This window comes from Methylobacterium sp., assembly GCF_019745455.1.
Taxonomy (GTDB): Bacteria; Pseudomonadota; Alphaproteobacteria; order Rhizobiales; family Beijerinckiaceae; genus Methylobacterium.
The window spans coordinates 1-55608 of the sequence record NZ_JAIETD010000063.1 but is presented as its reverse complement, the minus strand read 5'-3'; the positions used below and the strand labels follow the sequence as shown (position 1 = coordinate 55608).

Sequence of the window (55608 nt, the reverse complement as noted above, 5' to 3'; positions counted from 1 at the left end):
AGCTCGTGGCTCATATTGGCGAGGAACTCGGATTTCGCCTGGCTGGCACCCTCGGCCTGCGCCTTCTGGTCGAGATATCGCTCGGCGAGGTCGGCAAGCTGCTGGGTCTGGAGTTCCAACGTACGCCGCGAGCGCTTGAGGTCGCGGACCGTGGCCATCAGTTCCCGTTCGGAGGCGACGAGCTGCTCCTGATTGAGCTTGAGATTGGTGATGTCGGTTCCAACCGAGACGTAGCCGCCGTCCTTGGTGCGCCGCTCGCTGATCTGGAGCCAGCGGCCATCGGTGAGTTCCGCCTCGAAGGTGCGTGCGGTAGCGCAAGCCGATTCGATATCCCGCAATTCGCGCCGCACCGGCGGTAGCGCCCCTCGGCCCATGATCTCGTGGTAGCGCCGGCCGGGAACGGCATCCTCTGGCTTCAGCGCATGAAGGTCGCGGAACTTCGAATTGCAGAGAACGAGCTTGTTGCTCGTGTCCCAAAGGACGAAGGCCTCCGAGATCGCCTCGACCGCGTCGCGCAGGCGCATGTCCGCCGTCGCGTTCGACTCGGCGAGATGCCGCTGCTCGGTGACATCGAGGGCGATGCCGACGAGGTGCCGGCCGCCATCCACCGCATCCGGAACGATCTCCGCACGCGTGCGCAGCCAGATCCAAGCGCCGCCCGCTCCCCGGACCCTGAACTCGTGGTCCACCGTCGACTCGCTGGCGGCGAGTTGTCGGGCGAGGCTGTAGAGATCTCCATCCTCGGGGTGAACCAAGGCGTTGACGTCGCCGAAAGACAGGAATTCGCCCTCGCGGGTATAGCCGAGGAGCGCATACATCGAGTCTGACCAATAGATCCGCCCGCGTGGGATGTCCCAGTCCCACAACCCGCAGCGTCCGCGGCCGAGCGCCGTGTCGAGGCGTGTCTTGATCTGTTCGCAGATTTTGTCGCTGGCCCGGGCTCGCCGGGTCTGCAGGGTATAGGCGAAGCCGATGCCGACGATCACCAGCGCCGAGGCGGACAGAAGGGTCGTTTGCGTCCGTGCCCGGCTGCTCCAAGGCGCCATGACATCAGAGAGCGGCTGCAGCACGGCGACCTGCCCGCGGCCCATCGGCAGGCTCTTGAGGGCAGCGATTACGGTCTCGCCTTGCGGCAGAGTCAGCGTCATTGCTCCGGCACGCTCTCCGAGGATGCTGAGCGGGTGTGAGGCGCCGAGGTAAACCGTAAGCGTACCGGCCAACTCAACCGTAGCGGGGTGTGCCCCGACGATGCGATCCTGAGGGTCCACCAGGAGGAGGCGACGCCCCGATCGCAGGATATCAGCGGGGAGCAACTCGCGCAGGCGGCTTCTCACCTCTCCATCGGTCGCCGGCTGCGTCGCGCTCCCCATGCCGGAGAAGCCTGCGGCTGCTAGATTAGCGAAAGTTTCGATGTCGGAGGTCGCGGTGCGCACCGCTTCTTCGCGCTGGCTCTGAAGGTGGAGGAAAACGACCGCCGCCAAGCTGGCGAGAAAAATGGCGATGACGAGGGGAACGGCATAGCGGAGCCAGTTCTCCATCCGCGCGAGCCGCGCATGCATGGCCGTCATCGGTCTGGGGATGCCGAGGATCGTATCCACGCGCGCAGATGCGCCGAGGGAAGCGGACTCCGCCTCCAGCATATCAGGCCTCGCACTGTCGGTGAGTCGTTCGCTACGGGGGAGCGAGTCACGCTCCGAATCGCCTCAAATAGACATTTCCACAGGCGATTTGTCCACGTCTTTCTCTCGGAAATTTCTCGATCGGACTGCCCTTGGCGGGAATGGTCCCTGACCGATGCGATCAGAAAAATCCCTCCTTAATCAGAGCGTTGGCTCTTCGATCAGGGTCCGCCCAAGGATATCGGCGACGTCGCGCGATCGCAGGTTCTCTTCACGCAGCCGATCGAGAGTCGATTTTGCAACAGCGCGTCGCCCCGGTTCGAGGCTGCGCCATGAACCGAAGGCGGTCAGCAGACGCGCGGCGAGCTGCGGATTGATGGCGTCGAGGTCTTTCACCACCCCCGCCACGAGGGCGTAGCCCTGGCCGTCGGGGCGGTGGAACTGCGTCGGGTTGGCGAGGCTGAAGCTGCCGATGAGGGCGCGGACCCGATTCGGGTTCGTCATCGTGAAGGCCGGGTCGGCCTTCAGGGCTGCAATGCGGCTGAGGGTCTCCTCCTCGGGAATCGTCGCCTGAAGGGCAAACCATTTATCGAGGACGAGGGGATCGCTTCTGAAGCGCGACGCAAAGGCGGTGAGCGTCGCCTCGCGCGGCTGACCCGGAATCGGCGCGAGGGTCGAGAGCGCCGCCAGCATGTCGGTCATTGTCGTGGCGTGACCGAACTGTTCGGCGGCGAGAGCGGCACCCGTGTCAGGATCGCCGGCGGCGATGAGGTCGAGGGCGAGGTTGCGCAGCGCGCGCCGTCCGGCGGCTGCCGCATCGGCGCTGAACGGTGTGCCCGGCGGCTCAGCCAGGGCGTCCCGCAGAGCGCGGAGGCGCGGTGCCAAGTCCTGTCCCATCTGCCGGCGCAGGGCGGCCCTAGCTTCGTGGATCGCCTGCGGGTTGACCTCGAAGCCGATTTCGTTGGCGATGTCTCCCTCGCTCGGCAAGCTCGCCATCGTGGCAGCGAAGGCCGGGTCCGCCAAAGCTTCGGCGTCGAGGAATGCTGCCATCGCCGTGACGAAGGCCTCCGTCTCCTCCGAGACGTCGCTGCCGCGGGTGCGCGCGACAACGAGGTGAAGCGCGATGCCCTGCGCCGCCTGCCAGCGGTTGAACGGGTCAGGGTCGTGGCGCAGCAGCGTCAGGTTCTGGTCAGTGGTCGCAGCAAAGCTGAGCTTCACCGGCGCCGAGAAGCCGCGCAGCAGCGACGGCACCGGCTCATCGTCGACATCGTGGAAGATGAGGCTGTCGGATACCGACTCCAGCACGAACACTCCGTCGGCGATGCGCTCGCTCTGGGCGTGATCGAGGGGGCCGTCGCGGCCGACGAGACCGATTGCGATCGGGATGACGAGGGGCGGTCCGGGTGGTCCGGCAAGGCTCTGGCGCAGATCGAGGTGGTAGGTCCGCGCGGCGGCATCGTAGTGCCCTTCCGCCGAAAGGGTCGGGGTGCCCGGCCTGTCGTACCAGCGGGCGAAGGCCGAGAGATCGCGGCCGGTGGTCTCGGCGAAGGCGTCGAGGAAATCCTCCACTGTCGCCGCCCTGCCATCGTTCTTCGCGAAGTAGAGATCCATGCCGGCGCGAAAGGCGGGCTCGCCTGACAGGGTCCGCAGCATCCGGACGATCTCAGCTCCCTTCTCATAGACGGTGGCCGTGTAGAAGTTGTTGATCTCGGCATATTGCCGGGGCCGGACCGGGTGGCGGAGGGGGCCCGCATCCTCTGGAAACTGCCGCGCGCGCAGGGTGCGTACCTCCGCGATGCGGTGGACCGGCCGGGAGCGCGTATCGGAAGAGAATTCCTGGTCTCGAAAGACCGTCAGGCCCTCCTTCAGGCAGAGCTGGAACCAGTCGCGGCAGGTGACCCGGTTGCCCGACCAGTTGTGGAAGTACTCGTGGGCGATGATCGCCTCGATGTTGGCGTAGTCCGCGTCGGTTGCGGTCTCAGGGCTCGCGAGAACGAATTTGTCGTTGAAGATGTTGAGGCCCTTGTTCTCCATCGCGCCCATATTGAAGTCGGAGACGGCGACGACGTTGAACACGTCGAGGTCGTAGGCGCGCCCGAAGGCCTCCTCGTCCCAAATCATCGAGCGGGCGACGGCATCGAGGGCGTAAGTCGCGCGGTCGGCCTTGCCGGGCTCCACGTAGACCGCGAGTTCCACGTCGCGCCCTTCCATCGTGGTGAAACGGCGCTCGACCTTGTCGAGGCGACCGCCGACGAGCGCGAAGAGATAGGCGGGCTTCGGATGAGGGTCTTGCCAGACCGCGTAATGACGAACCGGCCCGGCCATCCCTGCCTCGACCCGGTTACCGTTGCCGAGCAGCACCGGCGCTTCGTCGAGCTCCGCTTCGAGACGGGTGATGTAGACCGCCATCACGTCGGGCCGGTCGAGGAAGTAGGTGATTCGCCGGAAACCGTCGACCTCGCATTGCGTGCAATAGACGCCGTTCGAGCGGTAGAGCCCCATCAGCTTGGTGTTGGCGCTGGGGTTGATCCGCGTGGCGATGCGCAAGGTGAAGGGGCCTTGCGGCGGGTGCAGGATCGTCAAGCTCGCCGAATCGACCTCATGGGAATCCGGCGCGAGGGGCTGGCCGTCCAGGTCCAGCCCGGTGAGGACGAGATCCTCTCCATCGAGTATCAGCGGTGCCTCGGCGCGGCCTTCGGGATTCGGCCGTAGGGACAGCACCGCGAGAACCCGCGTCTCCGTCGGGTGAAGCGCTACGTCGAGGCTGACCCTATCGATCAGGAAGTCGCTCGGGCGGTAATCCTCGAGGCGGATCGGGGAGGGCGTGTCGGTGCGCATCTACGTCTCTGCTTCCCCGGGGCTGCAACCGAAATCCTACCTCATCCGGCCTCGCCGGAAGAGGTGTCGCTTTCGCACGGGGCATTGCCCACGCGGCACGGCATCACCGCTCGCCGTTGACGAGTCATGGTCCCGGAACCAGATAGCGCGGCATCAGCGGAGACACCCAAACCCATGGAATACCTGCACACGATGGTCCGCGTGGCGGATCTCGACAAGGCGCTCGCCTTCTACGTCGACACCTTCGGTCTGAAGGAAACCCGCCGGATCGAGAACGAGAAGGGACGCTTCACCCTGGTCTTCCTCGCCGCTCCCGGTGACTACGAGACCGCCAAGGTGACGAAAGCGCCCCTGGTCGAGCTGACCTACAACTGGGATCCTGAGACCTACTCGGGCGGGCGCAATTTCGGGCACCTCGCCTATCAGGTCGACGACATCTACGCCTTCTGCCAGCACCTGCAGGAAAAGGGCGTGACCATCAACCGTCCGCCTCGCGACGGCTACATGGCCTTCGTGAAGTCGCCGGACGGCATCTCGATCGAGATCCTGCAGAAGGGCGAGGCGAAGCCCCCGCAGGAGCCCTGGGCCTCCATGGAGAATATCGGCAGCTGGTGAGGCGCGCCGGGCACATGAAAGTGATCCCGATCAGAACAGCCGACTGCCGTCCGGCACCGGCTGGTCCGGGCGAAACAGTATGACGGCTCCCTGCGTATCGGCAAAACCCACGGTCAGCACTTCCGACATGAACTTGCCGATCTGACGCGGAGGAAAGTTGACCACGGCGGCGACCTGCCGTCCCACGAGATCCTCAGGCGCGTAGTGCTCTGTGATCTGGGCGCTTGATCGCTTCCTGCCGATGACGGGGCCGAAATCGATCAGGAGCTTGAGCGCGGGCTTTCGCGCTTCCGGGAACGGCTCCGCGTCGACGATGGTGCCGACGCGGATGTCTACGGCCAGAAAACCATCGAAGTCGATGACCGGCGCGGGGGGTGCCGCCGCGTCGTGGTTCACATGCATGGAAGTTCCGATCGTCCTGTCTTCATTGACGGCGCGTCATTCCGATGCCGCCTCGCTGACCGGGGTGATGCCGAGTTCCGCCAACTTGGCGGACACGATCTCGACGGGGCGCTTCAGTTTCAGGCTTATCAGGGAGACCGGAAAGCCCTCGCGCGCCAAGGTCCTGAGGGTCTGGACGCTTTCGAAAGTCCAGGCGGAGTCGCTCGGTGCCATGGTCATCTCCTCGCGTGTATCTCGAGGCCGGCGCGGAAGAGCGAGGCCTCCGTTACGGGCGAGCTAGGTCCGAACCCGTGGCCGAGCAAGCGATTGCCCGATATTCCCGCATGCCGCCGCGATAGGCACGCGCTGCTCCTTGACCTTTCGCGCCGGCGCGGCGCACACCCGCGTCGGATCAGTCGGCCGGGCGGCCGCTCCGGTGCGAACCGGGGAGGAAAGTCCGGGCTCCATGGAGAGACGGTGCCGGATAACGTCCGGCGGGGGCGACCCCAGGGACAGTGCCACAGAGAGCAGACCGCCCTGTCTTCAGGGTAAGGGTGAAAGGGTGCGGTAAGAGCGCACCGCGGACGCGGCAACGCGGACGGCACGGCAAACCCCACCGGGAGCAAGACCGAATAGGGGCGACACGCCTGTCTTCGAGAGGAGACATGCAGGCCCGCTCTCCAGGCTCGTCGCCCGGGTTGGTTGCTCGAGGCGGTCGGCGACGATCGTCCCAGAGGAATGGCCGCCACGTCCGGAAGCTTGCTTCCGGGCCCTACAGAACCCGGCTTATAGGCCGGCTGATCCGCTTGGTTGCAGAACGAAGACGAGCCTTGCCGCGCTCTCAGGGGTGACTCGGTTTGTCCGACGCTTTCCTGCGTAAAGGTTACGCTCGGTTAACCTTGCTGAGGTCTGATCGCGCTCGGGCCGGACCATCGCGGCCGTTGCGTTGACGATGCTCGGAAGCCCATGGTACCCGCCACCATCCCGTCAGCGGCGAACTTAGCCTGGGCTGCGCCGCCGCGGTCCCTGTCCGATGCGGGGACGCATGCATTTGTCGATCGCTCTTTTCCGCGCCGCGCGCCGATGAAGCGCCCCCGTGCACCTCTCCCACGCACCGCAGACGGCGCGCCGCATGTCCCCGTCCTCCTCGCCGAGGTAATCGAGGCCCTGGCGCTGCCGGGCGCGGCTATCGCGGTCGACGGTACCTTCGGGGCGGGCGGCTACACCCGCGCCATGCTCGCCGCAGAGCCGAACCTCCGCGTGATCGCCATCGACCGCGATCCCGGTGCCATCGCCGGGGGCGGCGATCTCGTCGCGGCCTCGAAAGGCCGACTCAGCCTCGTCGAGGGCCGTTTCGGCAAGCTCGACGATCTGCTGGCAGCGCAAGACGTCGACGCCGTCGATGCCGTCGTCCTCGATATCGGTGTCTCTTCGATGCAGATCGACCAGCCCGAGCGCGGCTTTTCGTTCCGAAACGACGGCCCCCTCGACATGCGCATGGCCCGGTCGGGTCGCAGCGCCGCTGACATCGTCAACGACACCGACGAGGCGGATCTCGCCGACATCATCTTCCACTACGGCGAGGAGCGCCGCTCGCGCGCCGTCGCCCGCGCCATCGTCGAGGCGCGCAAGGCCGGGCGGATCGAGTCCACGGCGGCGCTCGCCGGGATCGTGGCGGGCGTCGTCTGGGCCGACCCGGCGAGCGGCATCCACCCTGCGACCCGCACATTCCAGGGCCTGCGCATCGCCGTGAACGATGAACTCGGCGAGCTTGTTCAGGCGCTGCACGCGGCAGAGCGCATCCTCAAGCCCGGCGGGCGGCTCGTCGTAGTGACGTTCCACTCTCTCGAGGACCGGATCGTGAAGCAGTTCCTCACGATCCGCAGCGGCCGGGCTGCGCAGGGCTCGCGTCATCTGCCCAGCCAGAGCGCCGGTCCGGATGCCAGCTTCACGCTTGCCACCAAAGGTGCGGTGCTGCCGAGCGAAGCGGAGACGCGCGCCAACCCGAGAGCCCGCTCGGCCAAGCTCCGGGCCGCGGTTCGGAATGCGACGGCTGCGCCGCCACCGCTCGCCGCCATCGAAGCGCTCGCCGCTTTGCCCGAACGCCCCCCGAGGGGCCGGGGAGGACGCCGATGATCCGCCTCCTCAATCTTCTCGCCGTCGCCGGTTTGATCGGCTCGGCGGGCTATGCCTATTCGACGAAGTACGACACGCTCTACCAGTCGGCCCAGGTCTCCAAGGCGAGAAGCCAGCTCAACAAGGAGCGCCAGGCCATCGCCGTGCTGCGGGCGGAATGGCAGCTCCTCACCCGGCCGGACCGGCTCCAGACGGCCGTGGAGCGCCACCTCGCGCTTGAACCCATCGGCACGGCCCATCTCGGCCGCCTCGCTGACTTGCCGGCGCGGGTCGATCGCGGCGACGAGATCGGCCGCCTGCTCGCCGCCACCGCGACGCCAAAGGAAAAGCCGGGCACACGCGGCGCCGACGAGCCGCGCACCACCGGCTCCATCAACGCGCCTTCAACCCGCACCGTCTCGACCCGCACGCCCACGACGGCTTCGAGGTAGTCCCGTGTCACATCTTCCAGAACACGCTGTCCCCGAAGACGCTGCCCCCGTACACGCCGTCCCCGAGCCGCAACCGGACCTTTCTCAGGAAGCCGCTCCCGCAGCCCTCGCCGAGCCGAAGGCGCGCTCGATCGCCACCGTGATCCGGGCGATGTTCCGCCTCGCGATCGAGCGTTCCTATGCCCGTGTCGGTCTCGTCGGCCTCGGCTTCGCCGTGGTCTTCACGGCCATCGCCGTTCGGCTGATCACGATGGCTGCCTTCCCCGACACCGATAGCGGCGAGCGCCGCGTCGCGGCTTCGGCCGGAACCGCGATTCGCCCCGACATCGTCGACCGCAACGGCGAGATCCTGGCTACCGACATCCGCACGGTCTCGGTCTTCGCCGAGCCGAAGAACATCTACGACAAGGACGAAGCGGTAGAGCTCCTCACCGCGGTCTTGCCCGAGATCAACGCCACCGAGCTTCGGGCCAAGCTCTCGACGAAGAAGGGCTTCGTCTGGGTCAAGCGCGAGATCACCCCGAAGCAGCAGGCCGAGGTCCACCGCCTCGGCATCCCGGGCGTCGGCTTCCTCCCCGACCACAAGCGGGTCTACCCGAACGGTAACGCGGCGGCTCACATCCTCGGCGTGACGAACCTCGACAATGCCGGCATCGCCGGCATGGAGAAGTACATCGACAACCAGGGTGTCAGGGCGCTCAACGAGTTCGGCATCGTCGCCAAGCAGACCGATCTCAGGCCGGTGCAGCTCTCCGTCGACCTGCGCGCGCAATTCGCGGTGCGCGACGAGCTTGCCAAGGGCGTGGCGCACTTCAAGGCCAAGGCCGGCGCCTCGATGATCATGGACGTCAATACCGGCGAGATCATCGCCCTGGTTTCGCTGCCGGATTTCGACCCGAACAATCCCGTCGACGCGCTCACCGACGACCGCATCAACCGCATGAATGTCGGCGTCTACGAGATGGGCTCGACCTTCAAGGCGATGACGCTCGCCATGGCGCTGGATTCCGGCAAGTACAACGTCAACTCAACCTTCGACACCCGCGGCGGCGTCCTGAACTGGGGTCGGCAGAAGATCCACGAGTACCACGGCACCAATCGGGTCATCACCATGCCGGAGGTCTTCACCCACTCCTCGAACATCGGCTCGGCGAAGATGGCCCTCGGCATCGGCGTGCCGGGCCACAAGGCCTTCCTGAAGAAGATGGGGCTCCTCGACCGGATGCGGACCGAGCTGCCCGAGAGCGCCGCGCCGATCGTTCCCTCGCGCTGGACCGAGATCAACACCATCACCATCGCCTTCGGCCACGGCCTCGCGGTGGCGCCCCTCCAGGCGGCGGCGGCGGTGGCGGCGATCACCAATGGCGGCGACCTGATGACGCCGACCTTCCTCAAGACCGACGAGCCCTCGGCGCGCGCCAAGGCGACCCGGGTGCTCAAGCCGGAGACCAGCGAGGCGATGCGCTTCATCATGCGCCTCAACGCGGTGGAGGGCTCGGCCCGGAAGGCATCGATCCCGCTCTACTATGTCGGCGGAAAGACCGGCACCGCTGAAAAGGTGATCAACGGACGCTATGTGAAGAACCGTCTCTTCACGACCTTCATGGCGGCCGCTCCGATGGACAAGCCGAAATACCTGTTCGTGACCCTGATGGACGAGCCCCAGGGCCTCCCCGAATCCGGCGGCTACGCCACCGCCGCCTGGAACTCGGGCGTGGTCACCGGCCGGGTGATCGAGCGCGTCGCTCCCATCCTCGGCCTGCCGCCGCAATTCGAGCCGCCGGTGAAGCCGTTCCCCTTGATGGTGAAGCTCGGCGCCTACCACGCGACGCAGGTCGACGGACGATGAAGGAGCCGACCCTCGGCGACTTGTTCCCAGAGGCTGTCTCCGGCGCGGCGGCAGGCCGGATCGTCCACGGCATCACGGCAGACAGCCGCCGGGTCGTGCCCGGAGGCGTCTTCGTGGCGGTGCCGGGTACCGTCGCCGACGGACGGACCTTCGCCAATGCGGCTTTCAAGGCCGGCGCCTTCGCCATCGTCGGCGAGGGCGAGCGCCCCGCCGATCTTGATTCCGAGGCGGACTGGATCTCCGTGCCTGATGCGCGCCGTGCTCTGGCGCTCGCGGCCGCCCGCTTCTCCGGACCCCAGCCCGAGCGGATCCTCGCCGTCACCGGGACCAGCGGAAAAAGCTCGGTGGCCGACTTCGTCCGCCAGATCCTGCAGCGGCTCGGCCGCAACTCCGCCAGCCTCGGCACCGTCGGCATCGTCACCGCGAAGGGGACGGCCTACGGCTTACTGACGACTCCCGACCCCGTCACCCTTCACGCCACCCTGGCCCAGCTTGCCGAGGACGGCATCACCGATCTCGCGATGGAGGCCTCCTCCCACGGCATCGAGCAGCGCCGGCTCGACGGCGTGCGGCTGTCGGTAGCGGGCTTCACCAATCTCGGGCGCGACCACCTCGATTATCACGCGACCATCGAGGAGTACCTGCAGGCCAAGCTCCGGCTCTTCACGGACCTGCTGCCCGAGGGCGCCTTGGCCGTGGTCAATGCCGACGGGCCCTATGCCGATCGGGTCATCGAGGCTGCGCGGGGCGCCAGCCACGATGTGATGACGACGGGCCGCAACGGCGACACGATACAACTGCTCGACGCGCGGACGGAAGGGTTCTGTCAGATCCTGACCATTGCCGGCTCGCCGAACGTGACGGTTCGCCTGCCCCTCGTCGGCGCATTCCAGGTCGAGAACGCGCTGCTCGCTGCCGGGCTCGTCTCGGCGGTCGTCGACAGCAACTTGAAGCACGTGATCTTCGCCGCCCTCGAACACCTCACCGGCGTGCCCGGCCGCATGGAGCGGGTCGGCGAGGTCAACGGCGCGCTCTGCCTCGTCGACTACGCCCACAAGCCGGAGGCCCTCGACAGCGTTCTCGCCGCGCTTCGCCCCTTCGCGACGGGGCGCCTCACCTGCGTCTTCGGCTGCGGCGGCGACAGGGACCGGGGCAAGCGTCCGATCATGGGCGAGATCGCCGCGAGACTCGCCGACACCGCGATCGTCACGGACGACAATCCGCGCAGCGAGGACCCGACCGCGATCCGCGCCGCCATCCTGGCTGCGGCTCCCGGCGCGATCGAGATCGGCGACCGGGCCGAGGCGATCCGCACCGCCGTTCGCGGCTTGGCGCCCGGCGATGTGCTGGTGGTGGCCGGCAAGGGCCACGAGACCGGCCAGATCGTTGGCGCGACCGTGCTGCCGTTCTCCGACCATGAAGTCCTGCGGGCTGCCATCGTGGAGATGGGCGGCTGAAGCTGGTGACGATGGCTTGGCATCAAGGAATGCTAGGCCGCCTATGACAACCGCATCGAACTTTGGGTGGGATGACGGCAACCGAGCGAAGTGGGAGAAGCATGGGGTCAGTATCGGCGAAATCGAAGATCTGCTCCGTGGCTCGCCTCTCGTGGCGCCCGACGTGAAGCATCCGCAGACGGAGCAGCGCTTCCTCGCCGTGGGACGCAACGCCGAGGGTCGGCCGATCTTCGTGGTCTTCACTTGGCGCGGCACTTCGCATGGCCGGATCATCCGTCCATTGAGCGCCCGCTACATGCACGTCGGGGAGGCGGCGAGATATGAGGCGAGTTCCGGAATCTAAGAGCGACAGGGTGGCGGAGGAGTTCCTGGAGACGGACCTGTCCGATCTCGACTTCTCGCAATTCCAGCCCGTGAACCTCGCGACCGGGCAGAGGAATGCGCAGGTGAGCATGCGCGTGCCCGAGCCCCTCCTCGACGCTGTCAAGCTCCGCGCCAAGGCCCGCGGCATCTCCCATGGCCGTTACATCCGCGACCTCATGGAGCGCGATGTCGCCCGCAGGACGCCCGAGGCGCCCCGAGCCGATGGCGTTTCCGCGCGCGACGATACCGCGCGCCAGCCGGCCGAAGAGAGGGGACGGACCCGATGACCGCTTCCACCCTCTGGACTCCCGACACCCTCGCGACCGTCACCGGCGGCACCGTGCATGGCAACCCGAAGCCCATCGCCGGCGCCTCGATCGACACTCGGACCTTGCAGCCGGGCGACCTCTTCTTCGCGGTCAAGGGCGAGGCCCGCGACGGGCATGACTTCGTGCGCCAGGCTCTGGCGCAAGGCGCCGGGATGGCCGTAGTCGCCGCCGGACGTGCCGAGGAGTTCGCGAGCGCAGGCGGGGTCCTCGCGGTTCCCGAGGCTGGCGAAGATCCGGTCCTCGATGCGATGCGCCGCCTCGGCCTCGCGGCGCGAGCGCGCACCGATGCGAAGATCGTCGCCGTTACCGGCTCGGTCGGCAAGACGGGCACTAAGGAAGCCCTGCGCCACGTGCTGGCCGAGCAGGGCCCCACCCACGCCTCGGTCGCCTCCTACAACAATCATTGGGGGGTACCACTGACACTGACGCGGATGCCGGCCGAGGCCGCCTACGGCGTCTTTGAGATCGGCATGAATCACGGCGGTGAGATCGTGCCGCTGTCCGCGCTGGTTCGACCGCATGTCGCCCTCGTGACCACGGTCGAGCCAGTCCATATCGAGCATTTTGCGTCGCTCTCGGCCATCGCCGATGCCAAGGGCGAGATCTTCTCGGGCCTCGAACCCGGGGGAGTCGCTATCATCAATCGCGATAACCCGGCCTATCCGCGCTTGCTGACGCACGCCCTGGCCTCCAGGGCCGGCCGGGTGATCAGCTTCGGCGAGCACGAGGAGGCGGATGTCCGGGCATCTCGCATCGTGACCCGGCCGGACCTGTCGGTGGTCGAGGCGAGCGTGATGGGCGTGCCGGTGACCTACCAGATCGGCACGGCGGGCCGGCACGTCGCCATGAACTCCCTCGGAATGATGGCGGTCGTCCATGCCCTCGGTGCGGATCTCGCACGGGCCGCACTGTCGCTCGCGAGCCTAAAGCCGCCGGTGGGGCGCGGCGAGCGCACTGCGCTGTGGCTCCCCGATGGCGAGGCCTTCCTCATCGACGAGAGCTACAACGCCAACCCGGCCTCGGTCCGCGCCGCGCTGGCGACGCTCGCGGCCGTGGAGACAGGTCCACGCGGACGCCGAATCGCGATCCTCGGCGACATGCTCGAACTCGGCAAGGGCGGCGAGGCGCATCACCGAGATCTCGCGGAGGCCGTCGAGGCGCATGTGGTCGACCACGTTTTCACCGCCGGCCCGCTGATGCGCCACCTGTTCGAGGCGCTGCCGATGAGCCGTCGCGGAATCGCGGCGGCGACCTCCGCCGAGCTCGTCGACCCGCTCCTCGATTTCCTGCGCCCCGGTGATGCCGTGATGGTCAAGGGCTCGAACAGCATCCGCATGGGCCGGATTGTCGAAGCGCTCAAAGCCCGCTACGCGAGCCGCCAAGCCCCGTGAGTCGTCCGCGACGACGGCCTAGGCGACCCCGCACCGATCCGCAACCGTCTCGATCGAGCCCTGGATGCTGTACCTTCTGTCGGACCTGAGCGGCAGCTTCTCGCCGTTCAACGTCTTCCGATACATCACCTTCCGCACCGGCGGCGCGCTGTTCACGGCGGGCTTGTTCGTGTTCTGGTTCGGGCCGCTGATCATCTCGTCCCTGCGTCTGCGGCAGGGGAAGGGCCAGCCGATCCGCGAAGACGGGCCTCAATCTCACCTGCTCACGAAGCGCGGCACGCCGACCATGGGCGGGCTGATGATCCTCGCAGGCGTCGTCGTGGCGATCCTGCTTTGGGCCAACCCGCGCAACCACTACGTCTGGATCGTGCTCGCGGTGACCCTCGGGTTCGGCGCGATCGGGTTCTACGACGATTATCTCAAGGTGACGAAGCAGTCGCACAAAGGGTTCTCCGGCCGGTTCCGGCTGTTGCTGGAAGCCGCGATCGCCCTGGCCGCCTGCACCGTGATCGCCGTCTACTCGCCGCCCGCTCTGCAGAACCAGCTCGCCTTCCCGGTCTTCAAGGACGCGCTGCTCAATCTCGGCTGGTTCTACGTGCTGTTCGCCGCCTTCGTCATCGTCGGGGCCGGCAATTCGGTGAACATGACCGACGGCCTCGACGGCCTCGCCATCGTGCCGGTCATGATCGCATGCGGTACCTTCGGGGTGATCGCCTATCTCGTCGGCAACGTCTTCACCGCAGGGTACCTGCAGGTGAACTACGTCCGCGATACCGGCGAGCTCGCAGTGGTCTGCGGGGCGGTGATCGGGGCGGGCCTCGGCTTCCTGTGGTTCAACGCCCCTCCGGCCCAGGTCTTCATGGGCGATACCGGATCGCTGGCCTTGGGCGGACTTCTCGGCACCATCGCGGTGGCGACGAAGCACGAGATCGTCCTCGCCATCGTGGGCGGGTTGTTCGTCCTCGAGATGATGTCGGTCATCATCCAGGTCGCCTCGTTCAAGCTAACGGGCAAGCGCGTCTTCCGCATGGCGCCGATCCACCACCATTTCGAGCAGAAGGGCTGGAAGGAGGCGCAGGTGGTGATCCGGTTCTGGATTATCGCCGTGATCCTGGCGCTGGCCGGCCTTGCCACGCTGAAGCTGCGCTGAGAGCGGCATGACACCCGCCACCACCTTCGCCGGCCGGACCGTCGCCCTGTTCGGGCTCGGCGGCTCTGGCCTCGTCACGGCGCTGAGCCTTCAGGCGGGAGGCGCCTCGGTCGTCGCCTGCGACGACAGCCCCGACAGCATGGCCCGCGCGCAGGCTCAGGGCATCTCAACCGGTGACCTGCGGGACGCCGATTGGTCGGGTTTCTCCGCCCTGATCCTGGCGCCCGGCGTGCCCCTGACCCATCCGGTGCCCCACTGGACGGTGGGACGGGCGAAGGCCGCCGGCATCGAGATCGTCGGCGATATCGAGCTGTTCTGCCGCGAACGCCGCAGGATCGCGCCCGGCTCGCCCTTCGTCGCCATCACGGGCACCAACGGCAAATCGACCACGACCGCGCTCGTCGCCCATGTCCTCGCTCAGGCCGGTTGGGATGTGCAGATGGGCGGCAATATCGGGACCGCGATCCTGTCGCTGGAGCCGCCATCAGCCAGCCGGGTCCACGTGATCGAGATGTCCTCCTTCCAGATCGACCTGACGCCGTCCCTCGATCCGAGCATCGGCGTCCTCCTCAACATCACGCCGGACCATCTCGACCGGCATGGGTCGATGGAGAACTACGCTGCGATCAAGGAACGGCTGATCGCCGGCGCCGCTCTCGCCGTTATCGGCATTGACGATGCTCCGAGCCACGCCATTGCCGAGCGCTGTAGCGGCCCGCTGATCCGCGTCCATGTCGGCGAAGTCCCTTCTGCCTTCGACGGCCTGTCGGCACGCGAAGCCGCCGTCTTCCGCGCCGGCAGCCGTATCGCGGACCTCACGGAAATCGGCTCGCTCCGGGGCGCTCATAATTGGCAGAACGCTGCGTTTGCCGCCGCCTGTGGCGAGGCGCTCGGCATTGACGGGGCGGCGCTGCAGGCGGGATTGCGCTCCTTCCCCGGCCTGCCCCACCGCATGGAGGAAGTCGGCCGCAAGGGCCGCGTGCTTTTCGTCAACGATTCCAAGGCGACCAACGCCGATTCCAGTGAGAAGGCGCTCTCGGCTTTCCACGACGTCCATTGGATTCTCGGCGGCAAGGCAAAGGAGGGCGGGATTGCGCCGCTGTCGCCGCTCTTCGACCGCGTCGCCCACGCCTACCTGATCGGCGCGTCGAGCGATGCGTTCGCCGAGACCCTGGAGGGGCAGGTCCCCTATACGCGCTGCAGTACTCTCGACATCGCGACCAAGACCGCCGCAGAGGCTGCTCTCGCCTCGGATGCTCCGGAGCCGGTGGTTCTGCTCTCGCCGGCCTGCGCCTCCTACGACCAGTTCAGGAGCTTCGAGGACCGCGGCGACCAGTTCAGGGCTTTGGTGCGCGGCCTTCTCTGAGATCCCTTCGCCGAATCTCAATCATTTCGTGAGCTTGCTGCACGCGAGTCCGGGGTGCGTTCCGCCCCGTGGAGTTGCGTATGGCGTCGTCAATCGCCGCGAGCCCGTCGCGATGGCGGCAGGGGGCCTGGGCGGGCATTCCGGTCCTGAGCGTCATTCGCGGCGTCGCGTCCGCGATGCTCGCCGCCTTCGTGTTCTTCGCATGCTTCGCCTTCTCCGATACCTCGCCCTACGACATGGTCGCGATCCCGACGATCCTGATCTGGCTTTGCCTCGGCATCCGGATCGAACGGGGCATCGTACCGTTCCTCGTCCTGATCATCCTCTACGTGTCGGCGATCGTCATCGGGCTGATGCCCTATCTCGACGAGGAGCTTCCCGTCGCCTGGACGATCCAGCTCGCCTATCTCGCCATCACCGGCGTGTTCTTCGCGATGGTGTTCTCGGGCGAAACCACTCGCCGGATCGACCTTGCGCTGAAGGCCTATACGGTGAGCTGCCTGTTCTCGGCCGTGCTCGGCATCCTCGGCTATTTCGGAATCATCGGCGAGGAAGGCCTGTTCATGGTCTATGGCCGGGCGGCGGGCACCTTCAAGGACCCGAACGTCTTCGGCTCCTTCCTCACTCTCGGTGCCCTCTACCTGCTGCACGGGTTGTTCGCGGGCACGAGCCGCCGTCCGCTCCTGTCGCTGGCCGGAGTGCTCGTTCTGCTTGCCGGAATCTTCCTGTCGTTCTCGCGCGGCTCCTGGGGTGGTTCCCTCGTCGCCATCGCGGTCATGATCGTCGCGATTTACCGTAGCAGCCCCTCGGCTGCCCTGCGCAGGAGGATCGTCGTCCTGTGCGTCGCGGCCTCCACGGCAGGCGTGCTGGCCCTCGGCACCCTCCTTCTCGTCGGCAACACCGCCGAGACCTTCCAGAAACGTGCAGCCGTCACGCAGGATTACGACGAGGGCGAAACCGGCCGCTTCGGCAACCAGATTCGCGGCCTGAACATGCTGGTGGAGGAGCCCCTGGGCCTCGGCCCCCTACGGTGGCGCCTGACCTTCGGGTTGGAGCCACATAACTCGTATATCGGCAGCTTCGCGAATGGCGGCTGGCTCGGCGGCGCGGTCTTCATCGGCCTCGTGGTGGCGACGGGCTTCGTCGGCTTCCGACTGATGCGGCTCGACTCGCCCTATCGCCGCCACGCCCAGATCGTCTGGCCGGCACTCCTGATGTTCTTCCTGCAGGCGATGCAGATCGACATCGAGAAGTGGCGCCACGTCTACATGATGATCGGAATGGTCTGGGCGCTCGAGGCGGCGCGGCTGATGTGGCTGGCGGGTGGAGGTCCCCGTCGCCGGGGATAGACCTGAATCACTCCGCTTCGCCATGCCCCGTCCACGTCGTCGCGAAGGCTGCGAGCTGCCTTGCATCGGCGAAGGCCATCACCCGAACGATGCGCTCGGATGGCATCGCACCAGGGTAGGGCGCAATCAGCACCGTCTCGGTGCTCAGCCTGGCACCCGGAGCGCTGGCCGAGAGCCAGGCTTCAGCGTCATCGCTGAGCCTTTCGGGGTCGGTGGGATGAAGCGCGCGGGAATCGGCGCGCAGCACGAGGACGTAGGCGCCGAGCCTCGGATTGCGCTGCTGGATTGCCTGGATGATGTCGATCATCGCACCCGCCTCAATGCAGCTTCACCCGCGCCTCGGTCCGGCGCGTCAGGGCGCGGGCGACGGCGTCGAGGCCGGTCTTGACGGTGCCGTGCAGGGCCTGCTCGTGCATCTTGTAGAGCGAGCGATACATCATCCGGGCGAACAGCCCGGCGATGAACATGTTCTTCCCCTGGATGAACCCCATCAGGTTGCCGACGGTGGAATATTCTCCGAGCGAGACCAGGGAGCCGAAATCCCGGTACTTGAACGGCTTCAACGGCTTGCCGGCGATGATGTTCGGGATCTGCTTGATGAGGTGGCTCGCCTGCTGATGGGCGGCCTGAGCGCGCGGCGGGATCGGCGTGTCGGAGCCCGGCTCGACGAGATAGGCATTGTCGCCGATGGCGAAGATCGCCGGGTCGCGCGTCGTCTGCAGGGTCTGGGTCACGACGAGCTGGTTGTTGCGGGTGGTCTCGAGGCCACCGAGATCCTTGAGGAAGGGCGGCGCCTTCACGCCCGCAGCCCAGACCACGAGCTCGGACGGGATGAAGCCGCCATCGGCGAGCTGGACCCCATCGGCGCGGACCTCTGTGACGCGAGCCTGGGTGCGGACCTCGACGCCGATCTTGTTGAGGAGCGCCATGACCTCGCCCGAAAGCCGCACCGGCACTGCGGGCAGGATGCGCTCGGCCGCCTCGACAAGGGTGATCTTGAGGTCTTTCGCCGGGTCGATCCGATCCATGCCTGTGGCGGCGACGTCACGGGTGGTGCGGTGGAGCTCAGCGGCAAGCTCGGTGCCGGTGGCGCCGGCGCCGATCACGGTCACGTGGAGCTGCCCAGGCCGCACGGGGCCAACCTGAGTATGGGCGCGCAGCATGCCGTTGATGAGGCGCTGATGGAAGCGTACCGCCTGCTCCTGCGTATCGAGGGCGATGGCGTGTTCCTTGACGCCGGGCGTGCCGAAATCGTTCGTGGTCGAGCCCACCGCCATGACCAGGGTGTCGTAGGGGACCGACCGCTCGGGTGTCACTTCGCGGCCTTCATTGTCGAAGCTCGCCCCGAGCTGGATCGTCTTGGCCTGCCGGTCGAGGCCGGTCATCTGGCCGATGCGGTAGCGGAAATGGTGCCGGTGCGCGTGGTGGAGGTAATCGACCGCATGGTGGCCCACATCGAGGCTGCCGGCGGCGACTTCGTGCAGCAGCGGCTTCCAGATATGAGTGCGCGCCCGATCGACCAGCGTCACGTGCGCCTTCTTGCGCCGCCCGAGGCTGTTGCCGAGCTTCGTCGCGAGCTGAAGGCCGGCTGCGCCGCCGCCTACCACCACGATGCGATGCAGATCGTTCTCGGTCTCGCCCGGTACCATGCCTTGCCCCTCATGCGGTTCGGCCATGACGGCCGCCACCTCGTTCGGATCGTCAACGACCCGGCGGCCCTCAGGTTTTCACCCCGGGTGCCGTCACGATCTTAAGCGATATTGATGAGCAAATTCCAAGCATCGCTGCGATAAGGGCGACCCGGACCTTTTCAGGGCTTCGGCGCTCCGGGCTGGCGCAGGGGATGCGCCTTGGCGATGGCGTCGAGGGTAAGGCATTCCTCCGCGATCCGCCGCACGGTGGGATAGGCTTGAGTCTCGACCCCGAAGATGCCGGTGCCGATCCAGAGGCTGACGAGGCACAGATCGGCGTGGCTGATGAAATCCCCTTGAGCGAACCGGCCGGTCCCGGGCTCCTGAGTCAGCCGCGTTTCCAGGGTCGCGAGACCGCGGCCGAACCAGTGCCGGACGAAGCCGAGCATCGTCTCGCGAGGCACCCCGTATGTCTCCATGACGTAGGTGCGCACCCTCGGCACGTAGAGCGGATGGGTATCGCAGGCGACGACCTGGGCCAACGAGCGCGCCCGTGCCCGTTCCCGCGGGTCGGCGGGCAGCAGTGGCGTGCCGGGATGGGTCTCCTCGAGGTAATCGAGGATCGCCAGCGATTGCGTCAGCGGCGGTCCCTCGCCGTCGAACAGGGCCGGCACCGCGCCCTGCGGATTGATGGCGAGAAACTCGGGCTTCAGCTGGTCGCCGGCATCGAGGTCGATGAAGGTCTCCTCGTACGCGATACCCTTGAGGTTGAGGGCGATCCGCACCCGGAATGCGGCGGCCGAGCGCCAATTGCCGTACATCTTCATGAGCGATCGTCCTGATTTTTCTTGGCTTCGTTCGCCGACGCCCACGTCGCGCACCCAATTGTATCGGGTGCCGAGCTTGCCGTCATCGCGTCTCCGGCACCTTGTAGACGGCGCTGCGATCGCGCTTGCCGACGGCGATGACGACCACGACGACGTGCTGGTCACGAACGTCGTAGACCAGTCGATATCCCGCGCTTCGCAGCTTGATCTTGTAGCGATCCTTGCTGCCGGAAAGTTTCGCGGAGGGCACGCACGGCGCCTCGAGCCGCTCGGTGAGTTTTGCCTTGAACTGCTCCCGAATGTTGCTGTCGAGCTTTTTCCATTCTTTCAGGGCCGGGCCGATGAACCCGAGCTCATAGGTCACTCAGGGCGACCTTGATGATGGGCTCATCCGCGCGGGCGTCGGCGATCGCATTCAGCTCGGCATCTTCCAGGCGATTCATCATGGCCTCGTACATGCGGGCCGGCACGCAGTAGAAGGCAGGCTCGTTCCGGTTCAGGATCGCCACGGGAGCTCCCTCGCCGGCCGCAACGGTCCCCATGGGATTCCTCTTCAGCTCCGAGACGCTCGCCGTCACTTCCGCAAGAACGAGGCTCGTCATCGCACTCTCTTTGGTTCGTTTGACAGCACTCGAAATAGCACTCGCGATGGTGCCCTTCAACGCGTGGGAGCGATGGGCCGCCTCAGGAGCCTGTTCCATGAATCTGCCGCCGTCCGCGCCAGTCCGAGCAGGAGGCCATAACGCGTGGCCCCGGTCATGATCTTGGATTTGGCAAGCTGCGCCGCCGGGCCTAGAGGGAAGCCGAACGACGCACCCGATCGGTGAGACTTCACGCCATGCAGATCGCCACGCCCTACCTGATGTTCCTCGGCGACGTGCCCGACAAGCTCGCCGCCAAGACCGCCTTCGGCATCGCCGATTGGCGCCCCGAATGGTGCGTCGGCCAGCTCCGCATGCCGGGCTGTGCCGCCGATCTCGGCATTCCCGACCTGACTCTTCCGCAAGCGGTCGAGAAGGGCTGCCGCACCATGGTGATCGGCGTCGCCAATGCCGGCGGCGTGCTCCCGGGTCATTGGGTCGACCAAGTGGTGGCGGCCCTCGATGCCGGGCTCGACGTCGCCAGCGGCCTGCATGTCCGCCTCGGCTCGGTACCGGAAATCGCCGAGGCCGCCGAGCGCAACGGCCGCCAGCTTCACGACGTGCGCCACAGCGCCGAGACCTTCGACACCGGCAAGGGCACGAAAAGGTCGGGACGCCGGCTGCTCAGCGTCGGCACCGATTGCTCGGCGGGCAAGAAATACACGGTGCTGGCCTTGGAGCGCGGCATGCGGGAACGCGGCCTCGACGCGGATTTCCGCGCCACCGGCCAGACCGGCGTGTTCATCTCCGGCCGCGGCGTCGCCATCGACGCGGTGGTGGCCGACTTCATCTCCGGCGCCGTCGAGTGGATCGCCCCCGCCGCCGCCGCCGACCACTGGGACCTCATCGAGGGCCAGGGCTCGCTGTTCCACCCGTCCTTCGCCGGCGTCAGCCTCGGGCTTCTCCATGGGGCCCAGGCAGACGCCTTCGTGGTCTGCCATGAGCCGACCCGTACCAAGATGAGGGGCGTCGAGCATCCGCTGCCGACGATCCAGCAGGTCATCGACCTGACCGTGCAGCTCGGTAGCCTGACCAATCCGGGGATCCGCCCGGTCGGCATCGCGGTGAACACGCAGGCCCTCGGCGAGGATGAGGCCAAGGCGCTTCTCGCCGAGCTTGCTGAGACCCATGGGTTGCCCGCCACCGACCCCGTTCGTTTCGGCGTCGATCCCATCGTCGACCGGATCGTCACGGAGTTTCCGGCGGGATCGGCCGCATGAGCCGCCGCCTCAGCGTCGCCGTCGAACGCTTCCCCATCGCGGGCGCATTCACCATCGCGCGGGGCAGCCGCACCGAAGCGGTGGTCGTGGTCGCAAGCGTGGTCGAGGAGGCGGACGGTCTCAAGGGCTGGGGCGAGTGCGTGCCCTATGCCCGCTACGGCGAGAGCGTCGAGAGCGTCTCCGATCAGCTCCTGGCCCAGGTTGAGGCCATCGCCGCCGGAGCCACACGCCTCGAGCTCCTCGACGTGATGCCGGCAGGGGCCGCCCGCAACGCCCTCGATTGCGCGCTCTTCGACCTCGAGGCAAAACAGCTCGGTCGGCCCGCCTGGGAGATCGCCGGTCTCACCGCGCCGCAGGTCGCCACCACTGCTTACACGCTCAGCCTCGGCACGCCTGAAACCATGGAGGCGGCTGCCCGCGCCGCTGCTTCTCGGCCACTCCTCAAGGTGAAGCTCGGCGGGGAGGGCGATCCCGAGCGCATAGCTGCCGTGCGCCGGGGCGCGCCGGAATCGCGCCTGATCGTCGATGCCAACGAGGCGTGGCGGCCGGGCACCATCGACGCCAACCTCGCCGCTTGCGTCGAAGCTGGCGTCGGGCTGATCGAGCAGCCGCTGCCTGCTGGCGACGACGCGCTCTTGAGCGAAATCGCCCGGCCGATCCCCATCTGTGCCGACGAGAGCCTGCATGACCGGGCCGGGCTCGACGCCCTCGCGGCGCGCTACGACGCCATCAACATCAAGCTCGACAAGGCCGGCGGCCTCACGGAGGCGGTGATGCTCGCCCACGAGGCGCGGGCGCGCGGCTTCTCGATCATGGTCGGCTGCATGGTCGGGACCTCCCTCGCCATGGCCCCGGCCATGCTGCTCGCCCACCATGCCGACTACGTCGACCTCGACGGCCCGTTGCTGCTGGCCCGCGACCGCGATCCGGGACTCGTCTTCGAGGGCAGCCTGATCCACCCGCCGGCGGCGGCGTTGTGGGGGTGAGGGATTTCCCGTTACCGAGATAAGCGTGCTCCCCTCCCCACAAGGGGGGAGGAGAGATGCTCCTACCGCCCCGCCAGCAGCGGCGACCAGGACGGGTCGGAGGCGTAGGACGGGGTCGGGACCGGCTGTTCGACCTTCCCGGTGATGTCGACCATGTAGAGCTTGCCGCCGCCCTCGCCGCCGGGATCGCGGAAGAACACCACGTACTGGCCGTTCGGCGCGAAGGTCGGTCCCTCGTTATGGAAGCCCTCGGTCAGCACGCGCTCGCCCGAGCCGTCGGGCTTCATCACGCAGATCGCGAAGCCGCCCTTGCGCTGGCGGGTGAAGGCGATGAGGTCGCCGCGCGGCGACCAGGCCGGCTGTGAGGCCGAGCCCTCGCCGAAGGAGATGCGTGTGGGGTTCGAGCCGTCGGCGCCCATCACGTAGATCTGCTGCGAGCCGCCGCGATCGGATTCGAACACGATCCGGCTGCCGTCGGGCGAAAAGGTCGGCGAGGTGTCGATGGCGTTGCCGTTGGTGATCGGCGTCTGCGCCTTCGAGCCGAGATCCATCGAGACGATGTCGGCATTGCCGCCCTGCTGCACGCTCATCACGATGCGGCGGCCGTCGGGCGAGAAGCGCGGGCTCGTGCTCATGGAATCGGCCCGGCCGAGGGCCTGGCGCGAGCCGGTCTCGAGGTTGATGACCTGGATGCGCGGCTGCTGCCCCGTCGCCTGGGTCATGTAGGCGATGTCCTGGGTCGCGGGCGAGTAGCGCGGCGCCACCACCGAGCTCTCGCCGTTGGTGAGCGCGCGGACATTGGCGCCGTCCTGGTCCATCACCATCAGGCGCTTGCGGCGGTTCTCCTTGGTGCCGCCCTCGTCGACGAAGGCGATCCGGCTGTCGAACCACGGGCCGAGACCGGTGATCTTGGTATAGACCGAGTCCGAGATCAGGTGGCCGGTGCGGCGGGCATTGGCGGCATCGGTGCCGTATTGCTGGCCGGCCATCTGCTGGCCCGAGGTGACGTCCCAGAGCCGGAACTCGACCTTCAGCCGTCCCGAGGCGTCGCGGGAGACCCGGCCGGTGACGAGGCCCTGAACGCCCGCCGCGCGCCATTTCTCGAAGCCGGGCACCGCGTCGAAGCCCGGATTCTCGGGGAATTTTCCCTTGTCGAGGGGCGTGAAATAGCCCGACCGCCGAAGATTGTTGGTCACCACGCTCGACACCAGCAGCCCGAGGCTTGCGTCGCCGGCAAAGTCGGTGATCGCGATCGGCATCGGCTGGAACGCACCGCCGCCGATGCGAAGCTGAAGCTGGGCGTTGGCCGGGGCCGCGAGGCCGAACAGGGCCAGGGCGAGGATTGCGAGGAAGGAGGCCAAGCGCTTCGATGAGCTTTGGAGCATGGTTGGTTCCGAGTGTTGTAGCCGGGATCGTCTATTGCGGCGCATCGTTTCGAAGATCCTCCCCGTCATTCCGGGTTCACCTCCGGCGCCCCGGAATGACGGGGAGGGAGACGAGAAAGGGGATGATTGACCTCACGCCCGCGAGAATTCGAACTCCGCGTTGATCGCCTTCCAATCGTTGTAATACGGCGCGTATTGGGTGGGGATCTTGTAGGGGGCGCAGCGACGGACTGCCCGCAGAGCCGCCTGGGCGATCGACTGGTCGACCGCGTTGGCGCCGCCGCGCATGATCCGCGGCTCTGTCGTGAGGGTGCCGTCGGGGTTCAGGCGGATGTCGAGCATCGGTAGCACTACGCCCTGGGATGCGCCGGGCGGCGCCGAGTAGCAGCGCTCGATCTGCTGCTGCAGCATCCCGACGAGAGCGTCCCTGAGCGAAGGCGACAGGCGCTGCGAGGTGCCGGTGGCCGCGCCGAGGGCGGCCGTGCGCTGGACATCCCGGCCGGTGGCGCCGGTCGATTGCGAGGGCACCTTGGAGGCAAGCAGCTGCTTGATGTCGCCGGCGCTGAATTTCTCCGCGAGCTCGGCCTGTTTCTTCGCCTTGGCTTCCGCATCGGCCTTGGCCTTGGCATCGGCCATCGCCTTGGCTTTCGCCTTCGCGGCGGCTTCCGCCTTCGCCTTGGCTGCCGCTTCGGCCTCGGCTTCCGCCTTGGCCTCGGCGATCTCCTTCTGGCGCTCGGCTTCGGCCTTCGCCTTCTCGGCCTCCGCCTTGGCTTTCTCGGCCTTGGCCTGCGCCTCGGCTTTCGCCTTCGCGGCGGCCTTGGCGGCTTCCGCCTTGGCCTCGGCTTCGGCGCGCTCCATCAGCTCGGCCATCTGCTCGCGCTTCAGGGCCTCGGCCTTTGCCACTTCTTTTGCCGCCTCCTTCGCGGCCTCTTTGGCAGCCTCCGCCTTGGCCTTGGCGGCTTCGGCCTTCTGGGCCTCGGCTTTCGCCGCAGCCGCGGCCTTTGCGGCTTCCGCAGCCTTGGCGGCCTTCTCGGCGGCCTTGGCCTCCTCGGCGGGGTCAGGCTCGTTCACCCGCAGCGGCATTTCTTCGGCATTGGCGACCTTGATGTCCGCCGGGCGCTTCGGCGGCGCGGGGGCGTCGACCTTGGCGTTCTCCGGCTCGCGCTCCTCGAGCTTGTCGGCGACGCGGTCGGCGCGGGTCTTGGCGTCGGGCAGCGGCTTGTCGGCGTTGCGCTCGCCCTTGGTGAGCTCGGAGAATTGCTGCTCGGTCATCACCTCCACCGGCACGCCCTCCTGGGCGTCGGGCAGGGCGGGTGCTGCGACGGCGAGGAGCGCCACGGCAAGCAGGCCCACATGCGTGGCCGCCGAGATCCAGACGCCCGGCTCGCTGCGGTCGAAGGGAATCCTCACCAGCCCGGGCCCGCTACTTCTGGTCCGGCTCGGTGACCAGGGCCACCTTCTTGAAGCCGCCGCCGGTCACGATCGCCATGACCTGGGCGACGCGGCCGTAATCGACCCGCTTGTCGCCGCGCACGAAGACCCGTTCCTCGAAGCCGGATTTGGCCGTATCGGTGAGGCGCGGCACGATGGTGTCGTCGGTGAGCTCGTCCTCGCCGAGGAAGACCTGGCCGGTCTGGCGGATCGAGAGCGTCACCGGCTTGGTGTCGGAATTGAGCGGGCTCGCCTTCGATTGCGGCAGGTCGAGGGGAACGCCGACCGTCATCATCGGAGCCGCCACCATGAAGACGATGAGAAGCACGAGCACGACGTCGATGAACGGCGTCATGTTGATCTCGTTGATGGCGCCGCCGCGCCGGGCCCGCCGCCGCCTTTTGCCGCCGCCCTGTGCCGCTCCGTGAGCCATGGCCATGGTCGCTTCCCTTGGTCGTGAGGCGTCAAGCGACGAGCGAGAGGCGCTCGTCGATCTGCCGCGACAGGATGGCGGAGAACTCGTCGGCGAAGCCCTCCAGACGCGACTGGAACTTCGACACCGAGGATTGCAGCTTGTTGTAGGCGAGCACGGCGGGAATCGCCGCGAACAGGCCGATGGCCGTCGCGAACAGGGCCTCGGCGATGCCGGGTGCGACCACGGCGAGCGAGGTGTTCTTCGAGGCGGCGATCGCCGTGAAGGCGGTCATGATGCCCCAGACCGTGCCGAAGAGGCCGATATAGGGGCCGGCCGAGCCGATCGAGGCAAGGAACAGGAGGCGCGACTCGAGACGCTCGACCTCGCGCTGGATCGTGACGTCGAGGACCTTGTCGATGCGCTGCGACAGGCTCTGGATCTGCCGGCCCGAGCCCTCGAAGGAGCGCTTCCACTCGCGCATGGCGGCGACGAACAGGGCGCCGAGATTGCTCGGCTGGCGGTCGTTGAACGAGCGGTAGAGTTCTTCGAGCGAGCGGCCGGACCAGAACGCCTCCTCGAAGGCGTCCATCTCGGCCTTGGTGCGGCGGTAGAGCAGCGTCTTGTCGACGATGACCGACCAGCTCCAGATCGAGGCGCCTACGAGGCCGACCATCACCGCCTTGACGACGAAATGCGCCTGCCAGAACAGCCCGAACAGGCTCATGTCGGCCGAGGGCATCGCGTGCATGGCATCGGCGGGATTCATGATCGGCGATCCTTGCGAAAAACCCAGCCTCTGCCGCAGGCCGGCGCGGCGGCCGGCATGGGTAAGCGAGACAGAACCGTCAGCGATTTCAACGCCTAATCGCCCCTGAATCTGTCGAAAGTAAGGGGCAGTGCAGCATCGCTCGCCGCCCCTGTCATGACGGGTCAGGGTTAACGATGTGTTGCGGCGCGGCTCCCGTTAGGTCGCGGCGCGGTCCGGAGACAGGGCTCGGCGCAGGCCGTCGGGCAGCCGCACGGCGCGGCCGTCACGGACGCAGGCAACCACCACCTCGGCCGAGACGAGGAGCTCGTCCCCTCGCCGAATCTCCTGGCGCAGGTGCATCGAGGCGCCGCGCAGCTCGCTCGTCCAGGTCCGGATATCGAGGAGGTCGTCCATCCGCGCCGGTCTGGCATAGTCGAGCACCATGCGCCGAACGACGAAATGCAGGCCTTCCGCGTCCCTATGCAGGTCCGACTGGTCGCCCGCGAGACCTCGCAGCAGCTCGGTTCGTCCGCGCTCCATGAAGCGCAGGTAGCTCGCATGGTAGACGAAGCCCGAGAAGTCTGTGTCCTCGTAATAGACCCGGATCGCCAGGCTATGGACGCTCACGAGACGGCCTCCGAGGACAGGTCGACCACCACGATCTCCGGCGGCACGCCGAAGCGGACCGGCGCGATGCTCATGCCGAGGCCATCGTCGAGGGCATCCGGGCTGAAGCGAACCTCATGCGTCACGGCGGGCTCAGACGGTCCGACCCGGTTCGCCGCTCAAGGCTCGCCGGACGTCGGCGAGGGACCGGGATAAGCCGGGCTCCGACGCCATGCGATCGTAGACAGCAGCGACGCGAGTGCGCAGCCATTCATCCGTCTCGTCCTCGAGGGCCCGCAAGCCTTCGCCGATCACGTCGCTCTCACCGGCATATTCACCAGTCGCCACCTTCGCCCGCACCATCTCCGCCAGGTCAGTGTGAAGGGAAACGCTGAGATCTCGTGTCGCCGACATTCGTAAGAGCCCGTCTCGCCATCGATCCTCCGCGTATCGTAGCACGGCTCTCGCGTCCGCTCACGCATCCGGCTCATCGCCGCCGAACAGGCCGAATTGCGAGCCCGGATCGCGTTTCGGCTCGGCGAAGCCCATGTGCTTGAAGGCGTGGCGCGTCAGCATCCGGCCGCGCGGGGTGCGCTGGACGAAGCCCTTCTGAATCAGGAACGGCTCGATAATGTCCTCGATGGCGTCGCGCGGTTCGGAGAGGGCCGCCGCGATGGTCTCGATGCCGACGGGGCCGCCGCCGAAGGAGGTCGCGATCATGGTGAGGTATTTCCGGTCCATCACGTCGAGGCCGGCGGGGTCGACGTCGAGGAGCTGGAGCGCCCGGTCGGCGATGGCGCGCGTCACGGTCGGTGCGTCCGCGACGATGGCGAAGTCCCTCACCCGCCTCAACAAGCGCCCGGCGATGCGGGGGGTGCCGCGCGCACGCTTGGCGATCTCGTTGGCGCCTTCGGCCGACATGCCGAGGCCGAGCACCCGGGCGGCACGGGTGACGATGAGCTCGAGCTCGTCGACGTCGTAGAATTCCAGGCGGATCGGGATGCCGAAGCGGTCGCGAAGCGGCGTCGTCAGGAGGCCGGCGCGGGTCGTGGCGCCCACCAGCGTGAATTTCGGCAGCTCGATCTTCACCGAGCGGGCGGCCGGCCCCTCGCCGATGATGAGGTCGAGCTGGTAATCCTCCATCGCCGGGTAGAGGATCTCCTCCACCGCCGGGTTGAGGCGGTGGATCTCGTCGATGAAGAGAACGTCGCGCTCCTCCAGATTGGTGAGCTGCGCCGCGAGGTCGCCCGCCTTGGCGATGACCGGTCCGGAGGTCGAGCGGAAATTCACCCCGAGCTCGCGCGCGACGATCTGGGCGAGGGTGGTCTTGCCCAGCCCCGGCGGCCCCACGAACAGGACGTGGTCCAGCGCCGAGCCGGTCTTCTTTGCGGATTCGATGAAGATCTGCATGTTGGCGCGGGCCGCGCGCTGGCCGATGAACTCGGCAAGGCTCAGCGGTCGGATCGAGGTCTCGACGTCGTCGGCCTGGTGCCCGGCGGTGAGAAGCGAAGTCGGAATGGGTTTGGGCTTGGTCAACGGGACTCGCGAGCGTCAGCCTCGGGGATGCGCCAGACGGCATCGCCGGCACCTTACCTGTCGATGGCGGAACGGGCGATAGCATGCCGGGGCGGCCTCGTGCATCTTCCGGAAGGCTGCTGCGGCTTGGCGTCCGCTTGAACGAAGGAGCGCGGCGCTTACCCTTTTTCCCAGCCCAGGATGGGCCGGCGCGACGGCCCGGCCTCGACACGGATGTGATCGCCCCGATGACAACCTGCCCCGGAAGGCCTCGCCTCGGACCCAGTCTCGCCTCCGCCGCGATCCTCCTCGCCACGGCCCCCGCACAGGCGATCCAGGGCGGCGCTCCGGCGCGCGCCGGCGATGCCCTGGCGCAGGCCACCGCCGCGGTCGGAACGGTCCTTCAGCCCGGCGAGGACCTCAAAGTCAGCCAGTGCACCGGCGTCCTGATCGGACGTTCCCGTGTGATGACCGCGGCCCATTGCGTGCGCGACAGTCCTGTCGGCGCCCTGGTGGTGTTCTACCGGGGAAGCCGCCCGGCGGGGCCTGCCTATTCGGTCGCCAGCGTCTCGCGCTACGCCATCGGGGGGGCGCTGCCGACCGGCGATTTCGGCGCCAACCTCGCCGCCCTCATCCTCGACGTCGCCGTCCTGCGCCTCACCGAGCCGGTGCGCGACCGCCGCCCGATACCGCTCGCGCGCCGCGGCGGCAGGCCGCCCGCGACCCTGGAACTCGCCGGCATCGGGCTCTCTGGCAACGCTCCCGGCATGCTCCGCACGACGCTTCTTCGTCCCATCGCCGTGTCAGAGTCGGGCCTCACCATCGCCCGCGCCATCGGTTCCCTCGTCTGCATCGGCGATTCCGGCGGGCCGGTGGTCGAGCGTGGCCGTGGCGTGCGGCTCTGGGGCGTTGCGAGCGCCGTCATCACCTCGCAGCCGCCCTGCGGCGACATCGTGGTGATCGCACCCGCGACGTGAATCGCACCCCCTGTGCAGACCGTGCGCTGAGGACGTGACAGCCTGCTTCGATCCGAGCTAGGCGGAGGGGAATGGTTGCGTTCACCTTCATCCATGCCGCCGACCTGCATCTCGGCAGCCCGCTGGCCGGCCTCGCCCTCAAGGATGCCGAGGTGGCGCGGGCCTTCGCGTCGGCCGGGCGGCGCGCCTTCGAGGATCTGGTCAGCCTCGCCATCGAGCAGCGCGTCGCCTTCCTGATCGTCGCGGGCGACGTCTATGACGGCGACTGGGCCGACAACACCATCGGGTTGTTCTTCGCCCGCCAGGTCGCCCGCCTCGACCGCGCCGGCATCCCGGTGGTGCTGGTGCGCGGCAACCACGACGCCGAGAGCGTCATCACCAAATCGATCACCCTGCCACCATCCGTCCGCAGCTACCGCGCCGACCGCGCCGAGACGCACCGCCTCGACCACCTCCGCGTGGCACTCCACGGCCGCAGCTTTCCGAACCGGGCCGTGGAGGAGAACTATGCGCTGACCTACCCGGCGGCCGTGCCGGGCTGGTTCAATATCGGCGTGCTCCACACCTCCTGCACGGGCTCGGCGCTCCACGACGCTTACGCGCCGTGCTCGGTCGCCGACCTCGCGGCGCGAGGCTACGATTATTGGGCGCTCGGCCATATCCACGAGTATGGCGAGCTCTCCCGCGACCCCTGGATCGTCTTCCCCGGCAACCTCCAGGGCCGCTCCATCCGCGAATGCGGGCCGAAGGGCGCCGTCGCCGTCGAGGTGGCGGATGGCCGGGTGAGGCAGGTTCGCCGGATCATCGTCGACCATGCCCGCTTCGCCCTGGGCGAGGTCGATCTCGGCGGGCTGGAGAGCGAGGCCGAGGCGCTGTCCGCCATCGACGCGGCGCTAAGGCCCCTGGCACGGGACGCGGGCGGCAAGCTCCTGGCCCTGCGCCTGCGCCTCGTTGGCGAAACCCGGCTGCACGACCGCATCGCCGCCGACCGCGAGGCCTTCAGGGCGGAGGTCCAGGCGGCGGCCCAGCGCATCCACGAAGATATCTGGCTGGAACGCCTCGTCGACGCCACCCGCCGGCCGGAGAGGTCGGAAGTGCGCGGGGCGGCGGACCTCACCGCCATCGATCCCGTTCGGCTCCTCGCTCAACTCGACCGCGACCCGGACTTTCGCGCCCGCGCCAAGGCGGCGCTCGCCGAGATCGGAGGCAAGATGCCCGGCGGCGTCGCTGCCGAGACCGATCTGTCAGACCTCGACGCCCTGTGCGCCGAGGCCGAGGCGATGATCGTCGGGCGGCTCTCGGGGCGGGATTGCTGAGCGATGCGCCTCTGCCGCCTCGACCTCGAACGCTACGGCCCCTTCAGCGACCGCAGCCTCGTCTTCCGGCCCGGCGCCCGGCTCCACGTCGTGCTCGGCCCCAACGAAGCGGGCAAGAGCTCGGCGCTCGCCGCGCTTACCGACCTCCTGTTCGGCATCGAGGTCCGGACCCGCTACGCCTTCCGCCACGAGATGAGCGCTTTGCGCCTCGGCGCCGAGATCGAGGCCGGCGACGGGCGGCGCCTCGCCTTCCGCCGTCGCAAGGGCAGCCGCAATACCCTGGTGGATGCCGCCGACGGACCGCTGCCGGAGGATGCCCTCGTTCCTTATCTCGGTGCCCTGAGCCGCGAGGTGTTCTGCCGTGCCTTCGGGCTCGATGCCCGCAGCCTGCGCCAGGGCGGCCAGGAGATGCTGACGAGCGACGGCGAGGTCGGCGCCAGCCTGTTCGCCGCCGCCTCGGGCCTGCGCGGCTACCACGACCTTCAGAAAGGACTCGGCGAGGAGGCGGAGCGCATCTTCGCGCCGCGCCGCGCCAAGGACCGGGCCTTCTACCAGGCCCTCGACCGCTACGAGGCCGCGCGCAAGGCGATCCGCGAGACCGAGCTGCGCACCGGCGACTGGCGTGACCTCAATGACGAGATCGCCGCCGCAGCGCAGCGCCTCGATGCGATCCGGAAGGCGCGCGAGGGCATCGCCGGCGAACGGGCGCGGCTGGAGCGCCTCAAGCGCGTCAGCCCGCTGGTGGCCGAGATCGATGCCGTCGCGGCCGAAGCAGAGGCGGATTCGAGCCTCGTCGAGGCCTCTCCCGCCTGGATCGATCGCCTCGGCGAGGCCCTGGGCTCCGTCCGCGCCGCGGAGACCGCCTGCGCGGAGACGGCACAAGCCCTCGCCGAGGCCAGCGCCGAGCTCGACGCGGTCGCCGTCGATCCCGCCCTGCTGCCGCAGGGCCAAGAGATCCTGGACGGGTTTCGCGGGATCGACCGATTCGACAAGGACGGGATCGACCTGCCCCGCATCCAGGGGGAGGCTGACCGCGCCGCCTCCGAGCTCGACCGGCTCGCGGTGCGGATCGGGGTGCTCGGTCGGGACGATCTGGCTTCGCGTCAGCCCTCGGACGCGGTCCGCGCCCGGATCGAGGCGCTGATCCGCGACGGCCGCGAGCGGAAAGCCGCCCTGGCGCGCCTGACCCGGGACCGGGCCGAGGCGCAAGCCGAGCAGGCGGATCTTGCCCGCGAGCAGCAGGCGGAAGGACCGCCCCTCGACCCCGCGCCCCTGCGCGCCGCCTTCAAGGCCTTCGCGCCGCTGCGAGACGATCTCGCCCGGCGCGACGCCCTCGAAGCGACGATCCGACACGAGTCCATGCTGCTGGCGGGCCAGGCCGCTCGCATGATCCCCGGGGTGGCGGACGCCGCCGGGCTCAGCCATGCGCCGCTGCCTTCGCCCGAGACGGTCGCGCGTTACCGCGCCCTGCTGGAGGGCAAGGAGCGCGAGCGCGAGCGCGCCCTCGACGCCTGCGCCGCGGGTGACGCCGCGGTCTCGGCGACGGAAACCCGCCTGCGCCGCCGCGAGGCCGGCCGGCCGATCCCGAGCCGGGCCGAGCTCGACGCCCTGCGGCTCACGCGCGACGGGCATTTCGCGGCCTTGAGGGCGGCCTTGTTCGACCGCGCGGCACCGCTCGCCGCTTCCGACATCGCCGGTTTCGAGCGGGCGATGATCGAGGCCGACCGCGTGGCCGACGACCTTGCGGCCGATGCCGCCCGCGTCGCCGAGCAGGCCACCGACCGGCAGCGCCTCGGCACCGAACAGGAGGCGGCGGCCGAGGCGCGAGCCCAGCTCGCCCGGATCGAGGCCGAGCTCGCCGAGGGGCTCACCGGCTGGTGCGAGGTCTGGGTGGGGGCCGGCATCGCGCCGCTTCCCCCGGCCGAGATGTTGGCTTGGCTCGGCGAGGCGACGAACCTCATCGAGGGGCATCAGGCCCTGGAGAGCCGCCGCAACGAGGTCGTCACCCTCTCGCGCCGGATCGATGCGGTTCGCGCGCCGCTTTCCGATCTCGCCCGCCGCGCCGGCCTCGACGGCGCCGAAGGCTTCGATCCCGGCCTCCTCCTCACCCGCCTCGAGGATCGCATCACGGCCCTTGCGGCGGCCTGGGAGACCGGGCGCGAGGCGCAGGCGAGGCTGCGCGCCGCCAATGCCGGCCTCGCCCGACTCGACGCCGCCCATAGGGAGGCCTCCTCCGCCCATGCCGCCTGGCTCGCATCCTGGGACGCATCCATCCCCGCCATCGGACTTAGCGAGGAGGCAGGCATCGAGGAGGCGGAGAGCGCTCTCGAAGCGTGGCGTGCGGTGCCCTCGGCGCTCCGCGACTTCGAGACCGCCACCCGCCGCGTCGCCGGCATTCTTCGCGATCGCGAGGTCTACCGTGACGGCGTCACCCGGCTCCTCGAGACGATCGCCCCCGACCTCCTCGCCATGGCGCCGAGCGCCGCCATCCGCACTCTGCACGAGCGCCTGCAGCGGGCTCGCGACGGCGAGGTCCGGCGGCTCGCCCTGACCCGCCACCGCGACGAGGCCGCCCGCCGGGCCGAGGCCGCGCGGAACACCCTGGTCCAGGCCGGCGAGGCGCTGATCCATCACCTGGCGGAGGGCGGGGTCGCTCCTTCTGCCCCGTCGGAGGTCGCGGTGCTCCACGGCCGCCTCGGAGCGCGGGCGCGGCTGAGGGCAGAGCTCGCCGCGCGCCGGGCCGAGCTGACCCGCGCCGCCGGTGGCATCGCCGAGGCGGACCTGCGCGCCGAACTCGCTGCGATGACCCCCGACGAGATCGAGGCGGCGCTCGTCCGCCTCGCCATGGAGGAGGAGGGCCACGACCAGGACGGCCGCGTCGTCTTCGCCGATCGGGACAAGGCCGAGCGGCGAAGGGCCGAGCTCGAAGGCGGCACCGGTGCGGAGCTGGCGCTGGCCCAGCGCAAGGCGGCCGAGGCCGAGCTGCAGGCCGCCGCCCGGGCCTGGTCCGTGCTGAGGCTCGCCCAGCTCATGCTCGGCAGCGCCATCGCCCGCCACCGCGCCGGGCAGCAGGACCCGCTCCTGGCCCGGGCCGGCGACCTCTTTTCCGGTCTGACCGGCGGCAGCTTCGATGGGCTGGCGCAGGATTACGACGAGGCCGACATCCCCCGCCTCACCGGCCGCCGGCCGGACGGCGAGCGCGTCGCCGTGGACGGCATGAGCGAGGGCACCCGCGACCAGCTCTACCTCGCCCTGCGCCTCTCCTACCTCCAGGATTATGCCGCACGCGGCGAGCCGGCGCCCTTCGTCGGCGACGACCTCTTCCTCACCTTCGACGACGCCCGCACCGGCCACGGCCTCGAAGCCCTGGCCTCGATCGGCGAGACGATCCAGCCGATCCTGTTCACCCACCACGCCCACGTGGTCGACATCGCTCGGGCGCGGCTCGGGGAGGCGGTGGATATCGTGACGATTTAAGGGGGCGCGCACCTGAACCCTCCCCTCTGCGGGGGGGGAGGGCGCTTACGTCAACGCCCGCCGAACGCCCCCAAGATCCGCGCCCACGACCGAGTGCCCTTGTGGAAGCTCCTGAGGTCGTACTTCTCGTTCGGCGAGTGGATGCGGTCGTCGTCGAGGCCGAAGCCGATGAGGAGGGTGTTGCGGTCGAGGAGTCGCTTGAAGTCGCCGACGATCGGGATCGAGCCGCCGGCGCCGATCGTCACGGGAGCAACGCCCCATTCCTCGGCGAGCGCGGCCTTCGCGGTCTCCAGTTCCGGCATGTCGAAGGGCAGGCTGATGGCGCGCGAGCCCTTGTAGCAGATCACCTCCACCGAGCAGTCGGAGGGGATGCGCTCCCGGACGAAAGCCTCGAAGGTGGCGGCGAGTACCTCCGGGTCCTGGTCGTCGACGAGGCGGAACGAGACCTTGGCGCTCGCCTGGGATGCGATCACGGTCTTGGTGCCCTCGCCGGTATAGCCGCCGATGATGCCGTTGGCGTCGCAGGCCGGGCGCGACTGGATCTGCTCGATGAGCATGCGCCCGCGCTCGCCGGAAGGCTGGCTGAGGCCGATCGGGCCGAGAAACTTCTCGGGGCTGAGGTCGAGCCCGCGCCATTGCTCAAGGATCTCGGGCGGCGTCTCGCGCACGCCGTCGTAGAAGCCCGGTAGCGTCACCCGGCCGCCGGCATCGTGGAGGTCGGCGATGATGCGCGAGAGCACGTGGATCGGGTTGGCCGCGGCCCCGCCGAAGAAGCCCGAATGCAGGTCGCGGTCGGCGCAGGTGACCTTGACCTCGAAATAGGCGAGGCCCCGCAGCGAGGTCGTGATCGCCGGGGTGGTCGGATTCCACATGCTGGTGTCGCAGACGAGGACGATGTCGGCGACGAGCTTATCGCGGTTCTTCGCGACCCACTCGGGCAGGCCCTGGGAGCCGTTCTCCTCGGCGCCCTCGATCAGGATGGTGACGCCGCAGGGAAGCTCGCCATGCATCGCCTTCCAGGCCCTGCAGGCCTCGATGAAGGTCATGACCTGGCCCTTGTCGTCCGAGGCGCCGCGGGCGACGATCTTCTTGGCGCCATCGGCCCCGGTGGCGATCCTTGGCTCGAAGGGCGGCGTCTCCCACAGGCTCAGTGGATCTACTGGCTGCACGTCGTAATGGCCGTAGAACAGGACGTGCGGCGTGCCGGGCTTGGGTGCATGCGCGAGCACCACCGGGTGGAGCGAGGTCTCGTGGATGCCGGTTTCGAAGCCGAGCGCGCTCAGCGTGCCTTCGAGCCAGGACGCCGCCTCGCGGCAATGGCCGGAATAGGCCGGATCTGTCGAGATCGACGGGATGCGCAGGAACGCGAACAGCCGCTCCAGGCTGTTGTCGAGATCGCGGTCGATGTCGTTGAGCACGGGGTCGAGCGCGGCCATGGGCGATGTCCTGATCGGGTGCGGTGGCTGAGGCGTAGCCGAGGCGCGGGGCCGCCGTAAACCGCCCCGCTCGCCGCGGCGGCGCGGCCAAAGGGGAACAGCCCCACCCTGGAATGGTTATCGACTGTGCTGCCGGTCCCGGCGCCACGTCCGTTCGCCTCGCCAACATTTCGGATCGCCCATGCTCATCGACAGCGGCTCGCCCAGGGCCATGGAGACAATCGGCATCAGCCTGACGATCAATGGCGAGACCCGCAACCTTCAGGTCGCGCCCTGGACGACGCTGCTGGATCTCCTGCGCGAAGGCCTCGACCTCACCGGCACCAAGAAGGGCTGCGACCACGGCCAATGCGGCGCCTGCACCGTGCTGGTGGACGGCAAGCGCATCAATTCCTGCCTGGCGCTCGCCGTGATGAAGGACGGCGCCGAGATCACCACGATCGAGGGGCTCGGACAAGCCGGCGCGATGCACCCGCTCCAGGCGGCCTTCGTCGAGCACGACGCGTTCCAATGCGGCTACTGCACGCCGGGCCAGATCTGCTCTGCGGCCGGCATGCTCGCGGAAGGCCACGCCCATTCGCGGGAGGAGATCCGCGAGGCGATGAGCGGCAACATCTGCCGCTGCGGCGCCTATACCAACATCGTCGATGCGATCGAAGATGTGATGCAGTCCGGAGCTGCCCGATGAACCGCTTCGATTACGTCCGCGCCGGCACGGTCGCGGAGGCGGTCCAGGCTCTGTCCGGCGCCAATGCGCGGCTGATCGCCGGCGGCACGAATCTCGTCGACCTGATGAAGTACAATGTCGAGCGGCCCGATCGCCTCGTCGATATCACCCGGCTGCCGCTGAACGCTATCGAAGATCACGAGGGCGGCCTGCGGATCGGCGCCCTCGTCACCAACGCGATTGCGGCCTATGACGAGCGGGTCGCAAGCCGCTATCCGGTTCTCGCGAGCGCGATCCTCGCCGGCGCCACGGGCCAGTTGCGCAATGCCGCCACCACCGGCGGCAACCTCAACCAGCGCACCCGCTGCTATTACTTCTACGACGACGCCACGCCCTGCAATAAGCGCGAGCCCGGCACGGGCTGCCCGGCGATCGGCGGCGTCAACCGCATCCACGCGATCTTCGGCATCTCGCCGACCTGCATCGCGACGCACCCGTCCGACATGTGCGTGGCGCTCGCCGCCCTCGACGCCGAAATCCGCGTTGCCGGGCCTTCCGGCGAGCGCAGCATCCCGTTCTCCGAGTACCATCGCCTGCCGGGCGGCACGCCCCAATTCGACAACACCCTCCAGCCTGGCGAGATCGTGCTTTCGGTGGATCTGCCGGCTCAGGACACCGCCTCGCACTACACTTACCTCAAGCTCCGCGACCGGCTCTCCTATGCCTTCGCCCTGGTCTCGGTGGCGGCGATCCTCGACCTCGACGGTGACACCGTAAGCCGGGCGCGCTTCGCGCTCGGCGGCGTCGCACACAAGCCCTGGCGCAATGCCGAAGCGGAAGCCTTCCTGCAGGGCAAGGCACCCACTCGCGAGAATTTCGAGGCGGCGGCCGACATCGTCATCCGCGAGGCGACGCCGCAAGACGGCAACGCCTTCAAGGTCGAACTCGCGCGGCGCGCCATCATCCGCGGCCTCACCCAGGCTGCCGCCGGCACGCCCCAGTCGGTCTCCGACAAGCGCATCGCGTAAGGTTTAGCGACATGGTCACCACGATCAGCAGCACCGGCACGGACAGTTTCGTCGGCACCGCGCGCAGCCGCGTCGACGGCCCCGCCAAAGTGACGGGTCTCGCCAAATATGCCGGCGAGTTCGCCGCCCCTGATCTCGCCCACGGCTACGTCGTGTCCGGCGGCATCGCCAAGGGCCGGATCACCGCGATCGACACGACTTCCGCCGAGGCGGTGCCGGGCGTGATCAAGGTCTACACCCACGAGAACCGGCCGCGCACGGCCTGGCTCGACTACAATTATCGCGATGCCGTGGCGCCTCCCGGCTCTCCCTTCCGTGCCCTCTATGACGACGCGATTCACTACAGCGGCCAGCCCGTTGCGCTCGTCGTCGCCGAGGATTTCGAGACGGCGCGCTACGCCGCCTCCCTCGTCAGGGTCACGTACGAGGCCGAGTTGCCGGCCGTGAATGTCGGAGCTCAAGCCGAGCTCGCTTACGACCCACCGATGAAGCGGGCCGGCATCAAACCGCCGCCGGAGCCTTGGGGCGATGCCGACGGCGCCTTCCAGGCGGCGCCGAAAAAGGTCGCCAACGATTACCGCCTCGCCGTCGAGCACCACAACCCGATGGAGCCTCACGCCTCGACTGTTGTCTGGGAGGGCGGCGGGAAGATCACCGTCTACGACAAGATCCAGGGTGTCTCGAACAGCCACGGCTACATTGCGGCGGTGTTCGGCATGAACAAGGAGGACGTTCGCGTCCTGAACCCCTATCTCGGCGGTGGCTTCGGCATCGGCCTGCGCCCGCAATACCAGCTCTTCCTCGCGGTGCTGGCCGCGCGAGACCTCGAACGCTCGGTCCGGGTGACCCTGACCCGCGACCAGATGTTCACCTTCGGCTACCGCCCCGACGTACGCCAGCGCGTCAGCCTCGGCGCCGATGCCGAGGGCAGGCTGCAATCTTTGCGGCACGATGCCTTGTCGGGCACGTCCCGGTTCGAGGACTACCAGGAGGTCGTCGTCAACTGGTCGGCGATCCTCTACGATTGCGACAACGTCGCGCTGACCTACAACCTCACCAAGATCGACACCTACACCCCCGCCGACATGCGCGCGCCCGGCGCCGTGACGGGCGTCCTTGCCCTCGAAATCGCGATGGACGAACTCGCCTACGAGACGGGCCAGGACCCGATCGCCCTCAGGCTCAAGAACTATTCCGAGAGCGACCGCACCGAGGGCAAGCCGTTCGGCTCCAAAGCCCTCCGTGCCTGCTACGCGGAAGGCGCCGATCGCTTCGGCTGGGCGAGACGCAACCCGGAGCCCCGTTCCATGCGCGACGGGCGCGAGCTCGTCGGATGGGGGATGGCGACCGGCGTCTGGGAATCGCTCATGCAGCAATCGAGCGCCCAGGCCACGCTCACCGCCGACGGCAAGCTGACGGTGGGCAACTCCACCGGCGATCTCGGCACCGGCACCTACACGATCCTGACCCAGATCGCGGCCGATGCCCTCGGGCTGCAGATGGAGGACGTGACGACGAAGCTCGGCGACACCGATCTCGCCGAAGCGCCGGTGGCCGGCGGCTCCTGGACCGCGGCCTCGTCCGGTACGGCCGTGATGAAGGCCTGCCGCAAGATCGCCGCCGAGGTCTTCGGCATGGCCCGCGCCATGGACGATTCACCCCTCGCCAATGTCGATTTCGACCGCGTCGTTTTCTCGGATGGCCGCATCTCCGTGGCCGGGGACCCCTCGCGCAGCGTCTCCCTCGTCGAGGCGATGCGGGCTGGCGGCGTCGACAAGGTCGAGGCGACGGATTCCGCAGGGCCCGATTCAGGCCATGCCAAGGAGTTCTCGGCCTACACCCACTCGGCGATCTTCGCGGAGGTAAAGGTCGACGAGGATCTCGGCCAGATCCGCGTCACCCGCATCGTCTCGGCGATCGCGGCCGGCAAGATCATCAATCCCAAGACCGCCCGCAGCCAGATTCTCGGCGGCGTCGTGATGGGGATCGGCTCGGCACTGGAAGAGGAATCCATGCTCGACCACACCATCGGCCGGTTCATGAACCACAACCTCGCCGAGTACCACGTGCCGGTGAACGCCGACATCCACGACATCGACGTCATCTTCGTCGAGGAGGAGGACAGGGCCAACCCGATGGGCGTGAAGGGCCTCGGCGAGATCGGTATCGTCGGCACCGCCGCGGCGATCGCCAACGCGGTGTTCCACGCCACCGGCAAGCGCATCCGCGAGCTTCCCATCACGGTGGACAAGATCCTCGGCTGATCCGCCTCGAAGCCAGCCAGAATAGGACCTCGGGTCCCGCGCTTGCCGATCCGTTGCCGTCCCCGTAACGCCGAGCTTGGCGAAGGCGGAGGCGGTCTATGAGCTATCTTCTGGTTTTCTTGGGTGCCGGCCTCGGCGGTGTCATGCGGCAGGGCGTAAACGTCGCTTCGACACGGCTGGGCTCCGGTTTTCCCTACGGAACTTTCTGCATCAATGTCCTCGGTTCGCTGGCCATGGGCCTCGTCATCGGGTGGTTTGCCCTGCGCGGCGACGGCATGCAGGCGCGGTTGTTCGTGACGACGGGCGTTCTCGGCGGTTTCACCACCTTCTCGGCCTTTTCCCTTGATGCCGTGACGCTGTTGGAACGCGGCGAAACGAATGCCGCCCTGATCTATGTGCTTGGCTCGGTCATCGTTTCGATCGGAGCCCTCTTCGTCGGGCTCAGCGCCATGCGTACGATCCTTTAGCGTCGCCGGCGGTGGAGCGCGTTGTTTATCATGCGATGTATGACTTCGCTTCCATTTCGACTTGGAAGAATTACAAATAAGAATAATATTAAACTGGATTGACGCAAGTTTCTACTCATTCCAATATTTCGTTTAAGGCTTGATCATCTTCTTTCCACGCTTCATCTCGGCTTTCGAATCCGCCCCAATGCGGAAATCGGAGGCCGATGATGGAACAGGTGCTGGCAATGATCCGCGGCTGCGTACAGATCGCATGGTGGGACGGCTCCTGCCTCGATCTTAGGCTGCACAGGCTGGCTCTCCTCGTCGATCGCATCGCCTTGGAGCCGCGCCAGGTCGCGATCCGCTTTGCGACGGAGGCGAGCGATGACCGGGCATGACCGCGACCGCGCCTGCCCCGAGACGTCCACGGCCGAGACTGCCCTCGACGAGGCCTTGCGTCGCTCCTTCTGGCAGCGCCTCCACCACGATGCGCTGCCTCCGATGCTGGCCCTGCAGATCGCCGCCGGAGCTATCGGAACCCTCTATCGCCAACTGGCCGAGGCTCATCGGGGACCGGGCGGCTGCGCCTGTGGATGGGAGCCAGATCCGGACGGCGACCTGATCATATTGGAGGCCAGGCTGGCATCAGCGATCATTCAGTCTGCTCGGCACGACCTCGCCCGAATGCCCGCCGCCGGTCGAGCCTGAGCGTTTCGCCGGCCGTTACGTTTCGCTTACCCTTCGCGCCCATTCTCCGATGACCCAGCGCGGCGTCGGAGGAGCGGAATGGACGGGTTCTATCGCGGCATCGAGGTCTCGCTGCTCGCATTGTCCCTCGCGCTCGGTCTCGGTGCAGCGGCCGCATCCATTCCGGTCGGACCGAAAAGCGCGATCCAGATCGCCGTGGTCTTGCCGATGCTGAGCGTCGTGGCGGGCCGCTAGGCGTCCTCAGGGAGCAGGCACGGTCTCGTTTGTTCGTCGTCGGTGCCGGCCGCGCCGCTGACAGTCGACGGTTTCTGGCGTTTTCCGGCACATCTCGCACCTGCCGCTGCAACTGAATGCAATGTTCGCGCTTTACTTCCCGGATGGCGATGCCGACTTGGCCTTAAGGCACGGCAGCGTCGCGAGCCGCTCGATGGCGGTTCGTTCGAGACGTGGCAAGCGAGACCCAGCGACCATGAGTGCGACGACACGCTACCCCGCGATATCCGGTGGACGCATTGCGGCGGCTATCGCAATGTTCATGGCGTGCGCCGTCGTTGCAGGTGAAGCGAAAGCGGCACCTGCGCCGGAGCCGCAGAAGGTTGCCGAAATGTCCCAGAATCAAGTTCAGCCGTCGCTGGCTGTGGATACGACCGAGGACCAAGCCAATTGCAGCCGCAACCGCAGGCGGCTTTGGGTCGACGGCGAAGGTTGGATCGTCCGCCGCATCACCACCTGTCGCTGAACCCGTCGAGCCGTCGAGGAAGCGCGGATCGGTTGTTTATCGCGTCGCATCTAAGCAATCTGCACCCCTGGCCCTGACAGAGCTTTCGGAACGAGGGTGATCCTCACGTCGTTCAACGACTGTGTTACCACGGCGTTAACGGTGCGGAAGGATCGATGAAGATGCCGATGCTCAAGAGAGATTTGGCTAGGCTTGGCCTGACCGTGTTAATGTCGTCGTCTGCGAGCGCTGCCTCCGCACAAGGCTACGGTTACGGATACGATGTCGCCGGATATGACGCCTACGGCTACGGGTATGCCGAGCCCGTCGTGCGCGGCGGCTACGTCGGCGCGCCCTTCTCGCGCACGCCGCGCCCGAGCGATCTCGTGCCGACTGTCTGGGGATACGGAACATACGGGATCCCGACGATGACGGGTATCCGCAGCGCACCGGCCGGCATACCGACCGTCTACGTCATTGATGGACCCTCTTCTGGCGCCCGGCGCGGTGACGGCAGATCGAGCAGGGCCGATCTGCGCCGCGACCCGGGCCGCATGACCGGTGGCGGAGCGCGCGTGATCCAAGTCTCGGTTCCGCGTCGATAGTTCAAAGTAGCGGCAGCTCCTTCGGAAGACTGTTCTTCGCAACAAATTAAGGTGTCCGGTTTATCCTTTGGGGCATGACCTCCAAGGGGTGAACGGCTGGCCGCCATGCATATTGTTATCGTCGATTCCAGCCGCGTGGTGCTGAAGGTCGTGGCGGGCCTGCTGGAGCCTCATGGTCACACCGTGACCGTCTTCACGAATTCCGGCGAAGCCCTCGACTACGTGACGCAGACGGGGTCGGTTCGCGTTCTGATCACCAGCCTCGAAGTCCGCCCGATCAGCGGCCTGGAATTGTGCTGGTCCGCGCGCTTGCTGGCGGAGTCGAACCGGCCGCTCTACGTCATCACGATGTCGTCCGCGCGCAATGCACGCAACCTGGCCGAAGCCCTCGATAGCGGCGCCGACGACTTCATCGAGAAGCCTCCCGGCGCGGAGGAACTTCACGCTCGCCTGCGTGCTGCCGAGCGGCTCACCACGATGCAGAGCGAGCTCATTCGCCTTGCCGACACAGACCCTCTTACGGGATTGCTCAACCGACGCGCGTTCATCAAGCGGGTCAACGAGGCGGCCGAGCGCGTCGGCACCCACGGCCGTATGGCCGCAGTCCTGGTGGACATCGACCATTTCAAACGCATCAACGACGAGCATGGCCACGACGTCGGCGATACCGCGATCCAGAGCGTGGCGCGAGAACTCGCGGCGGATGGCATCGTCGGCCGGCTGGGCGGCGAGGAATTCGCGATCGTGCTGCCGCATCGGACGATGACGGAGGCCGAGGCTGTTGCGAACCGGCTTCGCCTCGTCATGGAAGCCCTGCGGCTGCGCGGCGCCCGCACCCCGATCCGACTGACTTGCAGCTTCGGCGTCAGCGAATGGTCGGAGGGAGACACCGTCGAGGGAATGATCAAGCGCGCCGACATCGCCCTCTACGAGGCCAAGACCGCAGGCCGCAACCGCGTCGTCTCAGCCACTACTGACCTCGTTCTCGACCGCGCGGGTTGAGAACTTGGCTGCCGAGGGGGAATGAGTTCGGCATCGGTTGCAGTCAAAGTAATCGAGATCGGCTCGGTCACCCGATTCGATCAAAAATCGGTGTCGGCGACCCCATCCTCACGGCTCGCTAGCGTAGGTCGGTCAATTCCATCGCGACGATGCCTCCGGAGCGGATCGTGTCCGGCAGGGCGTTGTAGTCGGTATAGCCGGCCTCGCGGGCCATGGCGTCGAGGGCGCAATCCGCGTTCGTCGCCTGGCCGGTCCAGAGCACGGCACCACTCGTCGTCTGTTTGATCTGATAGATGACCATGGTGGATCCGCTTCCCTGCTCTCGCGCCAGCGTGTCAACGCCTCATTCACCGTTCGGTTTCCGCTCACTAGGCCGATGCGAACTCCAGCGCTTGTTCTTACAGTGGGCTCCGGTGGTGCCGTCGATTGTGACGTGGCACACAAGGTCTGCAAAAGCGCCGGGGCGTAACGGTCTGGAATTAATGGGGCCATGAAATCGCCGGTCTTGACCGGCATCGCTCCCATCGCGCCCAGTGGCGGCGCCATCGGCAATGACGGATCCCATGCTGGTCACGCGCCTCCTTCTTGCTCTCGCCGTGACCGGCCTTGCCGGAATCGCGGCCGCCGCCGAGACATCCGCCGTGCCCGACCCGGCCGCGGTGGCGCCGGCTGTCACGGTGGTGCCGGCGATCCAGCGCGAGCTCGTCGAAGAGGCCGTCGTTACCGGCACCCTGGTGCCGCGCGACGAGATCATGGTGAGTCCTGAGATCGAGGGCTTTCGCATTACCGATCTGATGGTCGAGGAGGGCGCGCGCGTGGAGAAGGGTCAGGTGCTGGCCCGGCTCTCGCGCGAGATGATCGAGACCCAGGAGGCATCCAACGCCGCCGCCATCGCCAAGGCGGAGGCATCCATCGTCCAGACGCAGAGCCAGATCGTCCAGTCCGAGGCGGCGGAGGTCGAGGCCAACCTTGCCCTTGAGCGTGCGCGCGCCCTCGTGAAGACCGGCAATGCCACGGCCGTGATCCTCGAACAGCGCATCTCGACGGCCCAGTCGAACCAGGGAAAGCTCGCCGCCGCCCGCGGTGGACTGCAACTCGCACAGGCCGAACTCGCATCCGCGAAGGCACAGGCCGCCGAGATCGCCGTGAAACGGGCCCGCACCGAGATCAGGGCGCCGGAGTCCGGCATCGTCAACCGCCGCACCGCACGGATCGGTGCCACCGCGACCGCCATCGGCGAGCCCCTGTTCCGCCTCATCGCCCGCGGCGAGATCGAACTCGAAGGCGAGGTGCCGGAGACGGCGATGCCCCGGCTCAAGGTCGGCGATCCGGCCCGACTGGACCTCATCGAGGGCCGCACACTCGCCGGCCGCGTCCGCCGCATCGATCCCGAGATCGATCGCGCGACACGCCTCGGCAAGGTCCGCATCAGCCTCGCTCCCGATCCCGCCTTGCGGATCGGTGCCTTCGCCCGCGGCCGCGTCGAGGTCGCCCGGCGGACGGGCGTCACGGTGCCGCTCTCTGCGGTGCTCTATCGCGCGGACGGCAGCGCCAACGTGCTCATTGCCCGCGACGGCAAGGTCGAGGCACGTCGCATCGTCCCGGGCCTCTCGGCCGCGGGCTATCTCGAGGTCCGTTCGGGCATCGCTGCCGACGAGGCCGTGGTCGCCCGCGCCAGCAGCTTCCTGCGCGACGGCGACCGCGTCCGGGCGGTGCAAGCCGCCACGGCCGACGCCGCGGCGAAGTGACGGAGATCTGACGCCATGCGCCTCAATGTCTCCGCCTGGGCCATCCGCAAGCCGATCCCCTCGATCGTCTTGTTCGTGGTGCTCGCGCTCCTCGGCGTCGTCAGCTTCCGCAGCCTGCCGATCACGCGCTTCCCCAACATCGATCTTCCGATCGTCTCGATCCTCGTCACGCAGGCGGGCGCGGCGCCCTCCGAGCTTCAGACCCAGGTCACCAAGGTGGTGGAGGATGCGGTCGCCGGCGTGAAGGGCGTCAAGCACATCACCTCGGCCATCGCCGAGGGCACCTCGACGACGACCATCGAGTTCCGGCTCGAGACCAGCGTCGATCGGGCCGTGAACGACGTCAAGGATGCCATCGCCAAGATCCGCGTGACCCTGCCGCGCACGATCGACGAGCCCATCGTCAGCCGCGTCGACATCGCCGGCCTGCCGATCATGGTCTACGGTGCCTCGGCCCCGGCGATGACGCCCGAGGACCTGTCCTGGCTGGTCGACGACGTCATCGCCCGCCAGATCCAAGGCGTGAAGGGCGTCGGGGGCGTCGAGCGCCTGGGCGGCGTCGCCCGTGAGATCCGGGTCATCCTCAAGCCCGAGCGGCTGCTGGCGCTCGGCATCACGGCGGTCGACGTGAACCGGCAGGTCCGCCTCACCTCGGCCGACATGGCCGGCGGGCGCGGCGAGCTCGGCGGCCTCGAACAATCGATCCGTACACTCGGCGGCGCAGCGAGCCTCGACACCCTGGCGCAGACCTCGATCGTGGTGCCCGGCAACCGCAAGGTCCGGCTCGACGAACTCGCCACGGTCGTGGACGGATCGGAAGAGCCGCGTACCTTCGCCCGCTTCAACGGCGAGCCAGTGGTGGCCTTCGCGATCTCGCGCGCCACGGGCGCCAGCGACGCCCAGGTGGCGGCCTCGGTGGCGGCCAAGATCGACGAGCTCGCCGCCAAGAATCCGGGCGTGCGCTTCGACCTCATCGACACCGTGGTGACCAATACGGTCGGCAACTACAACTCGGCGATGCTGAGCCTCATCGAGGGCGCAGCGCTCGCCGTCGTCGTGGTGTTCGTGTTCCTGCGCGACTGGCGCGCGACGCTGATCGCCTCCATCGCCTTGCCGCTCTCGGTGCTTCCCACCTTCTGGATCATGAGCACGCTCGGCTTCTCGCTGAACGCGGTCAGCCTCCTCGCCATCACCCTCGTCACCGGAATCCTCGTCGACGACGCCATCGTCGAGATCGAGAACATCGTACGCCACATGCGCATGGGCAAATCCGCCTATCGCGCCTCGCTCGAAGCGGCCGACGAGATCGGCCTCGCGGTCATCGCCATCACGGCGACGATCATCGCGATCTTCGCGCCGGTCTCGTTCATGAGCGGCATCGCCGGCCAGTATTTCAAGCAGTTCGGCCTCACCATCGCGGCCGCCGTGTTCATGTCGCTGCTGGTGGCGCGGCTGATCACGCCGCTGCTGGCCGCCTATTTCCTGCGCGATCATGGCCCGGATCACGAGCGCGAAGGCGTGGTGATGCGCAGCTACACCCGCGTCGTCGCCTGGTCGGTGCGGCACAAGTTCATCACCCTGGTGCTCGGGCTCGCCTGCTTCGGGGCTTCGATCTGGTCGACGAGCCTGCTGCCGGCCGGCTTCCTGCCCGCCGAGGACGCGTCCCGCACCATCTTCGTGGTCGAGCTGGCGCCCGGCGCCCGCCTCGCCGACACCACCAAGGTCACGGACGAGCTCGTCAACCGCATCCGCGCCCTTCCGGAAGTGCGCAGCGTCTTCGTCGACGGCGGCCGCCAGCTGCCGGCGAAGAAGGAAGTGCGGCTCGCCACCTTCACCATCAACCTGACGCCGAAGAACACCCGCCACCGCACGCAGAAGCAGATGGACGTCGAGATCGGGGCGATCCTGCGCTCCACGCCCGACATCCGTTTCTGGGCGCTGCGCGAGAATGGTCAGCGCGACCTCTCCCTCGTCGTGGCAGGTCCCGACCGGATGGTCGTCGCCGAGACGGCAGCCCGGCTTCAGCGCGAGGCGGCACAGGTCCCGCACCTCGTCAACGTGATCTCGACCGCCCCCCTCGACCGCACCGAGGTCCGCATCCGCCCCAAAGCCGGCGTCGCTGCCGATCTCGGCGTCTCCACCGACCTCATCGCCGAGACGGTGCGGGTCGGTACCATCGGCGACATCGGCGCGAACCTGGCCAAGTTCAACGCCGTCGATCGCCAGGTCCCGATCCGGGTGCAGCTGCCCGAGCGCCTGCGTGGAGACCTTTCCGAGATCGAGACCATGAAGGTGCCGGTGAAGGGCAGCGCTGCTGTGCCCCTCGCCAGCGTCGCCGATATCAGCCTCGGCCAGGGTCCCACCGCCATCGACCGCTACGACCGGGCAATCCGCGTCGCCCTGGAGGCCGACATGCAGGGCTCCGATGCCCTCGGCTCCCTCATCGAGGCCGTGCTGGCGCTGCCCACCGCCAAGAACCTTCCGCCGGGCGTCACCATCCGTCAGACCGGCGACGCCGAAGTGATGGGTGAGGTGTTCGAAGGGTTCGCCCTCGCCATGGGCGCCGGCCTGATGATGGTGTTCGGCGTGCTGGTGCTCCTGTTCGGAAATTTCCTGCAGCCGCTCACCATCCTGTTCTCGCTGCCGCTCTCGATCGGCGGCGCCATCATCGGCCTCCTGATCTTCCAGAAGCCGATCTCGATGCCGGTGGTCATCGGCATCCTGATGCTGATGGGCGTGGTGACCAAGAACGCGATCATGCTCGTCGACTTCGCCATCGAGGAGATGGCCCACGGGGTCGACCGGGCCACCGCGATCATCGATGCCGGCCGCAAGCGGGCACGGCCGATCGTCATGACCACCATCGCGATGGCCGCCGGTATGGTGCCGTCCGCCATGGCGCTCGGTATCGGCGGCGAGTTCCGCTCTCCCATGGCGATCGCGGTGATCGGCGGCCTCATCGTCTCGACCGGCCTGTCGCTGATCTTCGTGCCGGCGATCTTCGTCCTGGTCGACGATCTCTCGCGCCTCATCGTGCGCCTGTTCTCGCGCTTCATCGGCGCCAAGGACGAGCCGGGTGCGGACGAACCCTTCGGCCTCCCGGGAGCACCCGCCAATGACGGCCGCCTCCCGCCGCCGCGTGTGGCGGCGGAGTAGGAATAGCTCAAGTCAGGTGCGCGTCCCCTCTCCCCGCCGGGCGGGGAGAGGGCTTCATGCACCTTGTCGTGCATGAAGCGAGCGGAGCGAAGGTGAGGGGGTCTCTCCGCTTCAGGCTCCTTCGGAGGCGCCCCCTCACCCTCGGCTGCCGCCTCGCTTTGCCGACAGCGAGGTCGGCAAGGCCCTCTCCCCGCAAGCGGGGAGAGGGAAACGCGCTCGGCCGAAGCGATAAGGCGGGGACGGGCTTCACCCCTCCAAGATCTCCCTGATCTTGTCGCGCAGGGCGTCGATGGCGAAGGGCTTGGTGACGATCTGCATGCCTGGATCGAGATAGCCGTTCCCGATCACGGCGTTGTCGGCGTAGCCGGTGATGAACAACACCTTGAGGTCGGGGCGCGTGAGGCGTCCCGCATCGGCGACCTGACGCCCGTTGAGGCCACCCGGCAGGCCAACATCGGTGACAAGGAGGTCGATATGGGCATAGCTCTGGAGCAGGCGCAGGGCGGCGGGTCCGTCAGCCGCCTCCATCGCCGTGTAACCCGCATCGGTCAGCACATCGACCACGAGCATCCGAACGGTAACGTCGTCATCGACGACGAGGACGACCTCTCCGCGTCCGGCCGCCGCCTCCGGCGCAGGCAGCAGCCCCGGCGGCGTATCCTCACCCTCGCCGAGGTGGCGGGGCAGGTAGAGGCACATGGTAGTGCCTTCCTCAACCTCCGAATAGATCCGCACCTGGCCGCCCGATTGCCGGACGAAGCCATAGATCATCGATAGGCCTAGGCCGGTACCCTGTCCGAGCGGCTTCGTGGTGAAGAATGGATCGAAGGCCCGCTCGATGACGGAGGGCGTCATGCCGGTTCCGGTATCGGTGACGCAGAGCGAAACGTACTGGCCCGGCGGCAATTCGCGTTCGCCAGCGGCGCGGTCGTCGAGCCACTTGTTGGCGGTCTCGATCGTGAGGCGCCCGCCAGTCGGCATCGCGTCGCGGGCGTTGATGCAGAGATTGAGCAGCGCGTTCTCGAACTGGTTCGGATCGACAAGGACGAGCCAGAGGCCGCCCGCGCCCACCACCTCGATAGTGATTTCAGGCCCGACCGTGCGGCGGATCAGCTCCTCCATGTCCGCCACCAGGCGGTTGAGGTTGATCACGCGGGGATCGAGGGTCTGGCGCCGCGAGAAAGCGAGAAGACGCTGCGTCAGCGCTGCCGCACGCTTCGCCGCACCCTGCGCCGCGTCGACATAGCGAGGAATCGAGTCGAGGCGCCCCTGCTCGAGGCGCTTGCCCAGCATCTCCAGGCTGCCCGTGATGCCGGCCAGGAGGTTGTTGAAGTCGTGGGCGATGCCGCCGGTCAGCTGGCCCACCGCCTCCATCTTCTGCGCTTGGCGCAAGGCCTCCTGGGTAAGCCGTAGGGTCTGCTCCTGCTCCTTCTCGGCCGTTATGTTGCGGCCATAAGCGTAGACGAGATCGCCCTCCGTGGAGGTCTGCCAGGAGATCCAGCGCTGCGTCCCGTCCTTGCGGCGATAGCGGTTCTCGAAATTGGTGAGATCGCTCTGGGACGCCGCCGTATCGAGCGCACCCTGGGTTGCCCGCGCGTCATCCGGCCAGACGAACTGGTGGAAGCTTCGCCCGACGACCTCCTCGGGCTCGTGCCCGAGGATAGCGGTCCAGGCCGGGTTGACCGCTCGGAAGATTCCGTCGGCCCCGATCACGACGAGGAGATCGCGGGAGTTGCGCCAGATCCGGTCTCGGTCCGCAGTCCGTTCCGCGACCTGCCGCTCCAGCGAGGCCGCGAGTTCCCTGAGCTCCCGCTCGGCTCGGCGGCGCTCGATCAAGGTCCGGGTCCGTTCCGCGACGTCGCGCAGGAAGGCAACCTCTTCCTCCGACCAAGAGCGGGCGGTGGCGTGATTGAGGTAGATCAGCGCGACGAAACCGCCTCGCTCGGTGACCGGCATGTTGATGAAGGATTGGGCGCTGATCGCCACGAGGGCATCGGCAGTCTCACGAGTACGCGGGTCGCCGAAGGCGTCGGTGCAGATCACCGTCTCGCCGCGCTTGAGGTCGTCGATATAGGATCCGTAGTCTCGAAACTGTAGCGTTCCGGCGAGGGTAGCGATGCCGGGAGCGTTCCAGTCGCGCTCGATCGTAATCGTCTCGGCGATACGGTCGATGGTGCCGTAGCCGGCGCGGCTCACCTTGAGCCAGCGGCCGAGTACTTCCCCTGCCGCATAGGAGATGGCGGCAGTGTCGTCTAGCTCGCGGAAGCTGTCGCTGAGTTCGTAGAGGGCAGGACGAAAGTCTGTCGATCTCGGAGTATCGGGCACAGGAACGCAACCTCAGGAAACTCGCCGCCATTGTGGTGCGACAAGTCCTCTCGTTCCGCCCTCAGAGATGATGCGGATATCCATCGTCAACGAAGGCGGTCGCAATGGGTTGCGGCGTGACCCGAAGTGGCCTGTGAGGTTTAGCCTTCGGTATCGCCCGCAAGGCGGCTCGCGCCGTAGCAGAGCGCACCACCGATGGCGAAGAGGATCACGAACGTCTTGACGCTGGCGTAGAACAGGGCCGGCTCGATCCCCGCATCCGTATAGAGCACGAGGCCGATGGCCGCGAGCGGCAAGGACAACAGGATGAAGAGGGGTACCAGCGGGTTCATGGCTCGATCACTCGCGTCGATGACCCTGCCAACGGGATCAGGGCCTTCCGAGGCTGCTCATAGCACCGCTGAAGCCGGCTGGGGACACCCCCGTCGCGAGATTTCGTGTCACAGGGATCAGGCCGGCAGCCGAACCGTGGCGCGCAGGCCGCCAAGCGGGCTGTCGTGCAGGGTGACGTCGCCGCCATGCGAGCGCGCGATGTCGCGGGCGATGGAAAGGCCGAGCCCCGAACCGCCGGCATCCTGGCGCGAGGCGTCGAGGCGAACGAACGGCTTGAACACCTCCTCGCGCTGGTCGAGTGCGATCCCTGGCCCGTCGTCGTCGATCGAGATCAGGACGTTGCGCAGGTCCCGCCGCGCCATGATGGCGACGGTGTCGCCATAGCGGGCTGCGTTGGCGGCGAGGTTGAACAGGCAGCGCCGCACCGCGTCCGACCGCATCGTCACGCTGGCCGGCGCATCGATGTCCACTGATTCCACGTGCGCGCCGAGGCGCTCGATGTCGGTACGCAGGTCCTCGAGCAGAGCGCGCAGGTCGGTCGGAACGGCGATCTCGCCGGAATCGCCGCGGGCGAAGGCGAGATAGGCTTCGAGCATGCGGCTCATCTCGTCCACGTCGCGCTGCAGGTCCTCGACATCGGCGCTCTGCTCCACGAGGGCCAGCGAGAGCTTGAAGCGGGTGATGATGGTGCGAAGGTCGTGGCTGACGCCGTTCAGCATCGTCGTGCGCTGGTCCATCGCCCGCTCGATGCGCCGCTTCATCTCGATGAAGGCATGGCCGGCCTGGCGCACCTCGCGGGCGCCGCGCGGCCGGAACTCGATCTCCCGTCCCTTGCCGAAACTCTCCGCCACAGCCGCGAGCCTGAGAATCGGCTTGATCTGATTGCGCAGGAAAAGGATCGCGACGCCGAGCAGCACCATCGACGAGCCGGTCATCCAGAGCAGGAAGATGTGCGAGTTCGAGGCGTAGGCCATGCTGCGCCTCGCGGTGACGCGCATGACCCCGTCGGGAATCGCAACCCGGATCTCGATGAGGCTGGAGCGGCCCACCGTGTCGATCCAGTACGCCCGCTTGATCTGGCGGTTGATCTCCTCGGACAAGGCTTCGTCGAGGATGGAGAAGAACGGCCGTGGGCCCGGGGCCGGGAGCTTGGCGCCTTTCAGGATGTCGAGGTCGAGGTTGAGCCGCGTCGCGGCGATGCGAGAGAGCGTCTCGGCGTCCCTGTCCTGAGGATAGCTTTCGTAGACGTCGATGAGGGCCGCGACATCCGCCGTGACGGCTGCCGAGAGCCGGCGCGTGACGAGTTGCCAGTGCCGCTCCATGAAGGTGTAGGCGATCACCGATTGCAGCAGCACCACGGGCGCGATGATGATGATCAGCGAGCGGGCGTAGAGCCCTTTTGGAAGGGCATCTCCGACACCTCGGGAGATCAGCCGCCAGATGCGGCCAGGGCCGGGCATCGCGGCCCAGGCCTGGCTCGCACCGCGCCTCAGGCTCGCGAGGCCCCCCGCCACGCTGCCCTCCTAATCGACCGCGAGGCGGTAGCCGACGCCGCGCACGGTCTGAAGGAAGAGGGGGTTCGCCGGGTCGACCTCGGTCTTGCGGCGCAAGCGGTTGATCTGCACGTCGATGCTGCGCTCGGCGGCGAGGCCCCCCGACCCGGCCAGCGTCTCGCGCTCGACATTGGCGCCGCCCGCCAGCGCCAGGATCGTCAGAATTTCGCGCTCCCGCTCCGTGATGCGAACGGTCTCGTCCTGGCGCTTCAGTTCACCCCGGTCGATGCGATAAGAGAAGGGGCCGAAGGTCACCGATTCCGCGCCCTCGCGCACCGGCGCTTTCGCCCCGCGCTTGAGGATGTTGTTGAGTCGCAGAATGAGCTCGCGCGGTTCGAAGGGTTTCGGCAGGTAATCGTCGGCGCCAATTTCCAGGCCCATCACCCGATCATTCGGGTTCGAGCGCGCCGTGAGCATCAGGATCGGCACTTGCGACGTCTCGCGGACCTGGCGCGCGTAGTCGAACCCGGTCTCGCCGGGCATCATGACGTCGAGAACGAGGGCATCGAACACGAAACTCTGCGATCGGGCGCGCGCCTCGGCGACGTTCTCGGCCGCTGTCACCCGGAAACCCTGGTCGAAGAGAAAGCGCGACAGCAATTCGCGCACGCGGCGGTCATCGTCCACCACCAGAATATGAGGGGCATGGTCGGGGAGTTCGGCGCGGGGGCGGAGGCCGGCAACGGCCATCAGGCGACGGCCCCGACGCGGCGTGCCATGAGGCGCTGTACGGCGGCACGCTCTTCGGGATCGATCATGGCCAGAAGGAATCCTTCCGCGGCGCTGTAGGCAGTGCTGTCTCCCTCGGGCGGGTCCGAGAGGGCGCGGGCGAGCCGTCTCGCCTGGACGCGCGTCAGGTCGGCGGCAAGCGCCGTTCCAGCCGGGGTGCAGAACAGGAGACGCTGGCGGCGGTCGTTGGCCCCGGTCTTCTGCACGATGTAGTCCTGTTCGATCAAATCCTTCAGCACCCTGTTGAGGCTCTGCTTGGTGATGCGAAGGATATCCAGGAGTTCGGCGATGGTGAGGCCTGGATAGCGATCGACGAAATGCAGGACGCGATGATGTGCCCGGCCAAAGCCATACTGGGCCAGGATTCGATCCGGGTCACCGACGAAATCGCGATAGGCGAAGAACAGGAGCTCGATCAGGTCGTCGCTGCCCTCCGCCGGCGCCGCGGCACGCGGAGTATCGGCTTTGGTGACCTCTCGCGTCGCGTGTCGGTCCACGATCGGGGCACCCTCCATTTACGTCAGTCTTGTTGACATATCTCAGCCCCGTTGCTACCCGTCAAGCCGTCCGGCCACGGTCGCCTGCGCCCTCTATCGGCGACGGGCCGTGCTCGACCCCACCCGCGATGGCGCTGGCTTCGATCCTGTCCCCGCGGCCTGCATCCGTTTGCCGAGGAACGCGTCCATGTCCATGATCCCCTTCGACGAGCGCGAGGGCACCATCTGGTTCGACGGCGCGCTGGTGCCGTGGCGGGACGCGAAGATCCACGTGCTCAGCCACGGGCTGCATTACGGCTCGTCGGTGTTCGAGGGCGAGCGCGCCTATGGCGGCCGCATCTTCAAGACCGAGGAGCACGCGGAGCGCCTGCTGCGCTCGGCGCAACTGCTCGACTTCACCATTCCCTACAGTGCCGACGACATTGTCGCCGCCAAGGAGCTGGTTCTCAGGACCAGCGGGCTCTCCGACGCCTACATTCGGCCGGTGGCCTGGCGCGGCTCGGAGATGATGGGCGTCGCCGCCCAGGGCAACACCATCCACCTGGCCATCGCAGCTTGGGAATGGCCGAGCTACTTCGATCCAGAGACAAAGATGAAAGGCATTCGCCTCGACATCGCCGATTATCGTCGGCCGGACCCGCGTACGGCGCCGTCCGCATCGAAGGCGGCGGGCCTCTACATGATCTGCACGATCTCGAAGCACCGGGCCGAGAACAAGGGCTTTGCCGACGCGCTGATGCTTGATTGGGAAGACAACGTCGCCGAGTGTACCGGTGCCAACGTGTTCTTCGTGACCGACGGCGTGATCCATACGCCCCTCGCCGACCGGTTCCTCAACGGCATCACCAGACAGACCGTGATCGATCTCGCCCGCCGGCGCGGCATCACGGTGATCGAGCGCCGTATCCGGCCCGAGGAGATGAGCGGTTTCTCGGAATGCTTCATCACCGGCTCGGCTGCCGAGGTGACCCCGGTGTCGGAGATCGGCCCCTATCGCTTCATCCCGGCCGCCCTGACGAAGTCGCTCATGGACGATTATACGTCCGAGGTGCAGCCCAAGGCCGAGGCTGCCTGACGACGACCGTGCCGGCTGGGACGAATCCAGTCGGCACCCGATGGGAACCCGGGTCCGACCTCATGTGTTACAAGCAGAACATATCAGGAACGGAGCTGGCAATGGCCAAGACGCAGAGCGGGACGACGTCCGCGAAGAACGGATCCGAGCAGGAGCTTCCGAACGAAAACCCGAAGACCGCCGACGGCGACGCATCCAATCGGATCAAGGACCCCGACCAGTGGACCACCGGGTCCGAGCCGATGACAGGCGCCCAGGCCTCCTACCTCAAGACCCTGTCCGAAGAGACCCATGAGCCGGAGGCCTTCGAGCCCGACCTCGACAAGGCCGAGGCGTCGAAACGGATCGATGCTCTGCGCAAGGAGGCCGGACGCGGCTGAGCCGCTGTGGGGCTCCGTATTTCCGCGATGGGTTTAAGCGAACCGCAAGACCTTCCGTGACACAACAGGTCGCGACAACGCCTGTCGCGGGATCATGCGAAATGACGGATCCTGCGGCAGAGGGTGATTCCAAGCACCCGACCAAAGGCGATATGATGGGTGATCTCCTTACTCGAATGTCATCGGCCGCGTTGCGATCGCGGCGGGACGAGGCCGGAACCACATCCGTCGAGTATAGCGTGATCGGCGGATTGATTTTTTTGGCGATCGCTGCTGCCCTTCAGACCTTTTCCAGCCGCATGAACGGGCTCTACGGTGTGATCGAGGCCGTGATCGTCAGGAACTAAGCTTGGCACGTCCGGCCACTCAACTCCCGCTTCAGTCACGAGCGTGGTTTCGGGCCGCGCGTGCTAGCCTGTCTTATTCACGAGGGCAGTGGATCTGTGGTGGCGAGCGTAGCGTAAGGCATTGATAGGGCTTAGGGAT

Annotated in this window: 55 protein-coding genes and 1 other RNA gene (1 of these 56 only partly in view); 32 read left to right on the top strand and 24 right to left on the bottom strand. The window is 67.5% G+C overall.

The window, feature by feature from the left end:
- Both K2Y56_RS14890 and pepN read right to left on the bottom strand, forming a co-directional pair.
- Window positions 1-1640: the 5' portion of a PAS domain-containing sensor histidine kinase gene (locus K2Y56_RS14890; protein WP_292508897.1), read on the bottom strand. It extends 760 nt beyond the left edge of the window; only the first 1640 of its 2400 coding nucleotides appear in the window; it begins with the start codon at window positions 1638-1640; its stop codon lies off the left edge, out of view.
- Window positions 1641-1820: 180 nt separating this feature from the next.
- Window positions 1821-4457, bottom strand: coding sequence for an aminopeptidase N (gene pepN, locus K2Y56_RS14885; protein ID WP_292508893.1), 2637 nt, complete (start codon window positions 4455-4457; stop codon window positions 1821-1823).
- A gap of 174 nt (window positions 4458-4631) precedes the next feature.
- Between pepN and K2Y56_RS14880 the strand changes: the two genes are divergently transcribed.
- Complete coding sequence (locus tag K2Y56_RS14880; protein WP_292508891.1) at window positions 4632-5072, top strand: VOC family protein; 441 nt, start codon at window positions 4632-4634, stop codon at window positions 5070-5072.
- Between the two features lie 30 nt (window positions 5073-5102).
- Here K2Y56_RS14880 and K2Y56_RS14875 read toward each other — a convergent pair whose 3' ends face one another.
- The gene (locus K2Y56_RS14875) at window positions 5103-5474 is read right to left on the bottom strand and encodes a tRNA-binding protein (RefSeq protein ID WP_292508888.1); all 372 of its coding nucleotides are present in this window, start codon (window positions 5472-5474) and stop codon (window positions 5103-5105) included.
- Between the two features lie 36 nt (window positions 5475-5510).
- A complete protein-coding gene (locus tag K2Y56_RS14870; RefSeq protein WP_292508885.1) occupies window positions 5511-5687 on the bottom strand; it encodes a hypothetical protein in 177 nt (58 codons plus the stop codon).
- 178 nt (window positions 5688-5865) lie between these two features.
- Between K2Y56_RS14870 and rnpB the strand changes: the two genes are divergently transcribed.
- The 11 genes from rnpB to K2Y56_RS14815 all read left to right on the top strand — a co-directional run bounded on the left by rnpB (window position 5866) and on the right by K2Y56_RS14815 (window position 17274).
- An RNA gene (gene rnpB, locus K2Y56_RS14865) (RNase P RNA component class A) lies at window positions 5866-6258 on the top strand.
- A 278-nt stretch (window positions 6259-6536) separates the two neighbouring features.
- On the top strand, window positions 6537-7589 hold the full coding sequence (gene rsmH / locus K2Y56_RS14860; protein ID WP_292508882.1) for a 16S rRNA (cytosine(1402)-N(4))-methyltransferase RsmH: 1053 nt from the start codon (window positions 6537-6539) through the stop codon (window positions 7587-7589).
- Entirely contained in the window at window positions 7586-8020 is a 435-nt protein-coding gene (locus tag K2Y56_RS14855; protein WP_292508880.1) for a hypothetical protein, read from the top strand. The genes rsmH and K2Y56_RS14855 overlap by 4 nt, the downstream gene beginning before the upstream one ends.
- Window positions 8021-8024: 4 nt before the next feature.
- Window positions 8025-9869: a penicillin-binding protein 2 gene (locus K2Y56_RS14850; protein ID WP_292508877.1), complete on the top strand. Its 1845-nt coding sequence runs from the start codon at window positions 8025-8027 to the stop codon at window positions 9867-9869.
- Window positions 9866-11326 carry a UDP-N-acetylmuramoyl-L-alanyl-D-glutamate--2,6-diaminopimelate ligase gene (locus K2Y56_RS14845; protein WP_292508874.1) on the top strand — a complete coding sequence of 487 codons (1461 nt, stop codon included), beginning with the start codon at window positions 9866-9868 and terminating at the stop codon, window positions 11324-11326. The genes K2Y56_RS14850 and K2Y56_RS14845 overlap by 4 nt, the downstream gene beginning before the upstream one ends.
- 43 nt (window positions 11327-11369) lie before the next feature.
- Window positions 11370-11669, top strand: coding sequence for a BrnT family toxin (locus K2Y56_RS14840; protein WP_292508871.1), 300 nt, complete (start codon window positions 11370-11372; stop codon window positions 11667-11669).
- A 10-nt stretch (window positions 11670-11679) separates the two neighbouring features.
- On the top strand, window positions 11680-11976 hold the full coding sequence (locus K2Y56_RS14835; protein ID WP_292508868.1) for a CopG family antitoxin: 297 nt from the start codon (window positions 11680-11682) through the stop codon (window positions 11974-11976).
- Window positions 11973-13409, top strand: coding sequence for a UDP-N-acetylmuramoylalanyl-D-glutamyl-2,6-diaminopimelate--D-alanyl-D-alanine ligase (locus tag K2Y56_RS14830; protein WP_292508865.1), 1437 nt, complete (start codon window positions 11973-11975; stop codon window positions 13407-13409). Before K2Y56_RS14835 ends, K2Y56_RS14830 begins: the two co-directional genes overlap by 4 nt.
- Before the next feature lie 64 nt (window positions 13410-13473).
- Window positions 13474-14559 carry a phospho-N-acetylmuramoyl-pentapeptide-transferase gene (gene mraY / locus K2Y56_RS14825; protein WP_292508862.1) on the top strand — a complete coding sequence of 362 codons (1086 nt, stop codon included), beginning with the start codon at window positions 13474-13476 and terminating at the stop codon, window positions 14557-14559.
- A gap of 7 nt (window positions 14560-14566) precedes the next feature.
- Window positions 14567-15925: a UDP-N-acetylmuramoyl-L-alanine--D-glutamate ligase gene (murD, locus tag K2Y56_RS14820; RefSeq protein WP_292508859.1), complete on the top strand. Its 1359-nt coding sequence runs from the start codon at window positions 14567-14569 to the stop codon at window positions 15923-15925.
- 80 nt (window positions 15926-16005) lie between these two features.
- Entirely contained in the window at window positions 16006-17274 is a 1269-nt protein-coding gene (locus K2Y56_RS14815) for an O-antigen ligase family protein (RefSeq protein WP_292508856.1), read from the top strand.
- Window positions 17275-17281: 7 nt separating this feature from the next.
- Here K2Y56_RS14815 and K2Y56_RS14810 read toward each other — a convergent pair whose 3' ends face one another.
- The 5 genes from K2Y56_RS14810 to K2Y56_RS14790 all read right to left on the bottom strand — a co-directional run bounded on the left by K2Y56_RS14810 (window position 17282) and on the right by K2Y56_RS14790 (window position 20334).
- Window positions 17282-17581 (bottom strand): hypothetical protein, encoded by a 300-nt coding sequence (locus K2Y56_RS14810; protein ID WP_292508853.1) that lies wholly within the window; start codon window positions 17579-17581, stop codon window positions 17282-17284.
- Window positions 17582-17591: 10 nt separating this feature from the next.
- Window positions 17592-18923, bottom strand: a complete 1332-nt coding sequence (locus tag K2Y56_RS14805) for an NAD(P)/FAD-dependent oxidoreductase (protein ID WP_292508920.1) — start codon at window positions 18921-18923, stop codon at window positions 17592-17594.
- Between the two features lie 161 nt (window positions 18924-19084).
- Window positions 19085-19732, bottom strand: a complete 648-nt coding sequence (gene maiA / locus K2Y56_RS14800; RefSeq protein WP_292508850.1) for a maleylacetoacetate isomerase — start codon at window positions 19730-19732, stop codon at window positions 19085-19087.
- An 82-nt stretch (window positions 19733-19814) separates the two neighbouring features.
- Window positions 19815-20096 carry a type II toxin-antitoxin system RelE/ParE family toxin gene (locus K2Y56_RS14795; protein ID WP_292508847.1) on the bottom strand — a complete coding sequence of 94 codons (282 nt, stop codon included), beginning with the start codon at window positions 20094-20096 and terminating at the stop codon, window positions 19815-19817.
- Window positions 20086-20334, bottom strand: coding sequence for a type II toxin-antitoxin system Phd/YefM family antitoxin (locus tag K2Y56_RS14790; protein ID WP_292508845.1), 249 nt, complete (start codon window positions 20332-20334; stop codon window positions 20086-20088). The genes K2Y56_RS14795 and K2Y56_RS14790 overlap by 11 nt, the downstream gene beginning before the upstream one ends.
- Before the next feature lie 236 nt (window positions 20335-20570).
- On the opposite strand from K2Y56_RS14790, the gene dgcN reads away from it, so the two are divergent.
- Together dgcN and dgcA are read left to right on the top strand one after the other, a co-directional pair.
- The gene (gene dgcN / locus K2Y56_RS14785; RefSeq protein WP_292508842.1) at window positions 20571-21593 is read left to right on the top strand and encodes an N-acetyltransferase DgcN; all 1023 of its coding nucleotides are present in this window, start codon (window positions 20571-20573) and stop codon (window positions 21591-21593) included.
- On the top strand, window positions 21590-22579 hold the full coding sequence (dgcA, locus tag K2Y56_RS14780; RefSeq protein WP_292508839.1) for an N-acetyl-D-Glu racemase DgcA: 990 nt from the start codon (window positions 21590-21592) through the stop codon (window positions 22577-22579). Before dgcN ends, dgcA begins: the two co-directional genes overlap by 4 nt.
- Window positions 22580-22641: 62 nt before the next feature.
- On the opposite strand, the gene tolB is transcribed toward dgcA, so the two are convergent.
- From tolB to ruvB, 8 genes are all read right to left on the bottom strand, one after another.
- Window positions 22642-23964 (bottom strand): Tol-Pal system beta propeller repeat protein TolB, encoded by a 1323-nt coding sequence (tolB, locus tag K2Y56_RS14775; protein WP_292508836.1) that lies wholly within the window; start codon window positions 23962-23964, stop codon window positions 22642-22644.
- 132 nt (window positions 23965-24096) lie between these two features.
- Window positions 24097-25374: a cell envelope integrity protein TolA gene (tolA, locus tag K2Y56_RS14770; protein WP_292508832.1), complete on the bottom strand. Its 1278-nt coding sequence runs from the start codon at window positions 25372-25374 to the stop codon at window positions 24097-24099.
- 13 nt (window positions 25375-25387) lie between these two features.
- Window positions 25388-25834: a biopolymer transporter ExbD gene (locus K2Y56_RS14765; RefSeq protein WP_292508829.1), complete on the bottom strand. Its 447-nt coding sequence runs from the start codon at window positions 25832-25834 to the stop codon at window positions 25388-25390.
- Between the two features lie 25 nt (window positions 25835-25859).
- Window positions 25860-26576, bottom strand: coding sequence for a protein TolQ (gene tolQ / locus K2Y56_RS14760; protein WP_292508826.1), 717 nt, complete (start codon window positions 26574-26576; stop codon window positions 25860-25862).
- Between the two features lie 198 nt (window positions 26577-26774).
- Window positions 26775-27185: a tol-pal system-associated acyl-CoA thioesterase gene (gene ybgC, locus K2Y56_RS14755; protein ID WP_292508824.1), complete on the bottom strand. Its 411-nt coding sequence runs from the start codon at window positions 27183-27185 to the stop codon at window positions 26775-26777.
- Window positions 27182-27310 carry a hypothetical protein gene (locus K2Y56_RS14750; protein WP_292508925.1) on the bottom strand — a complete coding sequence of 43 codons (129 nt, stop codon included), beginning with the start codon at window positions 27308-27310 and terminating at the stop codon, window positions 27182-27184. Before K2Y56_RS14750 ends, ybgC begins: the two co-directional genes overlap by 4 nt.
- Window positions 27311-27317: 7 nt before the next feature.
- Window positions 27318-27578, bottom strand: coding sequence for a type II toxin-antitoxin system ParD family antitoxin (locus K2Y56_RS14745; RefSeq protein ID WP_292508822.1), 261 nt, complete (start codon window positions 27576-27578; stop codon window positions 27318-27320).
- 60 nt (window positions 27579-27638) lie between these two features.
- On the bottom strand, window positions 27639-28700 hold the full coding sequence (gene ruvB / locus K2Y56_RS14740) for a Holliday junction branch migration DNA helicase RuvB (protein ID WP_292508819.1): 1062 nt from the start codon (window positions 28698-28700) through the stop codon (window positions 27639-27641).
- A gap of 227 nt (window positions 28701-28927) precedes the next feature.
- On the opposite strand from ruvB, the gene K2Y56_RS14735 reads away from it, so the two are divergent.
- The 3 genes from K2Y56_RS14735 to K2Y56_RS14725 all read left to right on the top strand — a co-directional run bounded on the left by K2Y56_RS14735 (window position 28928) and on the right by K2Y56_RS14725 (window position 34449).
- On the top strand, window positions 28928-29656 hold the full coding sequence (locus tag K2Y56_RS14735) for a trypsin-like serine protease (protein WP_292508817.1): 729 nt from the start codon (window positions 28928-28930) through the stop codon (window positions 29654-29656).
- 71 nt (window positions 29657-29727) lie between these two features.
- A complete protein-coding gene (locus tag K2Y56_RS14730; RefSeq protein WP_292508814.1) occupies window positions 29728-30972 on the top strand; it encodes a metallophosphoesterase in 1245 nt (414 codons plus the stop codon).
- Window positions 30973-30975: 3 nt separating this feature from the next.
- The gene (locus K2Y56_RS14725; protein WP_292508811.1) at window positions 30976-34449 is read left to right on the top strand and encodes a YhaN family protein; all 3474 of its coding nucleotides are present in this window, start codon (window positions 30976-30978) and stop codon (window positions 34447-34449) included.
- A gap of 50 nt (window positions 34450-34499) precedes the next feature.
- On the opposite strand, the gene K2Y56_RS14720 is transcribed toward K2Y56_RS14725, so the two are convergent.
- Window positions 34500-35885: a M20/M25/M40 family metallo-hydrolase gene (locus tag K2Y56_RS14720; RefSeq protein ID WP_292508808.1), complete on the bottom strand. Its 1386-nt coding sequence runs from the start codon at window positions 35883-35885 to the stop codon at window positions 34500-34502.
- 181 nt (window positions 35886-36066) lie between these two features.
- Here K2Y56_RS14720 and K2Y56_RS14715 point away from each other — a divergent pair, with 181 nt between their 5' ends.
- The 10 genes from K2Y56_RS14715 (at window position 36067) to K2Y56_RS14670 (ending at window position 43326) form a co-directional block, all read left to right on the top strand.
- On the top strand, window positions 36067-36573 hold the full coding sequence (locus tag K2Y56_RS14715; RefSeq protein WP_292508805.1) for a (2Fe-2S)-binding protein: 507 nt from the start codon (window positions 36067-36069) through the stop codon (window positions 36571-36573).
- A complete protein-coding gene (locus K2Y56_RS14710) occupies window positions 36570-37580 on the top strand; it encodes a xanthine dehydrogenase family protein subunit M (RefSeq protein WP_292508802.1) in 1011 nt (336 codons plus the stop codon). Before K2Y56_RS14715 ends, K2Y56_RS14710 begins: the two co-directional genes overlap by 4 nt.
- 11 nt (window positions 37581-37591) lie before the next feature.
- The gene (locus K2Y56_RS14705; protein ID WP_292508799.1) at window positions 37592-39844 is read left to right on the top strand and encodes a xanthine dehydrogenase family protein molybdopterin-binding subunit; all 2253 of its coding nucleotides are present in this window, start codon (window positions 37592-37594) and stop codon (window positions 39842-39844) included.
- Window positions 39845-39942: 98 nt separating this feature from the next.
- Window positions 39943-40311, top strand: coding sequence for a fluoride efflux transporter CrcB (gene crcB / locus K2Y56_RS14700; protein ID WP_292508796.1), 369 nt, complete (start codon window positions 39943-39945; stop codon window positions 40309-40311).
- 206 nt (window positions 40312-40517) lie between these two features.
- Window positions 40518-40691 carry a hypothetical protein gene (locus tag K2Y56_RS14695; RefSeq protein ID WP_292508793.1) on the top strand — a complete coding sequence of 58 codons (174 nt, stop codon included), beginning with the start codon at window positions 40518-40520 and terminating at the stop codon, window positions 40689-40691.
- On the top strand, window positions 40678-41001 hold the full coding sequence (locus tag K2Y56_RS14690) for a hypothetical protein (protein WP_292508789.1): 324 nt from the start codon (window positions 40678-40680) through the stop codon (window positions 40999-41001). Before K2Y56_RS14695 ends, K2Y56_RS14690 begins: the two co-directional genes overlap by 14 nt.
- Before the next feature lie 78 nt (window positions 41002-41079).
- Window positions 41080-41235: a hypothetical protein gene (locus K2Y56_RS14685; protein ID WP_292508786.1), complete on the top strand. Its 156-nt coding sequence runs from the start codon at window positions 41080-41082 to the stop codon at window positions 41233-41235.
- A 235-nt stretch (window positions 41236-41470) separates the two neighbouring features.
- Window positions 41471-41740 (top strand): hypothetical protein, encoded by a 270-nt coding sequence (locus tag K2Y56_RS14680; RefSeq protein WP_292508783.1) that lies wholly within the window; start codon window positions 41471-41473, stop codon window positions 41738-41740.
- Window positions 41741-41949: 209 nt separating this feature from the next.
- Entirely contained in the window at window positions 41950-42324 is a 375-nt protein-coding gene (locus K2Y56_RS14675; RefSeq protein ID WP_292508781.1) for a hypothetical protein, read from the top strand.
- A gap of 105 nt (window positions 42325-42429) precedes the next feature.
- Window positions 42430-43326 (top strand): diguanylate cyclase, encoded by an 897-nt coding sequence (locus K2Y56_RS14670; protein ID WP_292508776.1) that lies wholly within the window; start codon window positions 42430-42432, stop codon window positions 43324-43326.
- 118 nt (window positions 43327-43444) lie between these two features.
- On the opposite strand, the gene K2Y56_RS14665 is transcribed toward K2Y56_RS14670, so the two are convergent.
- Window positions 43445-43627, bottom strand: coding sequence for a hypothetical protein (locus K2Y56_RS14665; RefSeq protein WP_292508773.1), 183 nt, complete (start codon window positions 43625-43627; stop codon window positions 43445-43447).
- 262 nt (window positions 43628-43889) lie between these two features.
- Between K2Y56_RS14665 and K2Y56_RS14660 the strand changes: the two genes are divergently transcribed.
- Together K2Y56_RS14660 and K2Y56_RS14655 are read left to right on the top strand one after the other, a co-directional pair.
- On the top strand, window positions 43890-45074 hold the full coding sequence (locus K2Y56_RS14660) for an efflux RND transporter periplasmic adaptor subunit (RefSeq protein ID WP_292508770.1): 1185 nt from the start codon (window positions 43890-43892) through the stop codon (window positions 45072-45074).
- 15 nt (window positions 45075-45089) lie between these two features.
- Entirely contained in the window at window positions 45090-48230 is a 3141-nt protein-coding gene (locus tag K2Y56_RS14655; RefSeq protein ID WP_292508767.1) for an efflux RND transporter permease subunit, read from the top strand.
- A 246-nt stretch (window positions 48231-48476) separates the two neighbouring features.
- Here the strand turns inward: K2Y56_RS14655 and K2Y56_RS14650 are convergent, their stop codons facing one another.
- The 5 genes from K2Y56_RS14650 to K2Y56_RS14630 form a co-directional block, all read right to left on the bottom strand.
- A complete protein-coding gene (locus tag K2Y56_RS14650) occupies window positions 48477-50555 on the bottom strand; it encodes an ATP-binding protein (RefSeq protein ID WP_366848854.1) in 2079 nt (692 codons plus the stop codon).
- A gap of 140 nt (window positions 50556-50695) precedes the next feature.
- The gene (locus tag K2Y56_RS14645; protein ID WP_292508765.1) at window positions 50696-50887 is read right to left on the bottom strand and encodes a hypothetical protein; all 192 of its coding nucleotides are present in this window, start codon (window positions 50885-50887) and stop codon (window positions 50696-50698) included.
- Window positions 50888-51004: 117 nt separating this feature from the next.
- Complete coding sequence (locus K2Y56_RS14640; RefSeq protein WP_292508917.1) at window positions 51005-52348, bottom strand: ATP-binding protein; 1344 nt, start codon at window positions 52346-52348, stop codon at window positions 51005-51007.
- 63 nt (window positions 52349-52411) lie between these two features.
- The gene (locus K2Y56_RS14635) at window positions 52412-53131 is read right to left on the bottom strand and encodes a response regulator (protein ID WP_292508762.1); all 720 of its coding nucleotides are present in this window, start codon (window positions 53129-53131) and stop codon (window positions 52412-52414) included.
- Window positions 53131-53589: a MarR family transcriptional regulator gene (locus tag K2Y56_RS14630; RefSeq protein WP_292508913.1), complete on the bottom strand. Its 459-nt coding sequence runs from the start codon at window positions 53587-53589 to the stop codon at window positions 53131-53133. Before K2Y56_RS14630 ends, K2Y56_RS14635 begins: the two co-directional genes overlap by 1 nt.
- A 265-nt stretch (window positions 53590-53854) precedes the next feature.
- Here K2Y56_RS14630 and K2Y56_RS14625 point away from each other — a divergent pair, with 265 nt between their 5' ends.
- The 3 genes from K2Y56_RS14625 (at window position 53855) to K2Y56_RS14615 (ending at window position 55469) form a co-directional block, all read left to right on the top strand.
- Window positions 53855-54742, top strand: coding sequence for a branched-chain amino acid aminotransferase (locus K2Y56_RS14625; RefSeq protein WP_292508760.1), 888 nt, complete (start codon window positions 53855-53857; stop codon window positions 54740-54742).
- 101 nt (window positions 54743-54843) lie between these two features.
- Window positions 54844-55122, top strand: a complete 279-nt coding sequence (locus K2Y56_RS14620) for a DUF3072 domain-containing protein (protein WP_292508757.1) — start codon at window positions 54844-54846, stop codon at window positions 55120-55122.
- 101 nt (window positions 55123-55223) lie between these two features.
- Entirely contained in the window at window positions 55224-55469 is a 246-nt protein-coding gene (locus tag K2Y56_RS14615) for a Flp family type IVb pilin (RefSeq protein ID WP_292508755.1), read from the top strand.
- Window positions 55470-55608 lie beyond the last annotated feature (139 nt).

What these genes read in the sequence shown, in the direction of transcription:
- pepN (WP_292508893.1), bottom strand. Translation starts at nt 4,457, where the DNA reads ATGCGCACCGACACGCCCTCCCCGATCCGCCTCGAGGATTACCGCCCG.
- K2Y56_RS14880 (WP_292508891.1), top strand. Translation starts at nt 4,632, where the DNA reads ATGGAATACCTGCACACGATGGTCCGCGTGGCGGATCTCGACAAGGCG.
- K2Y56_RS14875 (WP_292508888.1), bottom strand. Translation starts at nt 5,474, where the DNA reads ATGCATGTGAACCACGACGCGGCGGCACCCCCCGCGCCGGTCATCGAC.
- K2Y56_RS14870 (WP_292508885.1), bottom strand. Translation starts at nt 5,687, where the DNA reads ATGGCACCGAGCGACTCCGCCTGGACTTTCGAAAGCGTCCAGACCCTC.
- rsmH (WP_292508882.1), top strand. Translation starts at nt 6,537, where the DNA reads ATGAAGCGCCCCCGTGCACCTCTCCCACGCACCGCAGACGGCGCGCCG.
- K2Y56_RS14855 (WP_292508880.1), top strand. Translation starts at nt 7,586, where the DNA reads ATGATCCGCCTCCTCAATCTTCTCGCCGTCGCCGGTTTGATCGGCTCG.
- K2Y56_RS14845 (WP_292508874.1), top strand. Translation starts at nt 9,866, where the DNA reads ATGAAGGAGCCGACCCTCGGCGACTTGTTCCCAGAGGCTGTCTCCGGC.
- K2Y56_RS14840 (WP_292508871.1), top strand. Translation starts at nt 11,370, where the DNA reads ATGACAACCGCATCGAACTTTGGGTGGGATGACGGCAACCGAGCGAAG.
- K2Y56_RS14830 (WP_292508865.1), top strand. Translation starts at nt 11,973, where the DNA reads ATGACCGCTTCCACCCTCTGGACTCCCGACACCCTCGCGACCGTCACC.
- mraY (WP_292508862.1), top strand. Translation starts at nt 13,474, where the DNA reads ATGCTGTACCTTCTGTCGGACCTGAGCGGCAGCTTCTCGCCGTTCAAC.
- murD (WP_292508859.1), top strand. Translation starts at nt 14,567, where the DNA reads ATGACACCCGCCACCACCTTCGCCGGCCGGACCGTCGCCCTGTTCGGG.
- K2Y56_RS14815 (WP_292508856.1), top strand. Translation starts at nt 16,006, where the DNA reads ATGGCGTCGTCAATCGCCGCGAGCCCGTCGCGATGGCGGCAGGGGGCC.
- K2Y56_RS14810 (WP_292508853.1), bottom strand. Translation starts at nt 17,581, where the DNA reads ATGATCGACATCATCCAGGCAATCCAGCAGCGCAATCCGAGGCTCGGC.
- K2Y56_RS14805 (WP_292508920.1), bottom strand. Translation starts at nt 18,923, where the DNA reads ATGGTACCGGGCGAGACCGAGAACGATCTGCATCGCATCGTGGTGGTA.
- maiA (WP_292508850.1), bottom strand. Translation starts at nt 19,732, where the DNA reads ATGAAGATGTACGGCAATTGGCGCTCGGCCGCCGCATTCCGGGTGCGG.
- K2Y56_RS14790 (WP_292508845.1), bottom strand. Translation starts at nt 20,334, where the DNA reads ATGACGAGCCTCGTTCTTGCGGAAGTGACGGCGAGCGTCTCGGAGCTG.
- dgcN (WP_292508842.1), top strand. Translation starts at nt 20,571, where the DNA reads ATGCAGATCGCCACGCCCTACCTGATGTTCCTCGGCGACGTGCCCGAC.
- dgcA (WP_292508839.1), top strand. Translation starts at nt 21,590, where the DNA reads ATGAGCCGCCGCCTCAGCGTCGCCGTCGAACGCTTCCCCATCGCGGGC.
- tolB (WP_292508836.1), bottom strand. Translation starts at nt 23,964, where the DNA reads ATGCTCCAAAGCTCATCGAAGCGCTTGGCCTCCTTCCTCGCAATCCTC.
- K2Y56_RS14765 (WP_292508829.1), bottom strand. Translation starts at nt 25,834, where the DNA reads ATGGCCATGGCTCACGGAGCGGCACAGGGCGGCGGCAAAAGGCGGCGG.
- tolQ (WP_292508826.1), bottom strand. Translation starts at nt 26,576, where the DNA reads ATGAATCCCGCCGATGCCATGCACGCGATGCCCTCGGCCGACATGAGC.
- K2Y56_RS14745 (WP_292508822.1), bottom strand. Translation starts at nt 27,578, where the DNA reads ATGTCGGCGACACGAGATCTCAGCGTTTCCCTTCACACTGACCTGGCG.
- K2Y56_RS14735 (WP_292508817.1), top strand. Translation starts at nt 28,928, where the DNA reads ATGACAACCTGCCCCGGAAGGCCTCGCCTCGGACCCAGTCTCGCCTCC.
- K2Y56_RS14730 (WP_292508814.1), top strand. Translation starts at nt 29,728, where the DNA reads ATGGTTGCGTTCACCTTCATCCATGCCGCCGACCTGCATCTCGGCAGC.
- K2Y56_RS14725 (WP_292508811.1), top strand. Translation starts at nt 30,976, where the DNA reads ATGCGCCTCTGCCGCCTCGACCTCGAACGCTACGGCCCCTTCAGCGAC.
- K2Y56_RS14720 (WP_292508808.1), bottom strand. Translation starts at nt 35,885, where the DNA reads ATGGCCGCGCTCGACCCCGTGCTCAACGACATCGACCGCGATCTCGAC.
- K2Y56_RS14715 (WP_292508805.1), top strand. Translation starts at nt 36,067, where the DNA reads ATGCTCATCGACAGCGGCTCGCCCAGGGCCATGGAGACAATCGGCATC.
- K2Y56_RS14710 (WP_292508802.1), top strand. Translation starts at nt 36,570, where the DNA reads ATGAACCGCTTCGATTACGTCCGCGCCGGCACGGTCGCGGAGGCGGTC.
- K2Y56_RS14705 (WP_292508799.1), top strand. Translation starts at nt 37,592, where the DNA reads ATGGTCACCACGATCAGCAGCACCGGCACGGACAGTTTCGTCGGCACC.
- crcB (WP_292508796.1), top strand. Translation starts at nt 39,943, where the DNA reads ATGAGCTATCTTCTGGTTTTCTTGGGTGCCGGCCTCGGCGGTGTCATG.
- K2Y56_RS14695 (WP_292508793.1), top strand. Translation starts at nt 40,518, where the DNA reads ATGATGGAACAGGTGCTGGCAATGATCCGCGGCTGCGTACAGATCGCA.
- K2Y56_RS14690 (WP_292508789.1), top strand. Translation starts at nt 40,678, where the DNA reads ATGACCGGGCATGACCGCGACCGCGCCTGCCCCGAGACGTCCACGGCC.
- K2Y56_RS14685 (WP_292508786.1), top strand. Translation starts at nt 41,080, where the DNA reads ATGGACGGGTTCTATCGCGGCATCGAGGTCTCGCTGCTCGCATTGTCC.
- K2Y56_RS14680 (WP_292508783.1), top strand. Translation starts at nt 41,471, where the DNA reads ATGAGTGCGACGACACGCTACCCCGCGATATCCGGTGGACGCATTGCG.
- K2Y56_RS14675 (WP_292508781.1), top strand. Translation starts at nt 41,950, where the DNA reads ATGTCGTCGTCTGCGAGCGCTGCCTCCGCACAAGGCTACGGTTACGGA.
- K2Y56_RS14670 (WP_292508776.1), top strand. Translation starts at nt 42,430, where the DNA reads ATGCATATTGTTATCGTCGATTCCAGCCGCGTGGTGCTGAAGGTCGTG.
- K2Y56_RS14665 (WP_292508773.1), bottom strand. Translation starts at nt 43,627, where the DNA reads ATGGTCATCTATCAGATCAAACAGACGACGAGTGGTGCCGTGCTCTGG.
- K2Y56_RS14660 (WP_292508770.1), top strand. Translation starts at nt 43,890, where the DNA reads ATGCTGGTCACGCGCCTCCTTCTTGCTCTCGCCGTGACCGGCCTTGCC.
- K2Y56_RS14655 (WP_292508767.1), top strand. Translation starts at nt 45,090, where the DNA reads ATGCGCCTCAATGTCTCCGCCTGGGCCATCCGCAAGCCGATCCCCTCG.
- K2Y56_RS14645 (WP_292508765.1), bottom strand. Translation starts at nt 50,887, where the DNA reads ATGAACCCGCTGGTACCCCTCTTCATCCTGTTGTCCTTGCCGCTCGCG.
- K2Y56_RS14640 (WP_292508917.1), bottom strand. Translation starts at nt 52,348, where the DNA reads ATGCCCGGCCCTGGCCGCATCTGGCGGCTGATCTCCCGAGGTGTCGGA.
- K2Y56_RS14635 (WP_292508762.1), bottom strand. Translation starts at nt 53,131, where the DNA reads ATGGCCGTTGCCGGCCTCCGCCCCCGCGCCGAACTCCCCGACCATGCC.
- K2Y56_RS14625 (WP_292508760.1), top strand. Translation starts at nt 53,855, where the DNA reads ATGTCCATGATCCCCTTCGACGAGCGCGAGGGCACCATCTGGTTCGAC.
- K2Y56_RS14620 (WP_292508757.1), top strand. Translation starts at nt 54,844, where the DNA reads ATGGCCAAGACGCAGAGCGGGACGACGTCCGCGAAGAACGGATCCGAG.
- K2Y56_RS14615 (WP_292508755.1), top strand. Translation starts at nt 55,224, where the DNA reads ATGACGGATCCTGCGGCAGAGGGTGATTCCAAGCACCCGACCAAAGGC.